55 protein-coding genes, 1 tRNA gene and 4 pseudogenes (2 of these 60 running past the window's edge) are annotated in these 54,976 nt (G+C 65.0%); 31 read left to right on the top strand and 29 right to left on the bottom strand.

Translation table 11 applies throughout. The features are described from left to right. Together IVB18_RS45640 and rnhA are read left to right on the top strand one after the other, a co-directional pair. A protein-coding gene (locus IVB18_RS45640; protein ID WP_247986592.1) for a homoserine kinase crosses the window boundary here: on the top strand, positions 1–678 show its 3' portion. Its footprint begins 306 nt before the window's first position; the window shows 678 of its 984 coding nt (coding positions 307–984); the start codon falls outside the window, past its left edge; the stop codon is at positions 676–678. After that, positions 675–1,139: a ribonuclease HI gene (gene rnhA / locus IVB18_RS45635; protein ID WP_247986591.1), complete on the top strand. Its 465-nt coding sequence runs from the start codon at positions 675–677 to the stop codon at positions 1,137–1,139. The genes IVB18_RS45640 and rnhA overlap by 4 nt, the downstream gene beginning before the upstream one ends. Positions 1,140–1,303: 164 nt before the next feature. On the opposite strand, the gene IVB18_RS45630 is transcribed toward rnhA, so the two are convergent. From IVB18_RS45630 to IVB18_RS45595, 8 genes and pseudogenes are all read right to left on the bottom strand, one after another. Further along, a complete protein-coding gene (locus IVB18_RS45630) occupies positions 1,304–1,789 on the bottom strand; it encodes a peroxiredoxin (protein ID WP_247986590.1) in 486 nt (161 codons plus the stop codon). A gap of 120 nt (positions 1,790–1,909) precedes the next feature. Next, positions 1,910–2,465, bottom strand: a pseudogene (locus IVB18_RS45625) (DUF924 family protein). A gap of 14 nt (positions 2,466–2,479) precedes the next feature. Further along, positions 2,480–4,165: a long-chain fatty acid--CoA ligase gene (locus tag IVB18_RS45620; protein WP_247986589.1), complete on the bottom strand. Its 1,686-nt coding sequence runs from the start codon at positions 4,163–4,165 to the stop codon at positions 2,480–2,482. Between the two features lie 191 nt (positions 4,166–4,356). After that, entirely contained in the window at positions 4,357–5,841 is a 1,485-nt protein-coding gene (locus IVB18_RS45615; RefSeq protein ID WP_247986588.1) for a D-alanyl-D-alanine carboxypeptidase family protein, read from the bottom strand. A gap of 178 nt (positions 5,842–6,019) precedes the next feature. After that, positions 6,020–7,816: a glucan ABC transporter ATP-binding protein/ permease gene (locus tag IVB18_RS45610; RefSeq protein WP_247986587.1), complete on the bottom strand. Its 1,797-nt coding sequence runs from the start codon at positions 7,814–7,816 to the stop codon at positions 6,020–6,022. A gap of 74 nt (positions 7,817–7,890) precedes the next feature. Then, positions 7,891–8,202, bottom strand: a complete 312-nt coding sequence (locus IVB18_RS45605; protein ID WP_247986586.1) for a HigA family addiction module antitoxin — start codon at positions 8,200–8,202, stop codon at positions 7,891–7,893. Between the two features lie 16 nt (positions 8,203–8,218). Further along, a pseudogene (locus IVB18_RS45600) lies at positions 8,219–8,308 on the bottom strand (plasmid maintenance system killer protein); the annotation flags it as partial. Positions 8,309–8,329: 21 nt separating this feature from the next. After that, entirely contained in the window at positions 8,330–9,379 is a 1,050-nt protein-coding gene (locus IVB18_RS45595) for an ABC transporter substrate-binding protein (RefSeq protein WP_247986585.1), read from the bottom strand. A 224-nt stretch (positions 9,380–9,603) separates the two neighbouring features. Between IVB18_RS45595 and IVB18_RS45590 the strand changes: the two genes are divergently transcribed. The 7 genes from IVB18_RS45590 (at position 9,604) to IVB18_RS45560 (ending at position 15,432) form a co-directional block, all read left to right on the top strand. Further along, a complete protein-coding gene (locus IVB18_RS45590; protein WP_247986584.1) occupies positions 9,604–9,990 on the top strand; it encodes a hypothetical protein in 387 nt (128 codons plus the stop codon). Between the two features lie 118 nt (positions 9,991–10,108). Further along, entirely contained in the window at positions 10,109–10,513 is a 405-nt protein-coding gene (hisE, locus tag IVB18_RS45585; RefSeq protein WP_247986583.1) for a phosphoribosyl-ATP diphosphatase, read from the top strand. A gap of 45 nt (positions 10,514–10,558) precedes the next feature. Continuing rightward, positions 10,559–11,161 (top strand): YqaA family protein, encoded by a 603-nt coding sequence (locus tag IVB18_RS45580; protein WP_247986582.1) that lies wholly within the window; start codon positions 10,559–10,561, stop codon positions 11,159–11,161. Between the two features lie 47 nt (positions 11,162–11,208). Then, positions 11,209–11,751, top strand: a complete 543-nt coding sequence (locus tag IVB18_RS45575) for a hypothetical protein (protein ID WP_247986581.1) — start codon at positions 11,209–11,211, stop codon at positions 11,749–11,751. Positions 11,752–11,787: 36 nt separating this feature from the next. Beyond that, positions 11,788–13,188, top strand: a complete 1,401-nt coding sequence (locus IVB18_RS45570; protein WP_247986580.1) for an aspartate ammonia-lyase — start codon at positions 11,788–11,790, stop codon at positions 13,186–13,188. A gap of 293 nt (positions 13,189–13,481) precedes the next feature. Further along, on the top strand, positions 13,482–14,450 hold the full coding sequence (locus IVB18_RS45565; RefSeq protein WP_247986579.1) for a nitronate monooxygenase family protein: 969 nt from the start codon (positions 13,482–13,484) through the stop codon (positions 14,448–14,450). Positions 14,451–14,658: 208 nt separating this feature from the next. After that, positions 14,659–15,432 (top strand): thioesterase family protein, encoded by a 774-nt coding sequence (locus tag IVB18_RS45560; RefSeq protein WP_247986578.1) that lies wholly within the window; start codon positions 14,659–14,661, stop codon positions 15,430–15,432. Positions 15,433–15,870: 438 nt separating this feature from the next. Here the strand turns inward: IVB18_RS45560 and IVB18_RS45555 are convergent. After that, positions 15,871–17,432: pseudogene (locus IVB18_RS45555) on the bottom strand (AMP-binding protein). A 104-nt stretch (positions 17,433–17,536) separates the two neighbouring features. On the opposite strand from IVB18_RS45555, the gene IVB18_RS45550 reads away from it, so the two are divergent. The 4 genes from IVB18_RS45550 to IVB18_RS45535 all read left to right on the top strand — a co-directional run bounded on the left by IVB18_RS45550 (position 17,537) and on the right by IVB18_RS45535 (position 20,568). Next, the gene (locus IVB18_RS45550; protein WP_247986577.1) at positions 17,537–18,502 is read left to right on the top strand and encodes a nitronate monooxygenase; all 966 of its coding nucleotides are present in this window, start codon (positions 17,537–17,539) and stop codon (positions 18,500–18,502) included. A 187-nt stretch (positions 18,503–18,689) separates the two neighbouring features. Beyond that, positions 18,690–18,938: a hypothetical protein gene (locus tag IVB18_RS45545; protein WP_247986576.1), complete on the top strand. Its 249-nt coding sequence runs from the start codon at positions 18,690–18,692 to the stop codon at positions 18,936–18,938. Between the two features lie 132 nt (positions 18,939–19,070). Continuing rightward, complete coding sequence (locus tag IVB18_RS45540) at positions 19,071–19,781, top strand: hypothetical protein (RefSeq protein ID WP_247986575.1); 711 nt, start codon at positions 19,071–19,073, stop codon at positions 19,779–19,781. 85 nt (positions 19,782–19,866) lie between these two features. Next, positions 19,867–20,568, top strand: a complete 702-nt coding sequence (locus tag IVB18_RS45535) for a hypothetical protein (protein ID WP_247986574.1) — start codon at positions 19,867–19,869, stop codon at positions 20,566–20,568. An 8-nt stretch (positions 20,569–20,576) separates the two neighbouring features. Here IVB18_RS45535 and IVB18_RS45530 read toward each other — a convergent pair whose 3' ends face one another. Together IVB18_RS45530 and IVB18_RS45525 are read right to left on the bottom strand one after the other, a co-directional pair. Beyond that, positions 20,577–22,157, bottom strand: a complete 1,581-nt coding sequence (locus IVB18_RS45530) for a GMC family oxidoreductase N-terminal domain-containing protein (protein ID WP_247986573.1) — start codon at positions 22,155–22,157, stop codon at positions 20,577–20,579. 236 nt (positions 22,158–22,393) lie between these two features. Beyond that, positions 22,394–22,618 (bottom strand): hypothetical protein, encoded by a 225-nt coding sequence (locus IVB18_RS45525; RefSeq protein WP_247986572.1) that lies wholly within the window; start codon positions 22,616–22,618, stop codon positions 22,394–22,396. A 245-nt stretch (positions 22,619–22,863) separates the two neighbouring features. Here IVB18_RS45525 and IVB18_RS45520 point away from each other — a divergent pair, with 245 nt between their 5' ends. Beyond that, positions 22,864–23,121 (top strand): hypothetical protein, encoded by a 258-nt coding sequence (locus IVB18_RS45520; RefSeq protein ID WP_247986571.1) that lies wholly within the window; start codon positions 22,864–22,866, stop codon positions 23,119–23,121. 47 nt (positions 23,122–23,168) lie between these two features. On the opposite strand, the gene IVB18_RS45515 is transcribed toward IVB18_RS45520, so the two are convergent. The 4 genes from IVB18_RS45515 to IVB18_RS45500 form a co-directional block, all read right to left on the bottom strand. Further along, entirely contained in the window at positions 23,169–25,097 is a 1,929-nt protein-coding gene (locus IVB18_RS45515; protein ID WP_247986570.1) for an ATP-binding protein, read from the bottom strand. A gap of 8 nt (positions 25,098–25,105) precedes the next feature. Next, complete coding sequence (locus IVB18_RS45510; RefSeq protein ID WP_247986569.1) at positions 25,106–25,789, bottom strand: response regulator transcription factor; 684 nt, start codon at positions 25,787–25,789, stop codon at positions 25,106–25,108. Between the two features lie 179 nt (positions 25,790–25,968). Next, entirely contained in the window at positions 25,969–28,728 is a 2,760-nt protein-coding gene (locus IVB18_RS45505; RefSeq protein ID WP_247986568.1) for a DUF2235 domain-containing protein, read from the bottom strand. A 328-nt stretch (positions 28,729–29,056) separates the two neighbouring features. Then, complete coding sequence (locus IVB18_RS45500; protein WP_247986567.1) at positions 29,057–29,290, bottom strand: hypothetical protein; 234 nt, start codon at positions 29,288–29,290, stop codon at positions 29,057–29,059. 135 nt (positions 29,291–29,425) lie between these two features. Between IVB18_RS45500 and IVB18_RS45495 the strand changes: the two genes are divergently transcribed. After that, entirely contained in the window at positions 29,426–29,875 is a 450-nt protein-coding gene (locus tag IVB18_RS45495) for a DUF6314 family protein (RefSeq protein ID WP_247986566.1), read from the top strand. A 22-nt stretch (positions 29,876–29,897) separates the two neighbouring features. On the opposite strand, the gene IVB18_RS45490 is transcribed toward IVB18_RS45495, so the two are convergent. Next, the gene (locus IVB18_RS45490; protein WP_247991888.1) at positions 29,898–30,200 is read right to left on the bottom strand and encodes a hypothetical protein; all 303 of its coding nucleotides are present in this window, start codon (positions 30,198–30,200) and stop codon (positions 29,898–29,900) included. A gap of 175 nt (positions 30,201–30,375) precedes the next feature. Then, a tRNA-Leu gene (locus IVB18_RS45485) sits at positions 30,376–30,460 on the bottom strand. Positions 30,461–30,619: 159 nt separating this feature from the next. Here IVB18_RS45485 and IVB18_RS45480 point away from each other — a divergent pair. Beyond that, positions 30,620–31,162 (top strand): disulfide bond formation protein B, encoded by a 543-nt coding sequence (locus IVB18_RS45480; protein ID WP_247986565.1) that lies wholly within the window; start codon positions 30,620–30,622, stop codon positions 31,160–31,162. 56 nt (positions 31,163–31,218) lie between these two features. Here IVB18_RS45480 and IVB18_RS45475 read toward each other — a convergent pair whose 3' ends face one another. Together IVB18_RS45475 and IVB18_RS45470 are read right to left on the bottom strand one after the other, a co-directional pair. Further along, complete coding sequence (locus IVB18_RS45475; protein WP_247986564.1) at positions 31,219–32,304, bottom strand: AbrB family transcriptional regulator; 1,086 nt, start codon at positions 32,302–32,304, stop codon at positions 31,219–31,221. Between the two features lie 100 nt (positions 32,305–32,404). After that, on the bottom strand, positions 32,405–32,689 hold the full coding sequence (locus IVB18_RS45470; RefSeq protein WP_247986563.1) for a PsiF family protein: 285 nt from the start codon (positions 32,687–32,689) through the stop codon (positions 32,405–32,407). Between the two features lie 200 nt (positions 32,690–32,889). Here IVB18_RS45470 and IVB18_RS45465 point away from each other — a divergent pair, with 200 nt between their 5' ends. Then, the gene (locus IVB18_RS45465; RefSeq protein WP_247986562.1) at positions 32,890–33,381 is read left to right on the top strand and encodes a hypothetical protein; all 492 of its coding nucleotides are present in this window, start codon (positions 32,890–32,892) and stop codon (positions 33,379–33,381) included. Positions 33,382–33,430: 49 nt separating this feature from the next. Here the strand turns inward: IVB18_RS45465 and IVB18_RS45460 are convergent, their stop codons facing one another. Then, positions 33,431–33,979, bottom strand: coding sequence for a TetR/AcrR family transcriptional regulator (locus IVB18_RS45460; protein ID WP_247986561.1), 549 nt, complete (start codon positions 33,977–33,979; stop codon positions 33,431–33,433). Between the two features lie 98 nt (positions 33,980–34,077). Here IVB18_RS45460 and IVB18_RS51790 point away from each other — a divergent pair, with 98 nt between their 5' ends. The 5 genes from IVB18_RS51790 to IVB18_RS45440 all read left to right on the top strand — a co-directional run bounded on the left by IVB18_RS51790 (position 34,078) and on the right by IVB18_RS45440 (position 36,588). Beyond that, on the top strand, positions 34,078–34,212 hold the full coding sequence (locus IVB18_RS51790; RefSeq protein ID WP_256476660.1) for a hypothetical protein: 135 nt from the start codon (positions 34,078–34,080) through the stop codon (positions 34,210–34,212). A 3-nt stretch (positions 34,213–34,215) separates the two neighbouring features. Then, positions 34,216–34,704 (top strand): PaaI family thioesterase, encoded by a 489-nt coding sequence (locus IVB18_RS45455; RefSeq protein ID WP_247986560.1) that lies wholly within the window; start codon positions 34,216–34,218, stop codon positions 34,702–34,704. Between the two features lie 34 nt (positions 34,705–34,738). Continuing rightward, on the top strand, positions 34,739–35,122 hold the full coding sequence (locus IVB18_RS45450) for a CidA/LrgA family protein (RefSeq protein ID WP_247986559.1): 384 nt from the start codon (positions 34,739–34,741) through the stop codon (positions 35,120–35,122). Beyond that, positions 35,119–35,841: an LrgB family protein gene (locus tag IVB18_RS45445; protein WP_247986558.1), complete on the top strand. Its 723-nt coding sequence runs from the start codon at positions 35,119–35,121 to the stop codon at positions 35,839–35,841. Before IVB18_RS45450 ends, IVB18_RS45445 begins: the two co-directional genes overlap by 4 nt. Positions 35,842–35,928: 87 nt before the next feature. Further along, positions 35,929–36,588, top strand: coding sequence for a DsbA family protein (locus IVB18_RS45440; RefSeq protein ID WP_247986557.1), 660 nt, complete (start codon positions 35,929–35,931; stop codon positions 36,586–36,588). An 80-nt stretch (positions 36,589–36,668) separates the two neighbouring features. Here IVB18_RS45440 and IVB18_RS45435 read toward each other — a convergent pair whose 3' ends face one another. Next, positions 36,669–36,875, bottom strand: coding sequence for a hypothetical protein (locus IVB18_RS45435; RefSeq protein WP_247986556.1), 207 nt, complete (start codon positions 36,873–36,875; stop codon positions 36,669–36,671). A gap of 159 nt (positions 36,876–37,034) precedes the next feature. Between IVB18_RS45435 and IVB18_RS45430 the strand changes: the two genes are divergently transcribed. Then, a complete protein-coding gene (locus tag IVB18_RS45430; RefSeq protein ID WP_247986555.1) occupies positions 37,035–37,349 on the top strand; it encodes a hypothetical protein in 315 nt (104 codons plus the stop codon). A 320-nt stretch (positions 37,350–37,669) separates the two neighbouring features. Here IVB18_RS45430 and IVB18_RS45425 read toward each other — a convergent pair whose 3' ends face one another. Next, a complete protein-coding gene (locus IVB18_RS45425) occupies positions 37,670–38,752 on the bottom strand; it encodes a phospholipase (protein WP_247986554.1) in 1,083 nt (360 codons plus the stop codon). A gap of 20 nt (positions 38,753–38,772) precedes the next feature. Next, a complete protein-coding gene (locus IVB18_RS45420; RefSeq protein ID WP_247986553.1) occupies positions 38,773–39,744 on the bottom strand; it encodes a S1C family serine protease in 972 nt (323 codons plus the stop codon). 286 nt (positions 39,745–40,030) lie between these two features. Here IVB18_RS45420 and IVB18_RS45415 point away from each other — a divergent pair, with 286 nt between their 5' ends. From IVB18_RS45415 to IVB18_RS45390, 6 genes are all read left to right on the top strand, one after another. After that, complete coding sequence (locus IVB18_RS45415) at positions 40,031–41,449, top strand: M20 family metallopeptidase (protein WP_247986552.1); 1,419 nt, start codon at positions 40,031–40,033, stop codon at positions 41,447–41,449. A gap of 260 nt (positions 41,450–41,709) precedes the next feature. Beyond that, the gene (locus IVB18_RS45410; protein ID WP_247986551.1) at positions 41,710–43,500 is read left to right on the top strand and encodes a peptide ABC transporter substrate-binding protein; all 1,791 of its coding nucleotides are present in this window, start codon (positions 41,710–41,712) and stop codon (positions 43,498–43,500) included. 29 nt (positions 43,501–43,529) lie between these two features. Next, positions 43,530–44,489, top strand: coding sequence for an ABC transporter permease (locus IVB18_RS45405; protein WP_247986550.1), 960 nt, complete (start codon positions 43,530–43,532; stop codon positions 44,487–44,489). Continuing rightward, complete coding sequence (locus IVB18_RS45400; protein ID WP_247986549.1) at positions 44,455–45,372, top strand: ABC transporter permease; 918 nt, start codon at positions 44,455–44,457, stop codon at positions 45,370–45,372. Before IVB18_RS45405 ends, IVB18_RS45400 begins: the two co-directional genes overlap by 35 nt. Continuing rightward, entirely contained in the window at positions 45,372–46,367 is a 996-nt protein-coding gene (locus tag IVB18_RS45395; RefSeq protein ID WP_247986548.1) for an ABC transporter ATP-binding protein, read from the top strand. The genes IVB18_RS45400 and IVB18_RS45395 overlap by 1 nt, the downstream gene beginning before the upstream one ends. Then, positions 46,364–47,332: a dipeptide ABC transporter ATP-binding protein gene (locus IVB18_RS45390; protein ID WP_247986547.1), complete on the top strand. Its 969-nt coding sequence runs from the start codon at positions 46,364–46,366 to the stop codon at positions 47,330–47,332. Before IVB18_RS45395 ends, IVB18_RS45390 begins: the two co-directional genes overlap by 4 nt. 28 nt (positions 47,333–47,360) lie before the next feature. Here the strand turns inward: IVB18_RS45390 and IVB18_RS45385 are convergent, their stop codons facing one another. Continuing rightward, complete coding sequence (locus IVB18_RS45385) at positions 47,361–48,308, bottom strand: LysR family transcriptional regulator (protein WP_247991887.1); 948 nt, start codon at positions 48,306–48,308, stop codon at positions 47,361–47,363. 31 nt (positions 48,309–48,339) lie between these two features. Here IVB18_RS45385 and bla point away from each other — a divergent pair, with 31 nt between their 5' ends. Continuing rightward, complete coding sequence (gene bla, locus IVB18_RS45380; RefSeq protein WP_346732600.1) at positions 48,340–49,299, top strand: class A beta-lactamase; 960 nt, start codon at positions 48,340–48,342, stop codon at positions 49,297–49,299. 119 nt (positions 49,300–49,418) lie between these two features. On the opposite strand, the pseudogene IVB18_RS45375 reads toward bla, so the two are convergent. The 5 genes and pseudogenes from IVB18_RS45375 to IVB18_RS45355 form a co-directional block, all read right to left on the bottom strand. Continuing rightward, positions 49,419–50,061, bottom strand: a pseudogene (locus IVB18_RS45375) (HAD family phosphatase); the annotation flags it as partial. Between the two features lie 207 nt (positions 50,062–50,268). Next, positions 50,269–52,173 carry a diguanylate cyclase gene (locus tag IVB18_RS45370; protein WP_247986545.1) on the bottom strand — a complete coding sequence of 635 codons (1,905 nt, stop codon included), beginning with the start codon at positions 52,171–52,173 and terminating at the stop codon, positions 50,269–50,271. Positions 52,174–52,359: 186 nt separating this feature from the next. Beyond that, the gene (locus tag IVB18_RS45365; RefSeq protein ID WP_247986544.1) at positions 52,360–52,581 is read right to left on the bottom strand and encodes a dodecin; all 222 of its coding nucleotides are present in this window, start codon (positions 52,579–52,581) and stop codon (positions 52,360–52,362) included. A gap of 171 nt (positions 52,582–52,752) precedes the next feature. Beyond that, a complete protein-coding gene (locus IVB18_RS45360) occupies positions 52,753–53,601 on the bottom strand; it encodes a glycosyltransferase family 87 protein (protein ID WP_247986543.1) in 849 nt (282 codons plus the stop codon). Positions 53,602–53,636: 35 nt separating this feature from the next. Further along, the gene (locus tag IVB18_RS45355) at positions 53,637–54,008 is read right to left on the bottom strand and encodes a hypothetical protein (RefSeq protein ID WP_247986542.1); all 372 of its coding nucleotides are present in this window, start codon (positions 54,006–54,008) and stop codon (positions 53,637–53,639) included. A 281-nt stretch (positions 54,009–54,289) separates the two neighbouring features. On the opposite strand from IVB18_RS45355, the gene IVB18_RS45350 reads away from it, so the two are divergent. Continuing rightward, positions 54,290–54,976, top strand: partial view of a glycoside hydrolase family 16 protein gene (locus IVB18_RS45350; protein WP_247986541.1) — the 5' portion only. 315 nt of this gene lie beyond the right edge of the window; only the first 687 of its 1,002 coding nucleotides appear in the window; the start codon lies at positions 54,290–54,292; the stop codon falls past the right edge of the window.

Here is a 54,976-nt window from a genome sequence, read left to right as displayed (position 1 = left end):
ACCTTTCTCGAAGGCGTCTGGCCGCGCAAGCCGAATGCGACCCATTGCGCCGGCGTCGGACAGGCGCTGGCGAAGATGCATCTGGCCGGCGCCAATTTCGCGATCAAGCGCGCCAACGCGCTGTCCGTCTCCGGGTGGCGTCCGCTGTTCGATGCTGCTGCTCCGCGCGCCGACGAGGTGCAGCCGGGGCTGCGCGCGTTCCTCGCCGCCGAGCTCGATTATCTCGAGAGCGGCGTCTGGCCGAAGCAGCTGCCCGAAGGCGTGATCCACGCCGACCTCTTCAACGACAACGTCTTCTTCCTCGGCGACCAGCTCTCGGGGATCATCGACTTCACCTTTGCCTGCAACGATATGCTGGCCTATGACGTCGCGATCTGCCTCAACGCCTGGTGTTTCGAGCCGGATCATTCCTTCAACGTCACCAAGGCGCGCGCCTTCCTCAATGCCTATGGCCGTGTGCGGAAACTGTCCGAGGCGGAAGAGGCCGCGCTGCCGTTGTTGGCGCGCGGCGCCGCGATCCGCTTCCTGCTGACGCGGCTGGTCGACTGGCTCAACGTGCCGGCGGGCGCACTGGTGAAGCCGAAGGATCCGCTGGAATATGTCCGCAAGCTGCGCTTTCACCAGAGCGTTTCGAGCGTGCGCGACTACGGGCTGATGCCGTCAGGACTGGTCGCGTGAGCGAGCTGCCCAATGTCATCATCTATACCGACGGCGCCTGCTCGGGAAATCCCGGGCCCGGCGGCTGGGGCGCGATCCTGAAGTTCGGCGACAAGGAGAAGGAGCTGAACGGCGGCGAGCGCCACACCACCAACAACCAGATGGAGCTGATGGCGGCGATCTCCGCGCTGGAAGCGTTGAAGAAGCCGTGCACCGTCGATCTCTACACCGACAGCCAATATGTGCGGCAGGGCATCACCGGCTGGATCCACGGCTGGAAGCGCAACGGCTGGCGCACCGCCGACAAGAAGCCGGTCAAGAACGTCGAGTTATGGCAGCGCCTCGATGCCGCCCTGAAGGCGCACGAGATCCGTTGGCACTGGGTCAAGGGCCACGCCGGCCACCCCGAAAACGAACGCGCCGATCAGCTCGCGCGCGACGGGATCGCGGTGGCGAGGTTGCAGCAGAGGGTGAGGGAGTAGCGAGAGCGCTCGCTCTCTCCCACGCTCGGCCGTCATCGCCCGGCTTGACCGGGCGATCCAGTACGCCGCGGCCTCTCGATTCAACAACAACTGTCTCTGGAATGCTGGATGCCCCGCTTTCGCGGGGCATGACAGCGTCGGATGTGGCTGAAAGCGATCTCGCCTTACAGCTGCCCCAGCAGCGTATCGCCGCCGGAGACCTCGACCTTACCGGGCATCGCCTCGAGGTTCAGCTTCTTGACCACGCCGTCCTCGATCAGCATCGAGTAGCGCTTGGAGCGGATACCGAGGCCATTGGCGGAGGCGTCGAGCTCCATGCCGATCGCCTTGGTGAAATCAGCATTGCCGTCGGCGAGGAAGGTGGCCTCGTCGCGCTGGTCGGTGTCGCGCTTCCAGGCGTTCATGACGAAGGCGTCGTTGACGGAGACGATGGCGATGCTGTCGACGCCCTTGTCCTTGATGGCATAGGCGTTGAGGAAGATGCTCGGCAGATGCATCTTGTGGCAGGTGCCGGTGTAGGCGCCGGGCACCGCGAACAGCGCGACCTTTTTGCCCTTGAAGATATCGTCGGTGGTCTTCACCTGCGGACCTTCCGCCGTCATCACGCGGAATTTCGCCTCGGGCAGTTTTTCGCCAATCTGGATCGCCATCGTCAGTCTCCCTGAAAATCGGTCCTGCTTTTTAGACTGTGCGGCGGGCCTGCACAATATTGCCGGCAAGAGAAGCGACATGCGAAGCAGCGAGAGCACCGGCCCTTCACGGTCATGTCATCAGCCGGAAAAGCCGCCACTATCGAGGAAGGCCTGCTCGTCCGGCGTGGTCTCGCGTCCCAGCAGGCCGTTGCGGTGAGGGAAGCGGCCGAACCGGCGGATGATATCGGCATGCTCCTCGGCGTATTTCAGGTTCTTCGGCATTGTCGGTGTCTTGAAACAGCGCGACGCAGTGCAGCTGGTCGTGCAGGTGCTCGGAATGCATCAGGGGCATGTAGAGGAATTCGAGCAGGCCGGGGTCGATCCTGCGATCTGCGCCCCGATCGATGGCGCGGCGGGCGACGTCGCGCGCCAGCGCATCGCTGGAGAAGGCGCTGGCGTCGCCGCGGAACATGTTGCGGGGAAACTGGTCGAGCACGATGACGAGCGCCAGCGCACCGTCATCGCTTGCCTCCCAGGACGCCAATCCGCCGGCGGCCGCCTTCTGCCACAGCGCGAGGAAGCGGCGCCTGATGTCCGCGTCGAACGCATCGTCGCGCTTGTACCAACGGTCGCGACCGGCTTCGCGCCAGAAGGCGAGAATGTCCGCCGGCTTGATGTCGCCGAGCTCTGGCATGAACCAAGGCGCGCTTACGCCGCCTCGGCCTTCTTCTCGTCGCGGAGCTGCCGTCGCAAGATCTTGCCGACATTGGTCTTCGGCAGGTCGGTGCGGAATTCGATGTGCTTGGGCACCTTGTAGCCGGTGAGCTGCCCGTGACAGAACTTGATCACTTCTTCCGCGGTGAGGTTCGGGTCCTTCTTGACCACGAAGGCCTTCACCGCCTCCCCCGACTTGGAGTCGGGGATGCCGATCACGGCGCATTCCAGCACGCCCGGATGGCTCGCGATCACTTCCTCGATCTCGTTCGGATAGACGTTGAAGCCGGAGACCAGGATCATGTCCTTCTTGCGGTCGACGATCTTGGTGTAACCCCTCTCGTCCATCACGCCGATGTCCCCGGTGCGGAAATAGCCGTCCGCCGTCATCACGTTGGCGGTGTCTTCCGGTCTGTTCCAATATCCCGACATCACCTGCGGGCCCTTGGCGCAGATCTCGCCGGGCTGGCCCAGGGGCACCTCGTTGCCGTCGTCGTCGCGGATCGAGATCCAGGTCGAGGGCACGGGGATGCCGATCGAGCCGGAGAAATCGGTCGTGGTCGCCGGATTGCAGGTCAGTGTCGGCGAGGTCTCCGACAGGCCGTAGCCTTCAGCGATGAAGCAGCCGGTCACCGCCTTCCACTGCTCGGCGACGGTGCGCTGCACCGCCATGCCGCCACCGTTGGAGATCTTCAGCTTGGAGAAGTCGAGCTTCTTGAAGTCGGGATGATGCATCAGCCCGTTGTACAGCGTGTTGACCGCCGGGAAGCTGTTGACCTGGTACTTCGCCAATTCCTTGACGAAGCCCGCGATGTCGCGCGGGTTGGGAATCAGCAGATTGCAGCCGCCGGCGCGCACCGCGAGCAGGTAGCAGGCCGTCAGCGCGAAGATGTGGTAGAGCGGCAGCGCGCAGACGATCATGAGCTGATCGACATGCGGAGGCGCGGCGATCGCCGGCTGGAGCCAGGCGTCGTTCTGCAAGACGTTGGCGACGATGTTGCGGTGGAGCAGGGTGGCGCCTTTGGAGACGCCGGTGGTGCCGCCGGTATATTGCAGGAAGGCGACATCGCCGGGCGACAGCTTCGGCTTGTTGAACGTCGCACCGCGGCCGGCCGACAGCGCGTCGTTGAAGGACACCGCGCCCGGCAACGACCAGGCCGGCACCATCTTCTTGACGCGGCGGACGACGAGATTGACGATCACACCCTTGAAGCCGAGCAGGTCGCCCATGCTGGCCACGATGACATGCTTCACAGCCGTCTTGGCGATCACCTGCTGGACGGTGTGGGCAAAGTTCTCCAGCACGATGACGGCTTCGGCGCCGGAATCCTTGAGCTGATGCTCGAGCTCGCGCGGCGTGTAGAGCGGGTTGACGTTGACCACCGCGAAACCGGCGCGCAGCACGGCCGCGGTCGCGACCGGATATTGCAGCACGTTCGGCATCATGATCGCGACGCGGGCGCCGCGCTGGAGCCCACGGCCTTGCAAATAGGCAGCAAGCGCGACCGACATCTGGTCGAGCTCGCGATAGCTGATCGACTTGTCCATGCAGATGAACGCCTTGCGGTCGGCGAACTTGGCGAAGCTCTCCTCCAGCAGGTCGACCAGCGATGCGTATTGGGTCGGCTCGATGTCAGCGGGCACGCCGGGCGGATATTGCTTGAGCCAGATGCGCTCCATGGAAACTCCCCTCTCTTGACCTGAGCCCGTTGTGTCTCGGGCTTGCCTATTTGCCGGCAGTATCGAGCCTGCCGGAACTGGTGGCAAGCGTTCGAGGCTTAGGACAAAGGCCGGGGGGTGGCTACCGGAATCGCGGCAAGCGGCGCTGCCGCAGCTGCGAAGTGCGGGCGTGGTCTCGTGTCGAGCAGCCGTTAACTGTTGTTGGGCGCGGGCTTGGCCGCAGGCTTGGTGGCCGCCTTGGGCTTGGCCGGCTTGGCCGCCTGATCGCCGCTTACAGCAGGTTTTGCCGCCGCATCGGGCTTGGCCGCGGCATGCTTGCTCGCGGCCGGCCTGGCTGCGGTCTTGGTGTCGCTCTTTGTACCGCTCTTGGCGTCACCCGGCTTGGCATCCGGCTTTGCCGCAACCGGCTTGGTATCCTTGCCGGCGTCCTTGCTCGTGTCCTTGGGCTTGTCGGCAGCGTCAGGCTTCTTGGCGACGCGCGACTTCTTGCCACGCGGTTTCGGGGTCACCTGCTGGTCGGCATCGGCCGCGACCGCCGCGATCAGGGCGGTGCCGGTGCGGGTCGGGCCGGTATACACCAGCACGGGCTCTGCGGACGCCGCCGCCGAGGCCATCAGTTCGGAGGCCTTCATCAAGGGCGGCTGAAGGCCCGCGGTGAAGAACGTCACCTGGGCTTCGCCGCCGGTGGCCGAGGCCGATCCGGTGGTGCCGCCATTGGTTGCGATCAGCGCGTCGTCATCGTCGCTGGCCGGCCGCTTGCGGTGGCCGCCGCACATGTCGTCGCGCAGGTTCGGCGGCGAGGCATCGACCGGCACGAGGTTTTCGACGGTGCCGAGCGACGGACGCAGCCACGACAGATTGTCCTGCGAGAAGCCGCGCTCGAGCAGCTGCGCCGCCTTCACCGCGCGCGCGGTGCCGGAGTTGGCGCCGAGCACCACCGCGATCAGCCGGCGGCCGTTGCGCGTGGCCGATGCCACGAGATTATAGCCGGAGGCGCAGATGAAGCCGGTCTTGAAACCGTCGGCGCCGGGATAGCGGCCGATCAGCTTGTTGAAATTGCCTGTGACGCGCTTGCCGAAGCGGATCGCCGGGATATGCACGAAGGATTCGTATTCCGGCAGGTCGCGCAGGAACGAGCGTGCCAAAATTCCGAGATCCCGCGCGGACGTGATCTGACCGTCGGCCGGCAGACCGTTGGGGTTGACGTAGCTCGTCTGCGTCATGCCGAGCTTCATCGCGGTATCGTTCATCATCGCGGAGAAGCCGTCGATCGACCCGCCGACGCCTTCGGCGAGCACCACGGCCATGTCGTTCGCCGACTTCACCAGCATCATCTTCAGCGCGTTGTCGACGGTGAGCTGTGTTCCCGGACGGAACCCCATCTTCGAGGGCGATTGCGAGGCCGCTGTCGGCGATACCGTGAGCAGCGTGTCGAGTGTGAGCTTGCCGTCCTTGACCGCCTTCAGCGTCACATAAGCGGTCATGATCTTGGTGACGGAGGCCGGATACCAGGGAATGGTCGCGTTATCCGCCTGCAACACCTTGCCGCTGTCGGCTTCGATCAGGAGCAGCGCTTCCGCGCTCGCCGCGCGCGGTGCAAGCAGCGCAGCACATGCGAGTGCCGCGGCGAACAGGTTGAACAAAGAGAGGCGAAGCAGCAGGCGAAGTGCGTGCACTATCCGATTTCCGGTCCTTGGAGACCCGCCGGTTCCGGGCGGCTCTCGTGATCTGATCGTCGGTTTCTGAAATCCAGCGTCGCCGCTTGCGGCGTCGCAAACCTATACCGGCTGGTGCGTCGAGAATAGGGGCTTCGGGCGGGTATTCAGCGATGAAATAGGCCGAATTTCGACAGTGCTATGGGGACTTGGCCGCAGTCGCAGCAGCCTCAGCCGCTGTCACGCTGGCCCGTGCATTCTCCTGAACCATGAACTGCGCCCTGGCGAGTTCGGCAAAATGGCCGCCTTTGACCACGAGTTCATCGAAAGTTCCGCCTTCGATCACGCGCCCGTTCTCGAACACCAGAATCCGCGTGGCATTGCGAATGGTGGAGAGACGGTGGGCGATCACGAAGGTGGTGCGGCCCTTCATCACTTCATCGAGAGCGGCATTCACCTTGGCCTCGGTGACGGCGTCAAGCGCGCTGGTCGCCTCGTCCAGGATCAGGATCGGCGGGTCCTTCAGCAGCGCGCGCGCGATCGACAGCCGCTGTCGCTCGCCGCCGGAGAGCATGCGGCCGCGCTCGCCGGCATTGGTCTCGAAGCCGCCGCTGCGATCGATGAATTCGAGCGCCTGCGCGCGTTCCGCCGCCTTGCGCATCTCGGCTTCGGTCGCATCCGGCTTGCCGACGCGCAAATTCTCCGCGATCGAGCGATTGAACAGCAGCGCCTCCTGAAAGACCACGCCGATGTTCCGCCGCAGCGACGTCAGCGTCACGCCGCGCACGTCCATGCCGTCGATCCTGATGAAGCCGGATTGCGGATCGAAGGCGCGATGCAGAAGCGCGATCGCAGTCGACTTGCCGGCGCCGGTCGCGCCGACCAGCGCGATGGTCTGGCCGGGCAGCGCGGTGAAGGAGAGGTCCTCGACCGCCGGCCGCTTGCCGTCATAGGAGAAGGTGACGTCGTTGAACTCGACGAGGCCTGAGAGGCGCCCGGCATCGATCGCGTCGGGCCGGTCGTGGACCGCGGGCACCGCATCGAGCACGTTGAAGAACTCGCGCAGCCGCGGCGCTTCCATGAACACGTTGTTGATGAAGCTCACGACCTGCTCGAGCTTCTGGATCAGAAGCGTGGCGAAGCTCACGAACATCACGATCTCGCCGACGGAGGTGAGCCCCTGATCGTGCAGCGCGATGCCGAGCGTGAAGATCGCCAGCACCGTGATGGTGGTGGAGGCGCGCGTGATAACGGTGACGAGCGCCCACCACGACAGCACCGGCATCTGCGCCGCGAGCAGCTGATCAGCGACGGAGCGCAAGCCCTTCACCTCGGATTCGACGCGTACAAAGCTCTGCACCAGAGCGACGTTGCCGAGAGCGTCGGAGGCGCGCGCGGACAGCTCGCTGTAATGCTCCTCGACCTCCATCTGCATGCCGAAGGTCCTGCGCACGACGAAGGTCGTCAGCGCGGTGAACACGATGCAGAGCACGAACAGCAGGATCGCGAGCCGCCAGTTCAGATAGAGCGACAGCGGCAGCAGCACCACGACCGACAGGATCGCGGCAAAATGCTCGCGGAAGAAGCCGAGCCACAGCCGCCACAGCGCGTCCGTGCCGTTGAGCATCACCTTCATCAGCCGGCCGGAATGGGTGCCGGAGTGGAAGGTCAGCGGCAGTTGCAGGATGTGCTCGAAATAGCTGGTCAGCACCGCCTGGCGCTGGCGGTGGGAGAGCCGGTCGGCCTGCAGCGCGACAAGCGCACTGCAGGCGATGGTGAACAGCCCGAACGCGACCCAGGCGATCAGGAATGGCCAAGCCGAGCTCGATCCGGCCTCCGTCTTGCCGGAGAGCACGTCGACGATGCGGCCGAACAGCACCGGCTCGGCGAACTGCGAGCCCGCAAGCAGGAGATTGACGACCGCGAGCAGCCAGCCCAGCCGTGCCTCCTTGCCGAGCAGCTCGAGAACGCGAGTGTAGAGGCGAAAAATGGACATGAGATACGCTTGACCGCGGGAAGGTCGTCAGTCAACCGACTGAAGAGTCGCAAGACTACACTGGTGTGGACGTCTCAGGCCACCTTCAAGGTGGGGATATGGCTCACGTCCACCGTCTGTTCCGCGTGCCAGGTGTCGTAAGCGGCCTGCATCCGGACCCAGATGCCGGCGCCGCCTCCAAACAGCTTTCCGACGCGCACCGCCACCTCCGGCGATAGCGGCTTCTTCTCTTCCATGATGTCGTGAAGATGCTGCCGCGAAATGCTCAAGAGGCGCGCGATCTCGACCTTGGTCTTGCCCGAGGCCGGCAGCATGTCTTCGCGGAGCACTGCACCGGGATGAACGGGACAGCGACGCGGATTTCTCTTGGCAGGATATTCGGCCATGGCGCTCTCGGCTCAGTTAGTGATGTTGCTCGAAATCGACCCGATAGGCCTCACCATTCTCGAACTCGAAAGTGATGCACCACGGTCCATTCACATGGACCGTGTACCAAAGGTCAAGATCTGCGTCTCAATTGATCAGCCGCCCCTGCACCGGCGGCAGGAAGCGGTCGTCGAAAATATCGCCCGCGGCGGGCCGCTTGCGGAATTTGAAGTCCTGTGCGACCTGGTCGATCGAGCGCTCCAGGCGTGCCGGGTCGATCCCGCCGAGGCCGTTGCGACGGACCTCGTCGGTCAGAATGTTGTCGACGAGCACGGTGCGCAGGCGTTCCAGCTCCAGGTCGCGGTCGCCATCGTCGATGCGGCTTGCGGCCTCGTCCCCCGCACGCGCGGGCTCCTTGACGGTCGCGTTGATGCCGGCGATCAATGCGCGGACAAATCCTTTCACCGCGTCTGGCTTCGCCGCGGCGAAAGCGGGATTGGCGATCACGGCAAAGCCATAGGCCTCGCAGCCATAGTCGGCATAGCGCAGCACGACGAGATCGCTCCCCGGTACGCCGCGGTCGCGCAGGTTGACCGCCGAAAGATAGCTGAAGCCGGCCACGGCATCGACCTGTCCCGCGGAGAGGATCGGCTCGCGTACCGCTGCGCTCATCTTGTGGAATTTCACATGCGCGGTATTGATGCCGTTCTGCTGCGCCAGCGCCGGCCACAGCCGCATCGACAGGTCGCCGTCGGCAGCGCCGACAGTCTTGCCGTCGAGATCGGGCAAGAGGTGGACGCCGCGGCTCCTGCGGGCGACGATCGCGTAAGGCGCGCGGTTGAACAGCACGAACACCGCCTTGACCGGCGCCGCATCGTCCTTGTCGCGAAAGCGGATCAACTCGTTCATGTCGACGAGCGCGAGCTCGCTGTCGCCCTTGGCGACGCGCGCAATTGTTTCCGGCGATCCCGCCGCGGTGTTGAAGGACACGTTGAGACGCTCGGCGCCGAACCTGCCGTCTTTTGCGGCGAGGAAGAACGGCGCCATGCTCGCATCGAGCGGGCGGTCGAAGGTGAAGTGGATCGCCGCGGACGGCGCGGCGGTCTCGGCCGCATTGACCTCGCGTGCGGCGAGGGTGGCAAGCGAGATCGAAAGAGCCAGCAGGCAGCGGAGGACGATTGTCTTGAATCCCAACATCAGTCGCGCCGGTCCCGCATTGTGGTTTCATGACGCTCGCAGCGCCGGCTGGCGATAACTCTGTCCGCGCCAACATGAACGGCGGATGAGCGGCGGTTGCGTCACGATCACGCAACCCCGTTCAGCTTGTGTTGGGGTTGGGGAACCCAACATGGGATGCGGGTGTTTGAGAGACATGAGCCTGTCTCCAGGCGCCATTGGAGGTCCCAAGGAGGGTCCAACACATGTTTGACAGATTTTCGAAGTTTGCCGGCCGCAAGGCCGTCCTTGCTACCGCCGCAGTGCTGGCGCTGACCGCGGTCGCCCCAACCGCCTCGTACGCAGGCGGCCGCCATTGGCATGGCGGCGGCGGCGCGGCGGCTGCCGCAGCCTTTGCCGGCATCGTCGGCACCGGGCTTGCAATCGCGGCGACCCGCAACGCTTACGCCTACGACGACGGGCCGTACTATGGCGGTCCCGCCTATTACAGCGGCCCTGCCTATTACAGCGGGCCTGCCTACTACGGCAACGGCCCCTATTACGGTCCGGGCCCGAACTACCAGTATCAGCGTTACGGCGGCACCGCTCCGTCCGAGCTCTGCGGCCAAGGCTACTACACGAACTGCTACTAGCTTTGGCCACCAACGATTGACCACAACATGCCGTCGCGCTTGCCGCGGCGGCTTGTTTCTTGCTTTTTACGTCGGGCGTTAACGCGCTCGCCATTGGTTTAGAGTAGTTTCGAGTACCATGAGTGATTCGCTTGAGCGGCTATATCTGGCTGTGCTCGCGGCCAGGGACCTTGATCCGGCAACATCGCGCACCGCGCGGCTGTTTCAGCGTGGTCCTTCCAAAATGGCGAAAAAGCTGGCCGAAGAGGCCATCGAGGTCGTGATCGATGCGGTCAACGGCGATAGCGAAGCCGTGATCCGGGAAAGTGCTGACCTGCTCTACAATCTCACCGTGCTCTGGGCGTCGGCCGGCGTGCGCCCTGAGGACGTTTGGCGCGAAATGACGCGGCGGGAAGACATGCTCGGCATCGCCGAGAAGCTGCCGAAGTCGCCGATGAAGCTGCCCAAAGTTGCGTCACCGCGCGTTGCCGCCAGGCGGCCGATTGTCGCGCTGGAGGGGCGGGTGGCGCGCAAGCGCCACTAGAAACGTCACAAATCGCCTCAATCTCGGCATGGACAAATCCGCCCCATGGTGCTTCATCGCGGCGCCATGCTGAAACGTATCTACGACTGGTGCATTGACGCCGCCCATAAGCCCTACGCGCTCTGGATCATGGGCGCCGTGGCTTTCGCAGAAAGCTCCTTCTTTCCCGTCCCCCCGGATGTGATGCTGATCCCGATGTCGCTGGCGCGCCCGCAGCGCGCCTGGGTCTATGCGGCGGTCTGCACTGCGACCTCGGTGGTTGGTGGCCTGCTGGGCTACGCCATCGGAGCGCTGCTCTTTGACTCGGTCGGCCACTGGCTGATCCAGGTCTATGGCCTCGGCGACAAGGTCGATGCCTTCCGCGCCTCCTATGCCGAGTGGGGCGCGGTGATCATCCTGCTCAAGGGCCTGACGCCGATCCCTTACAAGCTCGTTACCATCACCTCGGGCTTTGCCGGTTACAATATCGGCCTGTTCATCCTGTGCTCGATCGTTGCGCGCGGTGGACGTTTTTTCATCGTGGCGATCCTGCTCAACCGCTATGGCGACTGGATCCGGGTCAGGATCGAGAAGCATCTCGGATTGTGGGTGGCGATTGGCGCCGCGGTGCTCGTGCTGGGCTTCGTGATCGCAATCAAGCTGATCTAGGACGTCGGCGCTTTGCCACCGCGCCGGCTTCGGCTACGGTTGCCGTCATGATGGTTCGATCCGGCAATCCGGCGGTGCGGCTGGGGACGCTGACTTCAGCGATGCTGCTGCTCCTGGTCGGCTCCGGCGCGACCGGATGGCCGCAATCGGCATCGCCGCAATCGACATCGCCTCCGCTCGGCTTGCAGGAGCAGGGACCGCCGCCCTCGACTCCCGCTTCACCGGCGCCGCCGCCGCGCGAGGAGAATCTCGGGCTGATCAACGAAATGGGCAAGCTGTTCGACAAGCTGCCCTCGATCCTGCCGCCGATCAAAAGCCCGAGCGAGACCATGAACGACCTGTCGCGCCTGGCGACGCCATCCACCATGGTGTCAGGACGCATGGCCTGCCCGGCCTCGCAAAACGGCGCGCCCGACTGCAAGCAGGCTGCCGACCAGCTCTGCCAGAGCAAGGGCTATCGCGAAGGCAAGAGCCTGAACGCCGACTCCGCCGAGAAATGCTCGGCCAAGGTTCTGATCCCGGGCCGTGTCCGCAAGCCGGACGATTGCCGCACCGATACGTTCGTCACCAGCGCGCTGTGCCAGAACTGATGCGATGACGCCGCGCGCGAGTAACAAGGAGCGCCCATGAGCCGCACGGAGCAGGACTTCCTCGGACAGCGTGAGATCGCCGACGACATCTACTACGGTGTCCAGACCATCCGCGGGAAGGAGAACTTCCACATCACCGGCATTCCGATGAGCCAGGAGCCTTACTTCGTGAAGGCGCTTGGCTACGTCAAAAAGGCCGCAGCCATGGCCAACCGCGACCTCGACGCGGTCGACGCCAAGGTCGCCGACGCGATCATCCTGGGCTGCGATCGCGTCATCGCCGGCGACATGATGGATCAGTTCGTCACCGACTTCATCCAGGGCGGCGCCGGCACCTCGACCAACATGAACGCCAACGAGGTGATCGCCAATCTCGCGCTGGAGTCGCTCGGCTTCGCCAAGGGCGACTACCAGCACGTCAGCCCCAACGATCACGTCAATTACGGCCAGTCGACCAACGATACCTATCCGACCGCCTTCCGCCTTGCGCTGATCCTGCGGCTCGAGAGCTACATGACCGCGCTGCGTCAGCTCCAGGAGGCCTTCTTCACCAAGGGCCGCGAATTCGACCGCGTGCTGAAGATGGGCCGCACCCATTTGCAGGACGCCGTGCCGATGTCGCTCGGCGCCGAATTCCGCGGCTGGGGCACCACGATGGGCGAGGAAGTCGACCGCATCTCCGAGGCGCGTGCCCTCTTGCGCGAGATCAATCTCGGCGCCACCGCGATCGGCACTTCCGTCACCGCGGCGGCGGGCTATCCCAAGCTCGCGGTCCGGCACCTGAGCGCGCTCACTGGCGTCGACTTCGTGCTCGCCGGCGATCTCGTCGAGGCGACGTCGGACACGGGTGCCTATGTGCAATTGTCCGGCGTGCTCAAGCGCACCGCGAGCAAGCTCACCAAGATCTGCAACGACATTCGCCTGCTCGCCTCGGGCCCGCGCGCCGGCTTCAACGAGATCAACCTGCCGCAGCTCCAGCCAGGCTCCTCGATCATGCCGGGCAAGGTCAATCCGGTGATCCCCGAGGTCGTCAACCAGACCAGCTTCCTCGTCATCGGGCTCGACACCACGGTGACGCTTGCCGCTTCCGCCGGCCAGCTCCAGCTCAACGTGATGGAGCCGGTGATCTCATTCGCGCTGTTCTTCTCGATCCGCACCATGGAGCGGGCGGTCAACAGCCTGCGCGAGAACTGCGTGCTCGGCATTACCGCCAACGAGGAGCACACCCGCAACATGGTGCTCAACTCGCTCGGCATCGTCACCGTGCTGAAGCCGCTGCTCGGCTACAAGCAATGCGCCGAGATCGCGCGCGAAGGCTACAAGAGCGGCAAGTCGCTGCACCAGATCGTGGTGGTCGAGCGCAAGCTACTAACGCAGGAGAAATGGGACGAGATGTTCTCGTTCGAGCGGCTGATCAATCCTGATTTTATTGCGTGAAGGTTCATCGTGCGCAGGCATCAGTCATTCCGGGATGCGCCGACAGGCGCAGGCCCGGAATCCATCATGCCTCAGCGTAAATGGCGAGATGGATCCCGGGTTCGCGCTTCGCGCGCCCCGGAATGACGAAGCGGGAAATTCAGTGTACTTGCACGGCGAATTCCGCGCGTTGGAATTGCGGTAACGGCGTCCGCCGGGCGGCGGGAAAACGCAATACTTGACAGTGGAAAGATTGCCTTGTTGGTATGGCTTCCAGCTTTCGATTTTGTCTGCCAAAAAAGGATCGTTTCGCAATGTCCATGCCCGCCTTGTTCAAAGGGCGCCTCTCGATCCCCGTGATCGGTTCGCCGCTCTTCATCATCTCGGTGCCCGATCTCGTGATCGCGCAGTGCAAGGCGGGTGTGGTCGGCTCGTTTCCGTCGCTGAACGCGCGTCCGCCGGAGCTGCTCGACGAGTGGCTGGCGCGGATCACCGAAGAGCTCGCGGCCTATGACCGCGCGCATCCCGACAAGCCGTCGGCGCCGTTCGCGGTCAACCAGATCGTGCACAAGTCGAACAACCGGCTCGACCACGACATGCAGCTCTGTGCCAAGTACAAGGTGCCGATGATCATCTCCTCGCTCGGCGCGCGCGAGGAACTCAATCAGGCCGTGCACGGCTGGGGCGGCATCGTCTTCCACGACGTGATTAACCAGAAATTCGCGCACAAGGCGATCGAGAAGGGCGCCGACGGCCTGATCCTGGTCGCCGCCGGCGCCGGCGGCCATGCCGGCACCATCTCGCCGCTGGCGTTCGTCGCTGAAACGCGAAAATGGTTTGATGGCCCGATCGCGCTGTCCGGTGCGATCGGCAACGGCAAGGCGATCCGCGCCGCGCGCATTCTCGGCGCCGACTTCGCCTATATCGGCTCCGCCTTCATCGCGACCAAGGAAGCCAATGCAGTCGAGAACTACAAGGAGATGATCGCGGGCGCGACGGCCGACGACATCGTCTATTCCAACCTCTTCACCGGCGTGCATGGCAACTATCTGAAGCCGTCGATTCTGGCCGCCGGCATGGATCCGGAAAACCTGCCGACGTCCGATCCTTCCAAGATGAATTTCGGCACCGACGCCTCTGGCGAGCGCGCCAAGCCGAAGGCCTGGAAGGAGATCTGGGGCTCAGGCCAAGGCATCGGCAGCGTGGAGAAGGTCATGCCCGCAGCCGAGCTGATCGCGCGCTTCAAGAAGGAATACGACGAGGCGATCGATCCGCCGCTGTGATCCACGCTGTCGTTCGGCATCTCTCATCCGTCGTCCCGGACAAACGGAGCGCTGATCCGGGACCCATAGCCACAGGGAGTAGTTTGACGAAGACTCGAAGTTGAGAGCTTCGCGCCAAACTTCTCCATGGGGTAATGGCTCCCGGCCTTCGCCGGGACGACAGCTGAATTTCGGACTCCTAGCGTTTCAGCCAACAGAGATTTGAGCGATGACCGCCATCTACCGCGTCGACGGCAACAGCGTGGTCACGAGCCCCGATGCCGCGGGCCCGTGGGACCGATGCATGCAGCACGGCTCGGCACCAGCCTCGCTGGTGACGTGGGCGGCCGAGCGCATCCCGACGCAGGTCGCGGTGGATATCGCCCGCGTCACCATCGACCTGATGCGGCCGGTGCCGGTGGCGCCGCTCACGATTGCGACCGAGGTGTTGCGCGAGGGCCGCAAGATCCAGCTCTGCGGCATCAAGCTGCTCGCCGACGGCGTGCAGGTCGTCGGCGCGACCGTGCTCAAGATCAAGCGCCAGGCGCTGACCTTGCCCGACGACGTCAAGGCGCTGCCGGTCGAATTGCCCTCGCCCGAGGACTCGCTGGTCGAGGACGGCCACGCCGCCACCAGCCCGTTCGTGCGATCGGTCTCGATGCGTGCCGCGCGCGGCCGCTTCGGCCAGGCCGGCGCCGGTGCGATCTGGTTTCGCGTCGCCCATCCCCTGATCGAGGGCGAAGCGGTCTCGCAGGCGATGCGCGCGGTGGTCGCCGCCGATTTCTCCAACGGCACCGCCTCGACGCTCGACTTCCGCGCATGGACCTACATCAACGCCGACCTCACCGTGAGCTTTTCGCGCCAGCCGGTCGGCGAGTGGATCCTGCTCGACGGCGAATCCTGGATCGGTCCCGACGGCACGGGCCTTGCGATGTCGCGGCTCGCCGACCGGCAGGGCTATTTCGGTCGCGCGGTGCAGAGCCTCGTGATCGAGAAGCGGTGATCGTGACGGCCGGTACCCGCGGTCACTCCCGGATCCGTTTGAATGGCAGGCTTCCGCCGCCGCGGAAGGGATGCCCTGGTCGCGAACCTCTTCTTGTCCGGAGGCCTCTTGTTCGACGCCAGCGTCCTGCCAGTTCACATGCCGTAGACGATCTCGATCTCCCACAGCAAGACAATGATAGCCGTGATCAACGTGACCGCAGCCACCGCACTTTCCAAGGAAGCGACTCTCATTTTACACTCCGCTTCCCAGCCCCGTTAGCGGTCTAGTTGATTCGCTGATTCGCCCGCAATTGCGCGGGCATCGCGCCCGCGCAGTCCGTGGCACGTTGTTGTCGGGCGGCCACAACAACACCGTAAAATCCCGGGTGGAAACGCCGACATGCGCCGGCCTTTCGCGTGGCTCGTGTGTCAGGAACCGGCATTGCAATCTGGACGATTACCCCACCATCCGGTCCCGCCCGCTCCAGAAGATTGCGCGCAGCACCTTCTTGTCGACCTTGCCGACGCCGGTCATAGGCAACTGCTTGACGAACTGGATCTGCTTCGGTGCATGCGCCGGGCCTTTGCGCGATTTCACCAGGTTGATCAGCTCGTCGGGATTGGGCTGAGCCCCCTCGCGCGGCACGACGATTGCGGTGACCGCCTCGCCCCATTTCTCGTCGGGGATGCCGACGACCGCGACCATTGCGACGCCGGCATGCTGCGACAACACGTCCTCGACCTCGCGCGGGAAGATGTTGAAGCCGCCGGAGATGATCATGTCCTTCTTGCGGTCGAGGATGAACATGTAGCCGCGCTCGTCCTTGCGCGCGATGTCACCGGTATGCAGCCAGCCGTTCTTCAGTGTCTCGGCCGTGATGTCCGGCCGCTTCCAGTATTCCGCCATCACATGCGGGGCGCGCACGCAGATCTCGCCGGCGTCGCCGGTCTTCACCTCCTGGTCGTTGTCGTCGAGGATTTTGACCTCGCAGGCCGCGATCGGGAAGCCGCAGGATAAAAGCAGCTCCGGCGTCTTCGGATCATGGTCCGCCCTGCGCAGCACCGAGACGGGATAGCACTCGGTCTGGCCGTAGAGCTGCGAGAACACCGGGCCGATGCGCTCGATACCCTCCACCAGCCGGCTCGGTGCTATCGCGGAGGCGCCATAGAGAACGAGCTCCAGCGATGAGAGGTCGGTGTTGGGAAGCGCGGGATGGTCGAGCAGCACGTAGATCATGGTCGGCACGAGCAGGGTGAAGTTGATGCGCTCCGCGCGATGGTCGTCAGCACGGCCTCGGGATCAAAGCCCTTCAGCATGTGCACAGTGCCGCCGCGGATCAGGGTCGGCAGCACTTTCGTGCCCGCGACGTGGCTGATCGGCGCGACGGTGAGATAGCGCGCGGCCTCCGGGATCTCGAAATCGGCGAGGATTGCAGCGGCGTAGCCGCCATATTCGCGATGATAACGCAGCGCGCCCTTGGATTTGCCGGTGGTGCCGCCGGTGTAGTTCAGCGCGGCGAGGTCGTTCGGGCCAGCGAGGCAGCGCGGCGACGCATGGCCCGCGGTCTCGATGGCCTGCAAGAGATCGACGCCATAGTCGGCGGGTCCCATCGTGAAGACGGCTTTGAGCCGGCCTGCCTTGGCGGCGAGCTCGCCGCCGCGGTCACGGAACGCGGACGCATCGACCACCAGCATCTCGGCTTCGGAATCCTCGAGCTGAAACAGCTGGTCGTCCAGCGATCCGAGCGGATGCAGCCAGGTGATGCCGAGCCGCGACAATTGTGCGGCAACGCCCGCGCACCAGGTGTCGGCGCGGTTGGCGGTGAGGAAGGCCGCGCGGGCGCCGGGCTGAAGGCCAAGCCGCATGAACACGCCCTGGATGCGGCCGATCAAGTCGGTCGCACCCTGATAGGTCAGCGATCCGCTGGGCCAACTGAAAGCCGTGCGGCCGGGGTAACGCGCCAGCGCCCGTAGCGTCTGCGCGCAAACCGGAGGAAATGCGTAGAGCGGATCGGGCATATGTTTCCTCGTCGTTTTGTCATCGGCTTCTCGTCGTGCCAATGTTGCCGCAACGCTAGCACAATGAATGCGGCTGGAAACAGCAAAGCCGTAGGGAGGCATGTGTGAGGTCCGATCGACTGCACCATTTCCGCGATCGTCTCAGCCTGCCCCTGATCGCGGCGCCGATGTTTCTGGTCTCGGGCGTCGAGCTCGTGATCGCCGCTTGCCGCAGCGGCGTGATTGGCAGTTTTCCGACGGTGAATTGCCGCAGCACGGAACAGCTCGACGAGTGGCTCACCGAGATCGACACGCGATTGCAGCATCATGCCGACCGGACCGGGTGTAAGCCGGCGCCGATCTGCCCCAACCTGATCGTGCATCGCTCCAACGCGCGGCTTGAGCAGGACCTGGATGTGCTGCTGCGGCACAAGCCCGAGATCGTCATCACCTCGGTCGGCTCGCCCGCGCCCGTGCTGAAGCCTCTGCATGACGCCGGCGCGTTGGTGCTCGCCGACGTTGCCTCGATCCGTCACGCCGAGCGTGCGGCGGAAGCGGGCGCGGATGGGCTCGTTCTGCTTACGGCGGGCGCCGGCGGCCAGACCGGCTGGCTCAACCCGTTTGCCTTCGTCCGCGCGGTGCGCACATTCTTCGACGGCATCATCGTGCTTGCGGGTGGCATCAGCGACGGCTGCGCGCTGCACGCAGCCGAGGTGCTCGGCTGCGATCTCGCCTATATGGGCACGAAGTTCATTGCCACGCCCGAGAGCATGGCGGATGACCGCTACAAGCAGATGCTGGTTGCGAGCAGCGCCGACGACATTGTGCTGACCACCGCGTTCACTGGGCTCCAGACCAACATGCTGAAGCCGTCGATCATCGCCGCCGGCCTCGATCCGGACAACCTGCCGGCGCGCGGCGCGATCGATATCGGCAAGGACATCGACCTCGCCGCGCGCGAAACCCGTCCAAAACGCTGGCGCGACATCTGGAGCGGGGGGCACTCGACGTCGGGCGTCGCCGAGGTGCTCGCAGTGGACGATCTCGTCGCGCGGACGCTGTCTGAATATCGCGAAGCGCGCGGACGCTAGTTCTCTTCACCTCGCCCGCCGCTCACCCCGACCCCTCTCCCCGTAAGAACGGGGCGATGGAGAAGGCTGTACCGCCCAATCACAGCTAATCCCGGGCGCCTGCGCCCCGCCGCGCTTAACGGCAGATTAACCATCGCCGGTCAAGAATCCCCTCACGGCCGCCAATCGGGACCGAGAGGGACAGGCGATGGATTTCGATTTTCTCAACTCCAAGACACAGGCTTCGCTGGATGAAATCCGCCTCCGCGTGGCGCATGCGCTGGCCCGCCATCCGCTGTGCCGCAACGTGCGCTTCGACATCCTCAGCGTGCCCCGCACCCGCCGGGGCGGCAACTGGACGGTGACGCTGCAATCGGTCGAGCCGCGCGCGGTCTGGGAGGCTTCCGAGATCGTCGCGGATATCCAGGACGCCTATGATCTGGCGCTAGCGGCCTGATTTCGTTGATGTTTCCTGGCCATGTCGCCGCAGTCCGCGCGATTGCCGCCGCAATGGCACGGTTGAGCCTTAATTACCGCCCAGTTTCCGGGCTGTGATCACGTGGACTTGAAGCCGGACGCGGAGAGACGTTTGTCGAAAGCCATCACCATCGTCGTGCTGACCTGCTTCCTCGTTCTCGGCGCCGCCACCGCCGCCATTCTGGGCCGGGACAGCGTGCCCAGCGTCAACGCTGAGATGATCACGCAAGCGCCGCCGCCCAAGCCGTTCGCCGCCAACCGTGCCGCCAAGGCCGACCGGCTGCTTCCGACGTTGGCGCTGGCCTCGGCCGCGATCGAGCCGGTGCAGGTGCCGGCCGACAAGCTCTCGCAAATGCCCGTGTTGGCCGAGCCGCTGCGCCAGGCCTTTGCCGCCGCCACGCCGTCCGATTTCCCGATGCCGAAGGCGAGCGTGAACGAGGCTCCCGCCGCTGCAGAGGCTCCGGCCGTCGAAGCCCCGGCCAAGCCGAAAGTCGTTGCCAAGCCGCAGCCGCAGAAATCCTATTCGCTGCTCTCCGAGGTACAGATCTCGGGCATCAGGGATCGCCTGAAACTGTCGTCCTCGCAGGAATATTACTGGCCCTCGGTCGAGACCGCGCTACGCAATGTTGTCCGCAAGATTTCGGCAAACAAGCTCTCCAATCCGAACGCGCCGGGCGTGCCGATCGATCCGAACTGCGACGAGGTCCAGCAGCTGAAGTCGGCCGCGATGCCGCTGCTGTTCCAGTTGCGTGACGATCAGAAGGAAGAAGTGCGCAAGCTCACCCGCATCATCGGGCTGGAAAAGGTCGCGCAGCAAATCTGACGCGCGGGTTCCGTCAGGAACCTCCTCATATCAGGAACATCCGTCAATCCTGAGGCGTTGCCCGCTCCGAACAAGGAGTGGATCAATGCGCGCCTCGACAGCCTATTTCGTCGGTGTCGGATCGATCGTTGCGGCCATCGCCATTGGTCTCGGCGGCGGCATCGTCGCCGGCAATATCATGCATCCGACCGCGCCGAAGCAGGGCCCGGATACCGGCAAGACGGCGCAGCGCGCCGAGCCAGCGGCCGCGACGACCACGGCAAGCGCGCCGTCGGAGCGCGTCCAGTATCTCACCGGCTCGCAAACGTTCGGCGCGATGACCGCGGCGCCCGCGCAGGCGCAGGACGAAGCCAAACCCGAAGAAGCCAAGTCCGCCGCGCAAAACACTCAGGCCAAGACTGAACCCAAGACTGAACCGGCGTCTCCACCACCGCAGACCGCCGCGGCCGAGCCGTCCAAGCCCGTGTCCGCTTCGTCTCCGCAAGCCGCCAAACCCGCCGAGCAGCAGGCTTCGACGCAGCCCGCATCCTCGCCTGACAACGCCTATGCCAAGGCCAGGGATTCCGACGTGAAGCGTGCCGCCTCCGAACGGCGCCGAGTGGAACGCCGCGAGCGCTGGGCCGAGCGCCGCCACTACGATTTCCGCGCGCCACGCGGCATGCGCGATCAGACCAATTGGGATGACGTCGCGCGCAACGTCCGCGAAGATTCCGACGCGCGCGATTTCTCGGCCCGCCCGCGCAGCGGTTTCCCGCAGATCAGGCTGTTCGATCCGGACGACGACTGACGCTGTCGTCAGCCCACAATCGCCGCGGCCGCGCATTCGGCGATCAGGATCGTCGGCGTCTGAATGTTGCCGGAAATCATGATCGGGATCACCGAGGCGTCGGCGACATGCAGACCGTCGATGCCGCGCACCTGCAACCGTTGCGGATCGACGACAGCCAGATCGTCCGTGCCCATCCGGCAGGTCGAGGCAGCGTGATAGAGCGTGGTGCAATGGCCGCTTATATAGTCGGCGATCTCCGCGTCGCTTCTCGCTTCCGCACTCGGCGTGACCTCGCCCTCGATCATTTCCTTCAACGGCGATTGCGCGGCGATGCGGCGGTTGATGCGCACGCCCTCGATCATCGTGGCGATGTCGCTCCCGCTTGCGTCCGAGACGAAATAGCCGGGATCGATCGCGGGATACTCGATCGGATCGGCCGAGCGCAGCGTGATCTGGCCACGGCTGTTCGGCCGTTGCAGCGTCGCGTGCAGCGTGATGCCGGGCTTCGATGACAGGAAGCGGACATAGTCGCGGTGCGGGCTGATCGCGCCGTAGAGCTGAAGGTCGGGCTCGACGTCGCTGCGGCTCCTCACATGCGCACCGGCGGCGACCCAGGGCGAGGTGCGCGGACCGCAGCGGCTCGCCTGCCACTCCTGAAGGCTTTTGGCGAGACTTTCATCGGTCCAGGCGCCAACGCCGATCTTTTCCTTGGTGTAGAAGGTGATGGGGATATTGATGTGATCCTGGAGATCTTTGCCGACGCCGGGCAGGTCATGCACCACACTCACGCCGACTGCGTTCAATTCGTCGGCCGGGCCGATGCCCGACAGCAAGAGCTGTTGCGCCGAGCCGATAGCACCTGAGGCGAGCACGACCTCGCTCGCTGCGAAAGCGCTTTTCGGCTGTGCGTTCTCGAGATATTCGACGCCGATCGCGCGGCCGCGCTCGATGATGATGCGGGTCACGCGCACGCCGGTCTTCAGCGCGAGATTGGCGCGCGTCAGCGCCGGCCGCAAATAAGCCTTACCGGTGCCGAAGCGCTCGCCGTCCTTGATGACGAACTGGAAGAAGCCTGCGCCCTCCTGGGTCGCGCCGTTGAAATCGGGATTTTGCGGCAGCCCCGCGGCCTGCGCCGCCTCCAGCCATTTCAATTCATTCGGGTCGACGTGGGGAACGTCGGCAACATGGAGCGGGCCGCGCGTGCCGTGGAGGGGATCGTCGGTGAAGCGCGCGTTGGTCTCAAAGGCGATGAATTTCGGCAGCACGTCGCGCCAGGCCCAGCCCGCACAGCCCGCTTTCTCCCATCCGTCATAATCGGACGGCAGGCCGCGGATGTAGATCATCGCATTCATCGCGCCGGAGCCGCCGACCATCTTGCCGCGGGGCCAGAAGATCCGCCGTCCGCGGCAACCCTGTTGCGGCTCGGTGTAGAAGCCCCAGTCGACCGCCGTGTTGAACATCGTCGGCCAGTCCGACGGAATGTCCGAGGCGAATGGCGCAGCGTGGCCGGCCTCCAGCACCAGCACCTTGCGGAGCGGATCGGCCGACAGCCGGTTGGCCAGCACACAGCCAGCCGAGCCGGCCCCCACGATGATCGTGTCGTACATTGAAGTCGCTCCGCGAGTCACAGCACCATACCGCGGAGCGCTTGCAAGATTTGTGCTTCAAGAGAAGGAGCGCGAGGCCTTTCTTCCCCTCTCCCCTTGTGGGGCTCGCCGCGTAGCGGCGAGACGGGTGAGGGGCTCCATCAGCACGGAAAACTCTCGCGATGTCGACTCGCGGAGAGAACCCCTCATCCGGCGCTTCGCGCCACCTTCTCCCACAAGGGGAGAAGGAAGAAAGATCACCCGCCGTGCGACTCCACGACTTTGCGGCAGGCGTCCGAGAGCTTCGCCTTGTTCTCGCGCAGGCATGCATTCATCTGGGGCGGCTTGCCGATATGCTCAGCGCAGAATTTGCCGGCGTCGCCGCGGCAGGTCATCTGCTCCTGCGGCGTGGGACCGGATTGCGCTGCGGCGGGCAGGGCGGCGGTGGCGAGCAGCAGCACGGCAAGAACCGAAGTCTTCATAAAACACCTCTTTGATTGTCGTTGGGCCCGCTTGGGGATCGAGCGGGCCGGACCATCTCGCGGAGGTCAGTCGCCGGTCCATGCCATGTTCATGGCATCAGGCGGCGACGGTCGGGCCGCGACGCCTGCCGTACCCCCATCTTCATGGCATGTATCGGCGCGCCGTCCTTTGCCATTGAGACTGCACGTCGGCCGCGAGACCCGGTGATTGCATCAGGGCGCCGAACGGGAAGCAGGAGAGCAAGATGTCGAAGAAAGCAGGAGCGCTGAGCGCCGGGCTGACGGTCATGGCGCTGGCGGGTGCGGCAATGGTGTCGCTGGGCACGAGTCCGGCGCAAGCGGTGGTCTATTGCAAGACCGTGGGCGTGCCCAGGGGCTGCGTGGTGCGGCCGACCGCCGCGGTCGTGGTGGCGACGCCTGGCGTCGGCGCGCCCGGTGTCGGCGTTCGCGCGGGCACGCCGATGAATCGCGGCGGCCCGGTCAATCGCGTCGGCGTGCGCTGAGCGGATCCCCTCTCCGTGCCCCCCACACGTTCGGAGAGGGGACCTTTTCAGCCCGGGGCCGCGTCGTTGTCCGGAAAGATTTGCGGCAATTGCAGTTGCACGCGCGTGCCCGCGGCATCCGAGCTCAAATTGAGCACCGCGCCGCAGCGCGCGGCACGGCTTCTCATGTTGCGCAGGCCCCGCGTCGTCTGGCTTGCGATTGCGGCTTCGCCGGTGCCGGTCAGCGCAAAGCCCCTGCCGTCGTCCCCCACGCTGATCACGCCGTACGGCCCCTGGCCATTGTCGAGCGTCTCGATGCTGACGGCGATATTGCGCGCCTGTGCGTGCTTGACCGCATTGGTCACGGCCTCGTCGAGGATGCGCACGATCTGGATGACGTGCCATGGCCGGAGCTCAGAATGCAGCGGTAGGCCCTGCGGGGTCGCCACGCGCCAGTCGAGGGTGATGTCATGCGGCCGCAATTGCATCGCCGCGCGCTCGCGCCAGGAGCCGAGCGCCAGCATCAGGTCGCCGCCGATGTCGTCCATGGAATCGATGACGAGGCGAAGATCCTTCAGCGCGGCGCGCGCGGCGTCAGTGATGGTCGCGCCCTCATGCCCGCGCTCGGAGAGCGCGACGATGCTGACGAGCTGGCCGCCGAGGCCGTCATGCAGGTCGCGCATCAGCCGCGTGCGCTCGTTGGCGAGCGTGGTGGCCCTGGCGCGTTCCTCCTCGCGGGCGAAACTCGTCTTCAGCCGCTCCTCGGCCTCGCGCACGCGCTCGACAAGCTGGCCGGCAAAGCTGTCGACCTCATTCAGCGCGCGGGCGAAGCGCCAGGTCAGCCCGGCGCCGATCGCAACCAGCATCGCCGAATAGGACAGCCGCGTGACGAAGGTGCGATCGTCCGGCACGAACTCGAACACCGAGAGCATGTCGTGAAACCAGCAGGTCAGCACGATCGTGACGGCGCAGCCGAAGGTGAGGCTCGCCGCATCCTGCCGCCTGATCACCGCCTTGGTCACGATGACGGCGAGCAGCATCAGGCAAAGGCCGACGGTCGGCACGCCGAGAAACAGGAAGACGATGCGCGGCGCCGGCTGGCTCGCAAGCAGCCCGACGATCAGGATGATCACGCCTGGCGCGAACAGCAGCATGCCGTAACGCGGCCAGCGCCAGCCGAAGAACAGCACCGCGAACACGACGACCAGTGCGCTTTCGATTGGCGCCGACGCCAGCAATATGGCGGCGAGCCGCGGATACGGGGCAGGCGGCACCGGCGGCGGCACGAATGCCTGCACCGCGCCGACCAGCATCCCCGCCGCGAGCACGCCATAGACCGGTTCGCGGCGCCGCATCAGCCACATGGTCGCGAGGATCACGGCCAGCAGCGACTGCCAGGCGGAGAACACCACCGGCAGCGTGACGAACAGCAGCGTGCGCGTCTCGTAGGCTGGACGCAAGCTCGCGTCCGGCCCGACATAGACAGTGTCGAGAAAGCCCTTCAGTGGCCCCCATACGAACAGCCGCACGGTGAGCTGGTTCGAGCCGTCGTGAAGCAGCGCTGACGGGACCAGCGCGATCTCGGGCGTGTTGCGGTCGGGCCGGTTGGCGGTGGCATCGCGCCTGCTGTCGAGGATCACGACGTCGTTGACCGCGACCTCCACGCCGTTGCTGAAGCGCGGCAGGAATACCGACCACGCCGCTGCGGCGTCGTGCGCCCTGAAGGTGAAGGCGCCACTGTAGAGCGGCGGGTCGTCGAGCGAATATCGCGACGAGGTGTAATGCGGCAACGTCACCGGCCGCGCCGCACCGTTCTCCCGCAGAGAGAATTCGGAGACGGCGTAGTCGTCGGGATCGTCCGGCGGCACCAGCCGCAGTACCAGGATGGTGGCGATCACGATCAGCAGCTGGAGCAGGACATAGGAAACGAGGCGCGAGAACCGCCGCCGCCGCAGCGCCTGCGCCGTGACCATCGCCTTTGCCGCGACCTCGCTCACGGCCTGGCTCACAGCTTGATCAGGCCCTGCTGCACCGCCTCGAACACGGCCTCGCTGCGCGTGTGCACCTCGAGCTTGCGGTAGATGTTCTTGATGTGCCCGGGCACGGTCTGCCGCGACAGGCCGAGATGGCCTGCGATCTCGGCGTAGCTGAAACCCTTGGCGATGCCCCAGAGGATATCGATCTCGCGCGGGGTAAGCTTTGCCGTGTTGAGCGCGGGGCCCGGCGGCGGCTCGACTGACCCTTGCGCGGTCCCTTGTGTTCTGCGCACGATGAAGCGCGCGATCGAGGCCGAGATCGGCGAGTGCCCGGCGACCAGATCGCGCACGGTGGTGGCGATGTCGGTCGGGAAGGCGTCCTTGAGGAGATAGCCGGTCGCGCCCACCGTGATTGCGGAGATCACGCTCTCTTCGTCGCCGAGCGCGGAGATCACCATGATCTCGGTGTCGGGAAAGCGCCGCCGGGTCTCGCGGATCAGCTCGACGCCGTGGCCGTCGGGCAGCCGCAGGTCGGTCAAGAGCACGCGCGGCGCGCTGTCACCAAGCGCGGAGCGGGCCTCCCCGAGCGTGCCCGCGGTGCGCACCTCGTAGCCGGCCTTGACCAGCGCGTCCTGGAGCCGCCAGCAGGTCGGTGCGTCGTCCTCGACGAGGAGGATGGTGATGGCCTCACCGCTCTCGCCCTGTTCGGTCATGATCATGGTCCCGGCTGCGTGTCCCCTGCGGCGCAAGGCCAAGCTTAACCGCGGGGCGAAGGTCGCGACACCCATAATCATGGGGGCGCAGTTTCTGACCTTCCCTCGGAAGGGGCCGAGGGGAGCGCGGCTCGCTTCTGGATCGACCGCGCGAAGCACGGGCGCAGCCGGCCTTGTCGCTATTTGCTCGCCAGCGGTGTTGTCGGCTTGTCCGCCGGCATCGACGGCGCCGGCAAGCGCTGGACCTTGATCTTCGCTGTGCCACTGTTGTTCCTGTAGTACAGGTCGGGCGGTCCCTGGATGATGTCGAGCCATGACGGAATCATCCATTCCGGAAGCAGTCGCGGGAAGATCTGGACGGCATCGTTGACGTAGAAGAACAGCTCGCCCGAGTCGGGAGCGACGAATTCCGCGACGACGCGGCCGGCCAGTGCCTGCTTCTTCCAGACCTGTTGCGCCTCGTCGAGCATGGCCGCCGGGATCGGTTCGAACTTGCCGAGTCCGTCGAGCCTGCCCTTGAACGCGTCAGTATCGTCGAGCCGAACGGGATACCGGTCCTTTCTTCTGCTGATGTCGTCCTCCGCAGGCAGGGTCGGCTTCATCCGGCGCGGCAATTCGTCGGCGGGCATCACGTTGACGGCCTTGAGCGGCAGGTCGTTGATGCCCTTGGTGCCAACGCGCACGACGGGCTGGAACCAGTCCGCACCGAACAGGCGTCGCTCCGGCAGGGCGAGGTAGTGATGCGGCTCGTAGGTCTGAAATCCGTTCACGCCGCTCATGATGGTGCGGTCGAACCAGGGCTCCTTGATCTCGACGAAGACGCGGTATTTGCGGCCCTTCTCGACCGCGAGGCCGCTCCACCAGCAGAACTCCCTGGTGTCGAACGGGCCGCGCGCATCGATCGACTCATCGGGCACCGGAGTCCCGGTCTGAAGCACGGAGGAGTCCTTGATCGCCGGCGGCGAGCAGACGGCTCCCAAAGCGAGGCGTCCGGTGAGCAGGCTGCTCGATGCAATCAGCGCCGCCGAGCCGAAGATCGTGAGCAGGAAGACGGCCGGCACCAGCCCTTTGGCGATGACCAGGCGCGCGGGCCCGGCATTCATCCGCATCCAGTGGCCGAACTGCATCAACGCGGCTGGCTCACTGATGTGGCTCTGGCTCGCCCTGCGGTGCGGCGTATTCCAGGCGAGACGTGCGCGTTCCTGGATGGTGTCGCGCAGCTCCGAGTTTTTGTTCCAGACCCACAGCGTGATGATCGCGACGATCGAGGTCAGGAAAGGATAGTAGGTCGCGATGTTGAGCCACGGCGCCGCGTAGGACGGCAGAACGTCCCTCAACAGATTGGTGAGCGGCGCCACCACGGCGCCCAGCACCCAGTCGATGTTGGTGATGACTGACAGCGTGCCGGTACCTTCCAGGGCGCGGTCCTCGGACCACTGCACCAGCGCATGCGCGATCCACGGCCAGGCGGCGATCACGACGACCATAAACAGCAGCGAGAAATAGGCGACGCGCCGCCACCACACGGTGTCGCGCGTCAGGCTCGACATGGCGGCGTCGGGTGTGCTCATCGCCGCGAAGGCCTTGGCTTCCTTCTCGCGTCGCGGCCCCGTGGCCTTTGCCAGATAGGCGGCTTTCATGACCTCGCGCGTCTGCTGCTCGGCGAGTTCCTTGTCCTCTCCATCCGGCCGCAGCGGCAGCTTCGATCCGTTCGGCAGCAGCACCAGGGAGTCTGCCGGAAGCATGATCGGCGCGTAATCGTCGCAGCCGAGCAGCATGCGCTCGATGACCGCGAAGTGCACGACCGGCAACCCGCCGTTCACGTTGCCCGCGAGGACCGGGCGCGGCCCGTAGCGGTACAGCACCGCGGCGCCGCCACGTGAATCATGCATCGGTCCGATCGCCGATTGATACTTGCTGAAATGCTCGATCGTACCGTCCTGGAAGCGGAGCTGGCCGCTGAGCTGCTCGACCATCCAGACCAGCGGCACGAAGGACAGCGTGCAATCCGGATAGCCGCCGCCGATGTCGGAATGGACGCCCGTAAACCACACCTCCTTGACGACCTGGTCGGTGGCCAGATGGCTCTGGTCGATCCGGAGCGGATGGAAGGTGGTGCGCTCGTCGTCCAGCGCGAGCGCGTGGCAGGCATGCTTCACCTTGTGCGAAAGCTGGTGGTTGCGGAACGTGATCGGCCAGATCGCCCAGTCGATCGCGACGCGCAGCTCCTCGATCGGGACGCCGAATGCTTCGACGGTGTCGAACAGTCCGAGGAAATCGATCTCGACGTTTTCACGCGCCCTGCCCATTGCCGCACGGACCTTGGTGTAGGAGCGGTGCCCGCAGACGAAATGATAGATCATGAGCAGGAGGTCACGGATCCAGCGCGCGATCCATATTGTCGGCAGGCTCTTCGACAGTGGAACCGTGGCGCGACGATATTCGCGCCAAGCGGCCATGACGTTGCGCTCCATCTCCGCATGCGAGACCGGATCGGCGCCGATCACCGCCGGCACCAGGCCCTGCGAGGAGATCAGGGCCGCCAGCGTGCGCGCCGTGAAGGCGCCACGGCTGAAGCCGAAGATGTAGATCTCGTCGTCCTCGCGCCAGTTCCAGCACAGGAAGCGATAGAGCTTGCGGACGTTGGAAGGCACGCCGATGCCGGTGGCGCCGTCGAGCGCGGCAAGCGGCGCCCAGCCGGCGGTGCCGACGCCCTTGATGTAATGCGCGATCTGGTCGGGCTGGGTATGGTCGAGCGCCTCGTAGAGACGCCAGACGCTGGATTCCTGGCTGGTGAATGCGTTGCCCGTGCCGTCGGCGAACAGCACCAGCTTGCGTCTTGACGGGGCGGCGGCCGTGGTCCCGCCGGCCTTCGTATCGCTGTGTGTGTCTTCCGGTCTGGCAGAATCCGCGTTCAGCGCGCCATCATGGTGCGACATGAGCCCTCCGGCAATTCGACCGGGGAAGCGCTTCAGGCCTGAGCCGGGCGGCACTTCCCGGGTTCAATCAATGGTTGCGTTATGCAATACAGGTGCATTCTGCGCACAGTCGCGCTGAGGTAGCAAGCGCGATCGCGCCGCCTTGCCGTGGCGGGTCGCCGCGGAATGACGATTGAAGCAGTGTCGGGCGCGCGCCTCTCCCCGGCGAGCGGACGCCGACAGCGGCGAGGGGGAAGTGAGGCCTCGCTTTGCGCAGGGTGGGTTAGCGAAGCGTAACCGACCTTTTTCTCATCAGGCGACCGGGGGTTGCGCCTTCGGCTCAACCACCCTACGAAACGTCCACCCGCGGCGGCGGATATCTTCGCGCCAGCGCCGACAATGGCAGGTGCCGCTCGCCTTCCGGCAGCTCCAGATAGGCCAGCACGAGCGGCCGTTTCCAGTCGCCAACGCCGAAATCCATCGCCATCCACTTCTGCGGTTCGGGGCCCTCAAGGCCCCTGACCCAGACGAAGTAGCGGGGGAGGTCGTCGGCGTCCGGTTCTGTCGTGCGTCTCCTGGCCATCAAGCTGCTCGCTGCATCGACACCCGTTGCCCGTAGGATATAGGCATCGGCTCGGTGAAGTCGAACTCCCTGCCGCGGGCTCTCCGAAGCCGAACCGGTTGCTGAATGGGTAGGTCCAAAGATATGAGCGAAACCATGATCGATGGCTGGGGTGACGCCTCGGAGGTGACGAAGAAACTGATCGGCTCCTGGTCGTTCAACCGTGTTATCGAAGGTCAAGCTACCATGCAGGGCATCGCGATCCTCACGCCCTTGGAGGAGGGGCGGCTGGCCTATCGAGAACAAGGAAATCTGAAGCTGTTGAACGGCACCGAGTTGCAGGCAGAGCGCGACTACATCTTCACCAACAGCGACAGCGGATTCGAGGTTTTCTTCAAGGAGGATCCGCCGCGGCTGTTTCACGAGATCTCACTGTCTGCCCCCTCGGGAGGAGAGCTGAGCGGAAGCGCGCGCCATCTTTGCAATCTCGACAATTATCAGTCGACTTACATCTTCCTGCCGAATGGTCGCTTTGTCGTTCGTCACGTGGTGTCGGGTCCACGCAAAAACTACACGATGATCACGACTTACACGCGGGTCCGGTGACGCTCGCTGCCGCTTTGCGGCGTCACTGCCAGAGCTCGCAGGTTGCCACGCGGTTGATGTCGGCGAGCCGGCGGTCGGTGTCGGCGTGAAGATCGAGGCTTGCAACCAGCGTCAGCAGGCGGTCGTAGGCTTGATCCGCGACGTTGACCGGCAGCGGGACCTCGTCAAAAGCCTCGACATAGCTGCCGACGAGACCGCTCAACAGGCGACACAGGCCGCGCTGGGCGGGGTCGTCGCGGCCGAGCGTCTCGAGTTTTTGCTGGAAGATCCGGAAGGTCCACAAACCGTGGTGCTGTTGCGAAAGCCACGCGTGCAGGTCGTTCATATGAGCCTCTTCGGTGAGTGAAGAAGCTAACGGCTTATACAGTGGAGATGTGACGATTGCCAGGGAGGGGGTGGCCATGTCGGCCCTGCTTCGCTAAGAGGCTTCGCAGGGCAAGCTTCGTCGCTTCGCTACGCGAGAGCGGAGGCTGGCCGCGCCAAGCGTAGCTCGCGAAGCTTGGTGCCCCTGGCCGGAATCGAACCAGCACTCCTTGCGGAACTCGATTTTGAGTCGAGCGCGTCTACCAGTTCCGCCACAGGGGCCCTCGGTCGGCCCTGAAAGGGAGGGCGTCGCGAAGCCGGCGGACTATAGCCATGGACAAAGCGGGGTCAACCCGCGCCAAAGTGATCCCCGCCGTTCTCGACAGCCGCATGGGCCGGCGCTAGAGCCTTAAGGCGACGTCCCATCCGAAAGAGGCTGCCGTGGCGACCCAGAATGCCGCAATACCTGCGTTCAGGCCGGCTGCGAGCGGCTCCGCGCTGACCGCCTCGCTCGCGGTCGCGCTGATCGCCGCAGTGACGATCGCAGGTGCCTGGTTCTTCCAGCTTGTGCTGGAGATCCTGCCCTGTCCGCTCTGCCTGGAGCAGCGCTACGCCTATTATCTCGCGATCCCGCTCGGCGCGCTCACGGCCCTTGCGGCGAGAGGCGGCGCGCCGCGGCCCCTGCTGCTCGCGGGCCTTGCGATCCTCGTGCTGGCGACGCTCGCCAATGCCGGGCTCGGCACCTATCACTCAGGCGTCGAATGGGGATTCTGGAAGGGGCCGACCGATTGCTCCGGTCCCGTCGCTAATCTCGGCAGTGCCACCGACCTGCTCTCGCGGCTCGACACCGTGAAGGTGGTGCGCTGCGACGAGGTGCAGTGGCGCTTCCTCGGCCTCTCGCTCGCCGGCTACAACGTGCTGATCTCGCTGCTGATGGCCGCGATCGCCGCGTGGGGATTTGTGCGGACGGTGAATCGGGGTTGATCACCTCGCCCCGCCCCTCTCCCCGCAAGAGCGGGGCGAGGGAGAAGAGGCGCCACCTAATCATCCACATCGTCCTGCGTGCGCCCGAACAAGTGCACGATGCCCGGGGTCGCGATCGTCACGAACACGAAGCGCGACAGATGATGGGCGCCGACGAAGATCGGGTCGATGTGGAGTGTCAGCGCCAGCGCCAGCATGGCGTCCATCGCGCCGGGCGCAAAGGCGACGACGACGTCGGAGAATTTCACCTGCGTGGTGAGCGCCACGATGCCGACGAAGACGGCGGAGACGGCGATTGCCACGGCAAATGAGCCCAGCGCCGCATTGATGTGGCCGGCGAGCGTCTTGATCCGCATTCGCGCGAAGCGGCTGCCGATCAACGCGCCGATGCCGACCAGCGCCACGCCGCGCCCCCAGTTCGGCAGGCCGCCCTCGACCCAGCCCGCGCCATGCAGCACGCTGGAGGCGATCATCGCGCCGAACATCCAGCTCGCCGGAAATTTGACCAGCCGCAGCAGAAGCGCCAGCGCCAGCGAGGCGGCGACCAGCTCGACGAGCTCGAGCGGCGAGGCGATCGTCGCGGTCAGCGACGGCGCGGCGGACGGCGCGACGCCTGCCAGCGCCAGCACCATCGGCAATGCCGCGGTGAGGATGATGACGCGCATGGTCTGCACCACCGCGATGCCCGGAAGGTCGGCGCCGCGCTCGACCGCCAGGATCGTGATCTGTGACAGCGCGCCAGGGCTGCCGGCAAGGAACGCCGAAGTGCGGTCCCAGCCGTGGATACGCTGGAGGTAATAGCTCGAGCCGAACGTCGAGCAGAAGGTCGCGAGCGCCAATAGCCCGATGGTCAGGGGATAGGCGCCGACCTGCTGAATCAAATGGCGCGAGACGACGGAGCCCAGCGAAATGCCGAGCAGCACCAGCACAATCTGGGTCAGGAGCGGCGGCAGCATGAGCTGGCGCCCGGCAATCGCGGCGATGCCGACCGCGATCATGGAGCCCGAGATCAGCCCGCCGGGAAGGCCGGCGACCAGAAACACCAGGCCGCCGGCCGTGCCGATGACGAGCGTCTCTACCGTGCTCAAGATCTTGGCACGGCTCGGTAATTCGAACGGCAGGGAGGCGGTGATTTGCTTCACGCCACCTTATCGCAAATCGGCGCGAGGCGCACAATTGCGGCTACGTCATGCCGCAATGCGCGCGCCTCGCGCCGAAGCCGAGAGGAGGATCCTGACGGATTTACTTCTTGTCGGCGGCGGGAGCGGCAGTGCCGACCTTCGCGCCCTTGATGCACTCGGAGCGGAATTTCTTGCGCTCCTTGCCATGCAGGCCCTTGGCGTCGGCCTGCTTGGAGCATTCGAGCGACTCGGCCGAGTGCTCCTTCGGCGCCTTCTTGTCTGCGGGGGCGGCGGTTGTCGTCTTGGTATCGGTCTTGGCAGCCGGTGCGGCGGTCTGGGCGAAAGCGGCGCCGGTTGCGAGCAGGGAGGCGAGGGCGACGGCGGCGAGGCGGGACGTGAGGGTCATGGTGTTGCACTCTTCTTGCGAGAATTGTGAAGGGCGCGAAGGTCGGCTCGCGTTGCTGAACGCGACATGAATAATGCAAACGGTAGGATCACTATATTTTCGCCGCGAACGCCATCGCTTCCTTGTCGGAAGCCGCGAGCACGTTAGGATAGCAATCCTCGTTTCGCTTCCGTCGGGGAAGACCAAGGAGGAGACCAGGGATGACCATTCAATCAAGATTGTTGTGTGCGGTTGCGGTGTCGGGATTTGCCGCGTTGGTGGCCAGCGGGCCGGCGCAGGCGCTGACTTCGCAGGAGTGCAGCGCGAAATATCAGGCGGCCAAGAAGGACGGCTCGCTCGGCACCACAAAGTGGAATGACTTCCGCAAGGCCCAGTGCGGTGCGGATGCAACGCCCGCAGCTGCGCCAACCGCGGCTGCTCCGGCTGTGCCCGCGGCTCCGGCCGAGCCGAAGCAGGCCAAGAAGGAGGCGGCCCCCGCTGCCGCTCCGACTCTGCCGGCCGGACCCGCGATCTACCCGAACGCGGTGGACCCGAAATATGCCAAGGAGACCGCCGGCAAGGCCCGCCTGCACACCTGCGTCGACCAGTACAATGCCAACAAGACCACCAACGGGAATGGCGGCATGAAGTGGATCGAGAAGGGCGGCGGCTACTACAGCGAATGCAACAAGAAGTTGAAGGGCGCCGCCTGAGGCTTCGAGACGACGCAGAGGCCGGAGTAAAGCTCCGGCCTCTCTCGCTTTAGTCCAACAATTTCTCGGCCGATTTCGCCACGAGCTGCGACCGCTTGCGCGCGCCGCGCTCGACGAACAACAGGCTCTGGCCGAAGATGAAACAGTAGAACAGGAAGGCCTGCGCGTCGGCGTCCTCGGCCGCCAGGCCAGTGGCGCGATAGAGCTCGGCAACGTGCTTGAGCCGGGCCGCGTCCACGCTCGCCACCGCCGCCGCCGCGCTCTCGTCCGAACGGGCCCACTGCCGGATCGCAAGCTCGATCGCCATGCCCTCGGGGTTCAGCCGCTCGGAATAGAGCTGGATCACCGCCTTCAGCCGCTCGCGGGGGGCTTGTCCGTCGAGGCTCGTCTGCTGCGCGATGGCTGCTGCGCGCCCCTCGCGCCAACGTTCCAGCATGGCACCGAGCAGCGCGGCACGGTCGGCGAAGCGGCGGTAGAAGCCGCCCTTGGTGACGCCCAGGTTCTTGGCGAGCACCTCGACCCGCACCCCTTCGACCCCCGAGCGGGCGAACTCGGTAAACCCCGCCTCGACCCAGACATCGCCCTTGCCGTCGCTCATGATGGAAGCCTCGCCGGTTCTTGATACGGTGCCGTATTGCTAACGCGGAAGGAGGCTGATACGCTACCGTATCAATAATCAGAGGGCAGGGACTTGCGATGGAGCAGGAGGCGACCAATCGCGGCGCGGTCTATCCGTGGCACATGGATCGTGGGCTGCGCAAATCCGCGCCGTTCGCCGACGCCGTCCGCGAGATCGTCATGAAGCAGCTCGCCGAGCCGGCAGAGGTGTAAGCCATGGCTGCATTCGAGCCGAAAAACCCGGACTACCGCACGGCTGCAACCGCCCTGATTGACGGCCAGCCGGCGATGCGCACGCTCGGCATCTCGATCGTCCACCTTGCGCCCGGCGAGGTCGAGCTGGCGATGCTGCATTCGCCTGCGTTTACGCAGCAGAACGGCTTTGTTCATGCCGGCATCATCACCGCGGGGCTCGACAACGCATGCGGCGTGGCTGCCTTCACGCTGATGCCGCGCGAGGTCGACATCCTCACCGTCGAGTTCAAGACCACGCTGCTCGCACCCGCCCGCGGCGAGCGCTTCGTGTTCACGGCCGAGGTTATCAAGCCCGGCCGCACGCTGACGTTCTGCGAGGCCAAGGCCTTTGCCGAGCACAACGGGCTGACGACGCTGATTGCCACCATGTCCGGCACGCTGATGGCGATGCTGCCTCGCGTTGCGGCTTCGCAGGTGCTGAGCACGGCGCACGCACAGCGCGACGATTGACAAGCCTGCCGGCGCATCCCTTGATGCGACCGTCATGCTTGCGAGTCTCAGCCTCATCCTGCTTTGCCAGTTGATCGGCGAAGCCGTCGCGCGCGGCCTCGGGCTGCCCTTGCCGGGGCCCGTGCTCGGCCTGCTGCTGCTTCTGATCCTGCTGCTTGCGCGCGACCGATTCGCGCCACTCGCGCGCGGACCGCTGCGCGATGGCGGTGTGGAGACGGCGAGCAAGGGCCTGCTCGCCCATCTCTCGCTGCTGTTCGTGCCGGCCGGCGTCGGCGTCGTGCAGAAGCTCGATCAGCTCGCGTCCCACGGCGTCGCCATCGTCCTTGTGCTCGCGCTTTCGGTGGTCCTCACCCTGCTTACGACCGTCCTGACATTCCGCCTGGTCAGCCGCCTGCTCAGGCAACAGGACGCGCAATGAAGGACAATCCGTTCTCGCTCTGGGTCTATCTCTCGCAGTCGCCGCTGCTCTGGCTGACCGTGACGCTATTGGTCTATGCGAGCACGGATGCGGTGTCGCTGGCGACGCGGCGGCATCCGCTCGCCAACCCCGTGCTGCATGCGATGTGGATCATCGGCGCATTCCTGCTCGCGACCGGAACCTCTTACACGACCTATTTCGCCGGTGCGCAGTTCGTGCATTTCCTGCTGGGGCCCGCCACCGTCGCGCTTGCGGTGCCGCTCTACGAGAACCGCGCGCGTGTGGTCGCCTCCATCGTGCCGATGCTGGTGGCGCTGGTCGCGGGCTCGGACACGGCGGTGGTGTCGGTGGTGCTGCTGGCAGAGCTCGCCGGCCTGCCGCGCGACGTGGTCTTGTCGTTGGCGCCGAAATCGGTCACGGCGGGCGTTGCCATGGGCATCAGCGAATCCCTGCACGCCGATCCCTCGCTGACCGCAGTCTCCGTCATTCTCACCGGCATCATGGGGGCGATCATCGTGACCCCGTTGATGAACCGCACCGGCATCACCGATTTCCGGGCGCGTGGTTTCGCCGCCGGCCTTGCCGCGCACGGCATCGGCACCGCCCGCGCGTTCCAGGTCGACGAGATCGCCGGTGTATTTTCCGGTATTGCCATGAGCATGAACGCCTTGGTGACCTCGTTCCTGGTACCGCTGGCGGTCACGCTGCTGGTGCGATGACATTGCGACCGCAACGCTCTATATGACCGGTAACAATTCCCGGTCCCAAACCGTATCTGCTGCGATGGGACCGAAACGGGACGAGATATGACTGGATTCAGGAACAAGAGCCTCGGGCCGACGCGGCGTGCGGCGCTGACGCTGATCGGGGTAGGCGCCCTCGCAGCGGGCGGCATCGCCTCGGCGCGCGCGGCTGCCGACGATGACGAGGTGCTGACCGAAGCCAAGGTGCTGCGCGACGCCGACGTTCCCGTCGCCGGCAATCCCGACGGTAACATCACCATCGTCGAATGGTCCGATTACAACTGCCCCTATTGCCGCAAGCTCGAGCCGGAGCTGCGCCAGGTCATCCAGGACGACGGCAAGGTGAGGCTGGTGATGAAGGACTGGCCGGTCCTCGGGCCGGTGTCGGTCACGGCGGCGCGGATCGCGCTCGCGGCAAAATTTCAGGACAAATATCACCAGGCCCACGACGCCATGATGGGCGTCAGCTCGCGGCTGACCGAGCCGCGTATCAACGAACTTCTGGCCGGCGCCGGCGTCGACATGGACCGCCTGAAGCGCGATCTCACCGAGCACGCCCAGGACATCGATGCCGTCCTCAAGCGCAACAACGACCAGGCCGAAGCCTTCGGCTTCCGCGGCACCCCGTCCTTTATCGTCGGCAAGTACCGCGTGCCGGGCGTGCTCAGCATGACCGAGTTCGAGCAGGTCATCGCCGACGCCCGCAAGGCCAAGATGAACTGAGGCGCTAGCCTCACTAATCGCAGCCGACACAAAGGCGCCGCCGCGGATCGCGACAGCGCCTTGTTCATTATTCAGCGACGTTACTTCGAGGAGATGCGGACCCAGCCCTTGTGCGCGCGGTCGCGCAGCGAGTCCCAATCGGCCTTGGCGACATCCCAGTTCACGATGGTGCGATTGGTGGTCGCAACCTCGCCGTTGGCGACGGACGACGTCTGCATGGAGTCATAGACATAGACGCCGCAGCCGAGCAGCAGCGCGCCCAAAATCATTCCAAAAAAAGTCTGCATGGCGAACCTCCGGTGACCGCTGATAACGTGGATCGCGTAACTCGGTTCCCTCGGCACGCCTGCGGCTGTTGGAGTTGTGGTGACGATTGAGAGGCAAATCCGGCCAGGTCGGCCCTATGATCGTGGATTAGGTCTGGGGGATTCGCTATATTCAGGTCAATGACAGTCACCGCCCCCGAACGCCTAATCGACGAGCTCGGCCGCAAATACCTCTGGTGGCGGGAGGTCGATGGGCGGCCCTTCTCCGAGGGTCGCGTCATTGCGCAGATCATGAATTTCGCGACATATGACGACATTCTCCAGTTGGAGGCGACCATAGGGCAGGCACGGCTCACCGACGTCATGCTTCATTCAGAGCCGGGCTGGTTCAGCGATCGCTCTTGGGAATTCTGGCGCGGGCGTCTGTCATTTGCGACAGGCGCGGCACTGCCGGAAAAGGCGCCGCGAAGGGCATTCGATGCCGCGACGCCTTGAGCCGAAACTGTCGATCCTGCCTGCGGCTCAACGCGAAATCTGGCCGTCCCTTGCTCCTTCGGGCGGTTTACGATTTGTCCTCTGCGGTGGAACGGCTGTTGCACTTCAACTGGGGCATCGAGAGTCGCTCGACTTCGACTTCTTTTGCTCCGCTCCGTTGGACAAGGAAGAAGTTCGGTCCCAGTTCGGATTCGTCAACGGCGCCGCCATTCTTCAGGATGCGCCACCTTCGCAGTCTGAGCGCGACCGATCGTCGGATCCTGCGCGAGGCCCGGGATCGCGTGCGCGCGTTGCCTGACGTGACTCTCAAGCAGGGCCTACTATGATGGCTCCTGTCCTCCATTCAGCCATTGCAGCAGCTTCGCATTGATCTCGCGCGGATAGGTATGGCTGAGATCGTCGATCTCGCGATAGGTGACGTCCGCGCCGGCCACTGAGAGCGCTGCCCGTGTCTGGCGTGCGGTCTGCACCGGAAACATCCAGTCGAGCTTGCCGTGGGTGATGAAGATCGGCAGGCCCTGCATGCGCGCAGCATCGGCCATTTCGGCCATGAGCGGATGAAAGGTCGCGGACACCGGCGCAAGATGCGTGAAGGGCGAGGCGCCGTCGAGCCCGCTGACGTAGCTGAAGGTGCCCCCGTCGCTCACGCCGGTCAGCAGCAGGCGCGAGGCGTCGATCGTCCAGCGGCTGCGCACGGTCTCGAGGATGCGCATGAGATTGGGCGTGTCGGTGTCATCGCCCATCAGTGCCCAGGTCTGGCCGGTCGCGGTCGGTGCCACCAGGATCGCGCCCAAGCTGCGGGCATCGCGCAGCCAGCTCCACAGAAAGCCGCGTCCGTTGCCGCTGCCGCCATGCAGCGCCATCACCAGCGGCCATGCACGATCGGGTGCGTAATATTCGGGCACATAGACCGAGAAGCCGCCGCGGCTGCCGGACTCGTTGTGATCGTGGAAGATGCCGGTGTGCTCGCTCGCACCTGCCTCCAGCCGCGTCAGCAGGTCCTCATCATCGCGCTTCGCCGCATTGAGGAAGAAGCTGCTCACCGGCGGAAATTGCACCGCAAGCGGATACAGCGCCTCCTGCGCGCGCGGCACGTGGCGCAGCGCGCGGAAGACGGCGACGAGATCGCCATTGCCGCGCTCGACATCGCGCAGGCCGGCGAAGGCGGCGAGCGTCTCATTGCAGGCGCGATCCAGCCGATCGCGCAGGCCGGCAAACTGTCCGGGCCACTCTCCGAGCGCCGCGCGTGCCGCTTGCAGCGCCTCGTCGGGCGCGCCGATCGCGTTGATCACAGAGGCGAAGGCCGGCGGATGCAAATGCCGCTGAAAGAAGCCCAGCGCTTCCAGCGCCTTGAGCAAGGGAGGCAGCACGGCCACGATGTCGTCCGCCACGGCCTCGGTCATCGCCGCTTCCTCAGTTTGGGTCAGTGCAGCTTCGGCGCCTTCAGCAGCTTGAAGCGGTCGGTCGACGTCACCCTAACGTCGAACGTGACGCCTTCATGGTGCACGGTGAGCGGCACGTCGACGCCGGCGGCGCCGAGCCCCCACATCTTCTTGTAGAAGGCCGTCTGGCTCGTGACCTTGTCGCCGTCCACCGCGAGGATGACGTCGCCGGTCTTGAGTTCGGCGCGGGCGGCCGGACCGTTGGCGGAGATCCCGATCACCACCACGCGGTTGTCGATCTCGGTCGAATAGAGCCCGAGCCAGGGACGGGCCGGCTTGTTGACGCGGCCGAACTTGCGCAGATCCTCGAGGATCGGGTTCAACAGGTCAATCGGCACGATCATGTTGACGTGTTCGGCCTTGCCGTCGCGCTCACGCTCGAGCTGGAGCGAGCCGATGCCGATCAACTCGCCGCGTTCGTTGAGCAGCGCCGTGCCGCCCCAATTGGGATGAGCGGGATAGGTGAAGACGGCTTCATCGAGCAGATATTCCCAGTAGCCGGCGAATTCCTGCTTGGCCACGATCTGGCTCGCGAGCGATCGCGTGCGCCCACCGGCGCCGCCGACCACGACGCGGTCGCCGAGCCGGGTTGCGGCGGACGAGCCGAACGGCAGCGGCGCGACGTCGAGCCGACCGAGCGCCTGCACCAGCCCGAAGCCGGTCACGGCATCGAAGCCGAGCACATGTCCCTCCATCACGCGCCCGTCGCCGAGATGCAGCCACACTGATTCTGCTTCGGTGATGAGATAGCCGATGGTGAGCACAAGCCCGTCGTCGATCACGACGCCGTTGCCGGCGCGCTCGGTGCCCAGCGTCTCGGCGCTGAAGGCGTCCGGTGGGATGATGGCATGCAGGCCGACGACGGAGGCGAGCGCGCGGTCGAGATCGAAACCGTAGTCGCTCGCCCGCGGCTGATTGGCCGGCGGCACTCTCCATTCGGTCAGAGCGGGCATGGAGTTCTCCTGGCTGAGAGCATCGCTCCGCCATTGCTGGGGAACGGCGCGCGACGCAACCATAATTTAGGCCCGAGGAGGCCGTCTTGAAAGCCTCGTTCCCAACTATTCCAGAGACCATCGTGTGAAATCTTCGAAAGGCACTGGAACGGTTCGTGCACAGTCGGCAGGCGGCCCTCTATCCGGCATCGGCCGCATGGCTGCTGTCCGGCGAGGTGCTAGGCGGGCTGCAATGAAGCTGCTAACCATTGCCGCTTCGTTTGACCAAGAGATCACGGACCGAAGCATGGACAACCGCAGCGATATCTGGCGTGGCATTGACACGATCAAGGCCCGTTTCATCGACCTCAGCGACAAGGTCTGGGGGATGCCTGAAGTCTGCTACACCGAAGCGCGGTCCGCGGCCGAGCATCTCGCCGAGCTGCGCCATCAGGGTTTCCGCATCACCGAGAATGTTGCGGGCATCCCGACTGCGGTGACGGGCGAATGGGGCGAGGGCGGACCGGTCATCGCCTTCATGGGTGAATATGACGCGCTGCCTGGGCTCAGCCAGGAGGCGGGTGTCGCCGAGCACCGTCCGACCGAGGCCGGCGGCCACGGCCACGGCTGCGGTCACAATCTGCTCGGCTCCGCGGCGCTGCTTGCCGCGACCGCGGTGAAGGACTGGCTTGCCGAGAACAAGGTGCCGGGCCGCGTGCGCTATTACGGCTGCCCGGCTGAAGAAGGCGGCGCGGCAAAAGCCTTCATGGTGCGTTCCGGTGCATTCGAGGACGCCGATATCGCCATCACCTGGCATCCGCACAGCTTCTGGGAAGTCGCGGTGACACCGTCGCTCGCGAACACCCGCGCCGACTTCATCTTCACCGGCCGCACCTCGCATGCGGCGGCCTCGCCGCATCTTGGCCGCTCCGCGCTCGACGCGGTGGAGCTAATGAATGTCGGCGTGAACTACATGCGCGAGCACATGCCGAGCGATGCACGCGTGCATTACGCGCTGCTCGATACCGGCGGCATCGCGCCCAACGTGGTGCAGGCGCATGCGCGGGTGCGTTACTCCATTCGCGCCCGTGACCTCCCCGGCATGAACGAACTGGTCGGACGCGTGAGCAAGATCGCAGATGGCGCGGCGTTGATGACCGAGACCAAGGTGGAGATGAAGATCATCTCCGCGGTCTCCAACATCCTGCCGAATACCCCGCTGGAGCAGGCGCTGCACCGGGTCATGGAAGAGCTTGGGCCGCCGCATTTCGACGACGCGGACAAGGGCTTCGCAACCGAGATCCGGGCAACGCTGAGCGACAAGGATATCGCGTCGGTCTACTACGCGATCGGTATGGAGCCGACGGATCGGCCGCTGGCCGACTTTCTGGTGCCGCTCGATGCCAAGCGCAATCCTCTGGTCGGCTCGACCGACGTCGGCGACGTGAGCTGGGTGGTGCCGACCGTGCAGGTTCACGCACCGACGGTTGCAATCGGCACGCCCTTCCACACCTGGCAGGTGGTGGCGCAGGGCAAGAGCGCGCACGCCCACAAGGCCATGGTGCAGGCGGCCAAGGCCATGGCCGGGATTGGTATCAAGGCGCTGGTGGAGCCCGAGCTGATCGAGGCGGCCAAGGCGGACCTGAAGAAGCGGACGGCCAAGACACCTTATGTGTGCCCGCTGCCCGACCATGTCGCGCCGCCGCTGGACATGTCCGTGGTGTAAAGATCGGCTCGATACTTCGTCTGATGCGGCGAACAAATTTTTCGCAGTGCAACGTGGCTTAAGCCACGTTTTGCGGCTGGATTGCCGAAGCGGTGGGCGTCACAAGACAGTTTTGCCCAACGGACAGCCAGAAGACCGTTTGCATACACACGGTCGCAGTTGACGCGCCCCCCATTCGGTGTGCCATCTACCGCCAGCCAAACCCGGTGGCCGCGCCTCGCGGCTGCCTGCATCCATACGGGAACCAGACGGGGACAACCATGCTGGATAAAGAACTGCGTTCGATGATCGGCGATGTGAAGGACGGGCGGATGGATCGCCGTGCCTTCATCCAGCGCCTGGCCGCCGTCGGCCTCACCGCACCCGCGGCCTATCAGATCCTTGCCTTCGGCGGTGTCGCCATGGCCGAGGGCCCGTCGGTCTACAAGCCGACCAAGCGCGGCGGCGGCGGTTCGCTCAAGCTGTTGTGGTGGCAGGGACCGACCCTGCTCAATCCGCATTTCGCCACCGGCACCAAGGACCAGGACGGGTCCCGCCTGTTCTACGAACCGCTCGCCTGTTGGGATCCTGACGGCAACATGAAGCTGGTTCTGGCGACAGAGATCCCATCGACCCAGAACGGCCTGCTCGCTGCCGACGGCAAGTCGGTGACCTGGAAGCTGAAGCCCGGCGTCAAATGGCACGATGGCAAACCCTTTACAGCAGATGACGTGGTCTTCACGTGGGAATACATCATCGATCCTGCGACCGCGGCCGTCACTGTCGCGACCTACCGCGATATTACAGTTGAGAAGGTGGATGATCTGACAGTCCGCCTCAGCTTCAAGAAGCCGACGCCGTTCTGGGCCGATGCCTTCGTCGGCGCGACCGGACAGATTCTGCCCAAGCACCTGTTTGCCGAGTTCAAAGGCTCGAAGTCCCGTGAGGCGCCGGCCAACCTCGCCCCGGTCGGCACCGGCCCCTACAAATTTGTCGAGTTCAAGCCCGGCGATCTCATCCGGGGCGTGATCAATCCCGACTATCACATGGCGAACCGTCCCCATTTCGATACGATCGAGATGAAGGGTGGTGGCGATGCCGTCTCGGCGGCGCGTGCGGTAATCCAGACCGGCGAATATGATTTCGGTTGGAATATCCAGGTCGAGGACGACGTGCTGCTGCGCTTGGAGAAGGGCGGCAAGGGCAAGACCATCTACGCCGTAGGCGGCGATACCGAGTTCATCGCGTTGAACTTCACCGATCCCACCACCGAGGTCGACGGCGAGCGCTCCTCGATGAAGACCAAGCATCCGCTGTTCTCCGATCCGGCGGTGCGCAAGGCGCTGTCGCTGCTGGTCGATCGCGAGTCCATCAAGAAGGCCATCTATGGCCGCGCCGGCCGTACCACCGCGAACTTCCTCAACGGTCCCGAAAAGTTCGTCTCCAAGAACACCTCGTGGGAGTTCAGCGTCGAGAAGGCCTCGAAGATCCTCGATGATGCCGGCTGGAAGCCCGGCGCCGACGGCATCCGCGAGAAGGACGGCAAGAAGCTGAAGATCGTGTACCAGACCTCGATCAATGGCCCGCGCCAGAAGACCCAGGCGATCGTCAAGCAGGCCTGTCAGAAGGCCGGCATCGACGTGGAACTGAAGTCCGTCGTGGCCTCGGTGTTCTTCTCCTCGGACGTTGCCAATCCCGACACTTACGCCAAATTCTATGCAGATATCGAGATGTTCCAGATCCCGATGAGCCAGCCGGATCCCGCCCAGCACATGCGCCGCTATCATTCGAGCAATGTCGCGACCAAGGAGAACAAGTGGCAGGGCACCAATTTTCCGCGCTGGGTCAACAAGGAGTATGACGCGACCATCGACGCCGCCGACGGCGAGATGGATCCGGTCAAGCGTGTGGCGCTCTACATCAAGGCCAATGATCTCCTGTTCCAGGACACCGTGTTCATCCCGGCGCAGCATCGGCTGAAGGTGGAAGCGACCGCCAACACGCTGCGTCCGGTGATCAGCGGCTGGGCCAACGAAACCGACAACCTGTTCGACTGGTATCGGGAGGAATGATCACGCAGGCCTAGGCGGGTTCCTCCCTCATGAGTCAGTATGTCCTGCGTCGTCTTTTGATCGCGATTCCGAGCCTGCTTGGCATTTCGCTCGTGCTATTCGTCGTGCTGGCGCTTGCCCCCGGCGATCCATTCTCGGAACTGGCGACCAATCCGAACGTGCCGCCCGAAGTCGCCGCTGCGCTTCGGGCGCGGTTCGGCCTCGACGATCCGATCTACCTTCGCTACCTGCACTGGCTCTCGGCCATGGCGCATGGCGACTGGGGCTTTTCCTTCGTCAGCCGGATGAACGTGGACCAGCTCATCCTGCAGCGCCTGCCGGCCACGCTCTACGTGATCGGCTCGGCGCAGCTACTGGCGCTGCTGATCGCGATTCCCGTCGGCGTCTATGCCGCCACGAAACCCTATTCGCTGTTCGACCAGATCGCGAACACGCTCGCCTTCGTCGGCTTCTCGCTGCCGACCTTCTTCACCGGCATCCTGTTCATCCTGATCTTCTCGGTCACGCTGGACTGGCTGCCCTTCGTCTATACCACCGACATCAAGGGCACCGGCATCCGCTGGGTGCTCGAGATGATCCGGCAGGCGATCATGCCGGTGGCGGTGCTTGGCCTGTTCCAGGCCGCGTCGATGACGCGCTTCGTGCGCTCGGCAATGCTCGACGTGATCCGGCTCGACTATGTCACCACGGCGCGTGCAAAAGGCCTCGGGCAGGCCAAGGTCATCGTCAAGCACGTCATGCGCAACGCCATGATCCCGGTCGTCACGCTCATTGCGCTGCAGATGCCCGCTGTGTTCGGCGGCGCCATCGTCACCGAGCAGATATTCCGCATCCCCGGGATCGGCTCGCTGCTGATCTCCTCCATCCTCTCCAACGACACGCCGGTGGTGATGGCCGTCACCTTCGTCTTCGCGTGCCTCGTGGTGCTTTTCAATCTCATCGCGGACGTCCTTTATGGCTGGCTTGACCCTCGCATCTCCCTCCGCTGAGCGGCGCGTCTACTCGCCTTGGCGCGAGACGTGGCGGCGCTATAGCCGCCACAAGCTTGCCGTGGTCAGTGCGTTCCTGCTCCTCATTCTGATCCTGGCGGTGGTGGCCGGCCCCTTCGTCTGGCGGGTCAAGATCGACGACATCGATATCGTGGCGGGCATGCAGGGGCCGTCGCTTGCCCATCCCTTCGGCACCGACGATCTCGGGCAGGACATCCTCGCCCGCATGATCTATGGCGGGCGCATCTCGCTCGCGGTCGGCCTTGCCGCGATGCTGGTCTCGGTCGTTATTGGTGTGCTGGTCGGCGCGCTCGCCGGCATGTCGCGCGGTGCGCTCGGTCATGGACTGATGTGGCTTACCGATCTCTTTCTGTCGCTGCCGCAATTGCCGCTCCTGCTGCTGCTCATCTATCTCTTCCGCGACGGGCTGAAGGTCGCGTTCGGCCCCGAGGGCGGCATCTTCATCCTGATCGTGCTTGTGATCGGCGGCCTGCGCTGGATGCCGGTCGCCCGCCTCGTGCGCGCGCAGTTCCTGTCGATCCGCGAGAAGGAGTTCGTCGAAGCCGCGCGGGCGCTCGGCGCCAGTCCGGTGCGGCAGGTGGTGCGCCACATCCTGCCCAACGCCCTCGGTCCGGTGATCATCGCCGGCACCATCGATGTTGCCGCAGCGATCATCGCGGAATCGACGCTGTCCTTCCTCGGTCTCGGTTTTCCGCCGGATACGCCGACCTGGGGGCGGCTGCTGTACGATGCCAAGGACTTCCTCGACATCGGCCCGCACTGGGCGCTGTTTCCGGGCGGCGCGATCTTCATCGCGGTCGTCGCCATCAACTTCATCGGCGACGGTCTGCGTGATGCGCTCGATGCGCGACGGGTGATCTGATGGCGCCGCTGCTCCAGATCAAGGGCCTCAAGACCCACTTCTCCACCGACGACGGCATCCTGCAGGCCGTCGACGGCGTCGACATCTCCATCAACCGGGGCGAGACGCTCTGCGTCGTCGGCGAGTCCGGTTGCGGCAAGACCGTCACCGCGATGTCGATCCTGAAGCTGATCGCGATGCCGCCGGGCCGCATCGCGGCGGGCGAGATCATCTTCGAGGGCCGCGATCTGGTGCCGCTGACCAGCAACCAGCTCGACGAGATCCGCGCCAAGGAGATCGGCTTCATCTTCCAGGAGCCGATGACCTCGCTCAACCCCGTGCTCACCGTCGGCGAGCAGATCGCCGAGAGCCTGCGCCGCCATGAGAACGTCACCAGAAAGCAGGCGCTCGAGCGCACCATCGAGATGCTGAAGCTGGTGCAGATTCCCAACGCCGAAGGCCGCGTGCACAACTATCCGCACCAGTTCTCCGGCGGCATGCGCCAGCGCGTGATGATCGCGATGGCGCTGGCCTGCAAGCCCAAGCTGATCATCGCCGACGAACCAACCACCGCGCTCGACGTCACCATCCAGGCCCAGATCCTCGACCTCTTGCAGGACATGAAGGAGCGCTTCGGCATGGCGGTGATGCTGATCACCCATGCCATGGGCGTCGTCGCCGAGACCGCGCAGCGTGTCGTCGTGATGTATGCCGGCAAGGTGGTGGAGGAGGCGCTCGTCGACGACCTCTTCGGCGCTCCCGGTCATCCCTATACCCAAGGCCTGATCCGCTCGATTCCGCGCATCGACCTCGACGCCGAGCACAAGATACGGCTGGAGGCGATCGGCGGCTCGGTGCCGATCCTGATCAACCCGCCGGTCGGCTGCCGCTTTGCCCCGCGCTGCCGCCACGCCATGAGCATCTGCACCGAGAAGGAGCCGCTGTTGCGCGAGATCGCGCCCGGCCACCGCATGGCCTGTCACTTGGGAGATTCGCATCTGGGAGACGCGTCATGAGCGAACCCTTGCTGCAGGTCTCCAACCTGAAGAAGCATTTCCCCGTGCTCGGCGGGCTGTTGTCGCGCCAGGTCGGCAGCGTCTATGCGGTCGACGGCGTGTCGTTCTCGGTTAATCGTGGCGAGACGCTCGGCCTCGTCGGCGAATCCGGCTGTGGCAAGTCCACCACCGGCCGCTGCGTGCTGCGCCTGATCGAGCCGACCGACGGCGAGGTCACCTTCGATGGCCAGGACGTGCGCAAGCTCAGTGGCAACGATCTCCGCGCGATGCGGCGGAACATGCAGCTCGTGTTCCAGGATCCGTTCGCCTCGCTCAATCCGCGCATGACGGTGGGCGCGATCCTCGGCGAAGCCTTCACCATCCACAAGCTCGCGTCCTCCGCCGAAGAGCGCGAGGCGCGCGTCGCGGGCCTTCTTGTCAAAGTCGGGCTCAAGGCCGAACACATGCGCCGCTATCCGCATGAGTTTTCCGGCGGCCAGCGCCAGCGCATCGTGATCGCGCGTGCGCTTGCGGTCGAACCGAAACTGATCGTCTGCGACGAGCCGGTGTCCGCGCTCGACGTCTCGATCCAGGCCCAGGTCATCAACCTGCTGGAAGACCTCCAGGCCGAGCTGAACCTCACCTATCTCTTCGTCGCTCACGACCTCTCGGTGGTCGAGCACATCTCCGACCGCGTCGCGGTGATGTATCTCGGCCGCATCGTCGAGCTCGCCAAGGCCAGCGATCTCTATCGCAATCCGCAGCATCCCTACACCAAGGCGCTGCTCTCGGCCGTGCCGGTGCCGGATCCCAAGCTCAAGCGCAACCGCATCCGCCTCAAGGGCGACGTGCCGAGCCCGATGAAGCCGCCATCAGGCTGCCATTTCCACACCCGCTGCCCGATCGCCCAGCCGCGCTGTTCGGAGAGCGCGCCGGAGCTGAAGGAAGGCGCAGGCGGGCACGTTGTGGCGTGTCACCTCGCGTGAGGCGCGGCGATCAGGCGCCCTGTTCGTCCTAGTCGCATTTCGTCTGTCTTAGACGCTTGTCGCGATGCTCCGTGACTGAACGCGTTTCACGGTCCGGCACATCCGTTCGCACCGCATCGACCAGCCAGTCATGAAAGGCGCGCATGCCGGGTGTCCGCTCTTTCGATTTCAGCCAGGTCAGCCAGTAGGATCCGGCGGCGATCTCTGACGAAAACGGCCGGGCGAGCCGGCCGGTCACCAACTCGGACTGAAACATTGCGATCGGGACAAGGCCGACACCCACGCCGCGCGAGGCTGCCTCGGCCATCGCGATGGAGCTGTCGAAGATCGGCCCCTGGATCAGCGGGCAGGGGGCGCCCGCCACCGCAAACCACAACGGCCATTCCTCGGCGCGATAAGATCGCAGAAGGTTTTCGCGCGCGAGGTCGGATGGCTGGCGCAGGCGGGCCGCGATGTCGGGGTGGCAAACGGGCGAGAGGGGCGCTGGCATGAGATGGATCGCCTCGGTCCCGTGCCAGGAGCCGTCGCCAAAGCGAAGTGCGAGATCGAGCCCATCGCCGGCCATGTCGACGCGGTTGTTGTTCGTGAGCAGACGCAGGTCGATATAGGGGTGCGAATTGCGGAAGCTATCGAGGCGCTGCAAGAGCCAACCGGTTGCGAAAGTACCGACGCAGCCGACCGTCACGACCTCGCGTATTCCCTTCGCTTCGATCCGGTCGATCGCTCCGCTGATGCGGCTGAATGCATCGCTCAGCACGGGGAAGAGCGCCAACCCTTCGTCGGTCAGCGCGAGTCCGCGCGGCAGGCGCCTGAAGAGACTTGAGCCCAACATCTCCTCGAGCTGCTTGACCTGGTGACTGATCGCGGTCTGCGTCACCCGGAGCTCAAGACCCGCTTTGGTAAAGCTCAAATGCCTGGCCGAAGCCTCAAAGGCACGCAGGGCGTTCAACGGAAGATGGTTGCGCACGGAGACCATGACCAAGTTTTATTCATGGCTCGACCTATAAATGATCATTTGTGTGCAGTCACGACGTTCGGCAGGTTCGCGCCGGCACTGGAGGATGAACATGCTGACGAGACGGCGATTTGGATCTGCAATCTTGGGCGCTGCGACCTTTGCGGTCTTGCCGCAGCCCGGTGGGGCGAAGGCGACGGAGGAGCGAAAGCTGCGGCTCGAGCGGAAACTCGCTCTCATTGAGCGCGAAAGTCTCGGTCGTCTGGGCGTCGCGGTCCTCGACACCGAGTCCGGACTTGAGGTGGGCCTGCGCGCCGGCGAACGGTTCCCGATGTGCAGCACGTTCAAGTGCCTTGCCTCGGCGGCCGTTCTGAAGCGCGTCGACGGCGGGGAATTGCGGCTCGAACAGCAGATCCAGTTCGAGGCGAAGGACATCGTGCCCTATTCGCCGGTGACGAAGGACCGGATAGCCGGCGGAATGACGCTCGCCGAACTCTGCGAGGCCGCGCTGACGCAGAGCGACAATACGGCCGGCAATCTCCTGTTGCGTCAGATCGGCGGTCCGGTGGGGCTCACAAGTTTCGTCCGCTCGCTCGGCGACGACTTGAGCCGTCTGGATCGGTGGGAAGTCGAGCTGAACGAAGCGCTGCCGGAAGACCCCCGTGACACAACCAGTCCCGCCGCCATGCTGCAGAATTTGCGCCGCCTGCTCCTCGGCGACGCATTGTCGGCGAACGCGCGACAAAAACTGACAGACTGGATGGTGGCCAACAAGACCGGAGATACCCGTCTTCGCGCCGGGGTGCCTCGCGACTGGCGGGTCGCCGACAAAACCGGCGCCGGAGACCGCGGCACGACCAACGATGTCGCTGTCTTCTGGCCGCCGGGCCGCAAACCCGTTCTGATCACGGCCTATTTGACAGGCTCGCAGGCTCCTGCCGAAGAACGCAATGCGACGATCGCGAAAGTGGCGCGTATGGTCGCAGAGGCCGTCGTTGGACAGGCCGGCTAGTCGGCCCGCCAGCCTGCGCATCGTGATCGCGCGTGCGCTCGCGGTCGAACCGAAGCCGATCGTCTGCGACGAGCCGCGGCGTGCCATCTCGCCTCAAAGCCGAGCGAGGCGGCACGCGCGTTCATCAGGCTGTGTTCCGAAAGAGCCTGCCTGAAAGCCTCCACCGACGTGTGGTGATGTGCGAAGAGGCCCGCCTCCCGCGCGCCGGCGATATTTTCCGCGAGGTCGTCGACGAACAGGACGGTCTGCGGCGTCGCCTGTAGCTCCGACAGGCAGAGGCGATAGCAGCGTGGGTCCGGCTTGGCCGCCTTGAACCGGGCCGAGGTGTAGATCCTGGAACCGAACAGCGGACGCAATTCCGGCAGCAGCGTGTCGATATGATCGGCGACTAGCGTGGTGTTGTTGGTCAGGACGGCAATATCGACGGTTTCGCGGAGATGCCCGGCAATCTCCAGCATCGCGCGATCGGCCTTCATCGAACGGCGGCGTGCCTCCACCCACTCATCGAGCGACAGGGGATAGCCGATGCGTTCGCCAAAGCCCCGCAGATAGTCTGCGGAATCGATCGCGCCGGAGTCGCCGAGAAATTCGAATCCGGTCGCCCATATTGCCGCGTGGACGGACTCGCTGGTGGCCCCGGCAAGCCCGGCAAGAAATGCGACACGCTTTCCCCTGTCGTATTCGCAGAGGACATTGTCCATGTCGAAGAGGACAAGCTTGATCCCGTTAGGCACAGCAGCACTCTCGGCCTGGCCGAAACATCCGGCCGTGATCACGGTCATATCCCACCGGAACGCAGGCGACAAATCGGGGCGCCAAACCCGCGCGCCAAATCCGGGCGCAACGGCCGAACGCTGCGATGCTGGTATGGTCGCCCGCGGCAACGTTTGAAGGCGAGTTCTCCAACGTCCGCCCGCGGCTGCGCAGGGAACGGCGGCGTTCGCTACGCCCGGTAGTCCGGCGACCTCGTCACGCGCTCTTGGCCGGCCACGGTACGACCTGTCCCGACATCACCAGCCGGTCGCGGCCGCTGTCCTTGGCGGCATAGAGCGCACGGTCGGCGGCTGCAACCAGCGCGCTGCAGTCCGTCGCGGTCTGGGACGGAAGCCCCGTCGCAGCGCCCACGCTCACCGTGACGAGGCGGGAGGGAGGATTCTGACCATGCAGCATGGCGAGGTCGCGCAAAGCGCCGCGAACCGCTTCGCCGATCTCGGCGCAGCCATCCGCACCGGTGTTCGGCAACAGCACTGCAAATTCCTCGCCGCCGTAGCGTGCCGCGAGGTCGGCGGGGCGCTTCGCATGGGCGGACAGGATACGGCCCAGCGCGCGCAAGCACCCGTCGCCCGCCAAATGTCCGTAATGGTCGTTGAACTTCTTGAAATGATCGACGTCGATCAGCAGGAGCGAAAGCTGCGTGCCATCGCGCCGAGCGCGCGCCCATTCGTCATCGAGGCGCTCGTCGAATTCCCGTCGGTTGGCGAGCCCGGTCAGGCCGTCGGTCGTTGCGAGCGAAGTGAGCTTGTCCTGAAGGTCCTTCTGCTCGGTCATGTCGCGCACGACTGCGACGACGCCGTCGATCTCGCCGCTGTCGGAGGCCCGCGTCACGTGCATGGCCGCCTCGGCCCAGATCTCACCTTTCTCGCGATGGAGCTGACGATAGACGAACCTCGCCTCCTCGGCCTCGCCATTCTTCAGCGCGGCAATCGCCTGCTCGACTCGCTCCATGTCCTCCGCGTGAATGCCGGCCACGGCTGACGTGCCCAGCAGTTCGTCGGGAGACCAGCCGATGATGCGCACGCATGATGGAGAGGCGTAGAGCAGCCGGTTATCCAGCCCGATCCGGGTCACCATGTCGCTGGATTGCTCGGCCAACAGGCGGAAATGAGCTTCCGTGGCGGCCAGGGCGTGCGCCATGCGCTGCCGCTGCGAGAGCTGGCGGACCAGGTAGAAGCCGATCACCGCGATCAGCAGGACGAGGCCGAGGACGACGGTCACGCGCACGGCCGCCGCACGTCGCCAGGGGGCCAGTACGTCATCCTGCGACTTGCTTGCGAGCACCATCAGGGGATAGCGGCTGCTGCGCTGGTAGTAGCTCAACCGCTGTATGCTATCGAGCGGCGATTTGAAATAGTAGACGGCCGCAGCCGGCCGGCTTTTCCATTCCCTGAACAACGGCGCATTGGACAGGTCGCGTCCGACGAAGGCGCCGCTCTCGTCGCGGCTGCGCGCCAGCATGATGCCGTCATTGTTCAGCAGCGACGCCGAGCCGTTCGGCCCGAAATCGAAGCGCTCGTAGAACTTGACGAAATAGCCGACGTCAATCGTCAGCAGGGCAACGCCGGCGAAGCTGCCGTCGGGATGGTTGATCCGGCGGGATGCGGTGATGATCCACTGGCCGCCGGCGCGGCTCTTGACGGGCCGTCCGATCAGCGTGCCGCGATCCGGCGAGTCGCGATGGCGCTGGAAATATTCGCGGTCGCTGTTGTTGAGCTTGGAGAAGTCGACGTGCTCGGTCGCGGCAAGCCATCGGCCGGTCGCGTCATAGACGAAGATGCCGCGGATGCGATCCGATGATTTGCGGGTCGGCAGATAGGTCTGGAGCTTTGCGATCGTGTCCGGACCCGTTCCATCGAGCTCGAGCCGATGGACCAGCCCGACGAGAATCGTATCGACGAGCTCGAACGTGTCGTCCGCATGCTGGACCAGCGAATGTGCGAGATTGGCTACATCGATCTCGGCGTTTCTGAGTTCGGTATTGCGCGTTTCCCATTCGCGCCAGCCGCTCAAGCCCAGGATGGCGAAGCAAGTCAGCATGACGAAACCCGCCGCCCAGAGCGGGAGGCGCGTCTTTCCGAGTTCGCGGCCCGTGGTCATCAGGCTTGCTCCATTTCGGCGCAAACCTCTCACTTTGGCCTTAACGCCCTCTTGCAACATCCGCGCTGATTGTGCGAACTCCGTATTCGGCCGGAGGCCGTCCTCGATCTTCGACGGATCATCGTTAGAATGTTAACCACGTCGTTAGAATGTTAACCACGTCGATCCGCGCGCGGCGCTCCTGCCTCACTCCTCCAGCGTGAAGCCGACGCGGAGCGTCACTTGGTAATGGCGCACGGCGCCGTTCTCGATGTGGCCGCGCGTTTGCACCACCTCGAACCATTTCATGTCGCGAACGGACTTGGCGGCGCGGCTGATCGCGTTCTTGATCGCATCCTCTATCGACGTCTCGGACGATCCGACCAGTTCCAGGATCTTGTACACATGATCCTTCTCGGCTGCAGGCATCGTGAGCCTCCCTTGGTTGCACTGCGGCAGGCCCGGCACGTGACTGCGCACGGGCCGCCGCATGGCTCCCAACTGAACGAGCGCCAACCTCTCCGGTTCCGTCAGCCGCCACGGTCCGCATTGGCCAGCCGAGATGGAGCAATCCGCGTCCGCCTGGGCGGACCTGAAGAGCTATTCCATGACGCTCGCGACCTGCGGTGGGGCCGGTACGGACTGCGTCCTGCGCCACAGTATCTTCAGGAGCAGCGCGAGCAGCGCCATCATAGCGACGCCGGCGATGGCGGGCGCAAAGTGCTCGTCGGGATTGGCCTTCTGCCCGAACTGCACCCCGAGCGGCGCCGACTGCAACAGCCCATAGGCGCCGGCGAGCAGAATCAGCCCGTAGATCACGCCGCGCTCGCGTGGGCTTGCCAGCTTGGCAAGCTCGGGCAGCATCAGGGCGAGACCGATCCCGAGCATCGGCAGGTCGTAATCATAGGCATAGGGGCTGATCATCACCGAGACCATTGCGGCGGCGCCGAGCGCGAATGCGGAAGACGCGCCGCGTGCCGCGCTGGGAAAGACGCCGAGCAGGACGGCGAGCAAGGCGAGGCCGGCAACGGTCACCTGTCCCCAGAACGCGAGGGCCGCCGGCACGCCGGATTTATAGAGCGCCGCATAGGCCGAGATCATGCGGAACAGCGGATAAAACCCCTGCTCGAGATAGCTCGCCGATTCCCTGATAGCGCCGAACCATGCGGTCCAGATCTGCCAGCCGAAGAGGAGCGTGCAGAAGAGCGAGCTCGCCAGCACCGCTGTTGCGGCGGTTGCGAGCGCGGCCCAGCGGCGCGTCGCCAGCAGATAGAGGCCGGCGGCAATCGCGAGATGCGGCTTGATCACCATGGCCCCGAGCGCGAGGCCTGAGAGCACCTGCCGCCGCTCCACGTTGAGGCAGACGAGGCCGATCAGCGCGCCGGTGAGGAAGCCGTTCTGTCCGCAGCCGATGGTGATCGCCAGCGCCGGAAACAGGATCACCAGCACTTGCGCGAAATTATTCCCTGCGATCCTTCGCAGCGTTACGAGATAGAGCGCGAGCGTCGCCGCCGGCCGACGCCGACCGGGAGGAATGCGAAGGGCGCCACCAGCAGGTCGTACTGCGGCGGATAGGTCCAGGGCATGAAGCCGGTCGTGCCGCCGGCGGCCTCCATCTGCATCTTCAGCAGCGCCTCGGAACGATAGACCTGGTCGAGATCGCCGCGCCAGACGCGCTGCGCGACGATGTGGAAGGCGTCGAAATCGGCAAGTTCGCGCTGCGCCCAGGCGCCGAAGCGGGCGAACCAGAAGGTCTTGAACACGACGATCACCGCCAGCGCCGCCAGCACGAAGCGGGCATAGGCCGTCCGCTTCGAGGGCGAGAACTGAAGCTGTTCCAGTGTTTCGGCGAGCATGAGACGGCGACCTCGAACCTGACCGGTCGGCGGGCCGGCACGCCGGTCCGCCATGGCCGAGATTGCTGCCAGAGGCTTAAAGGACGGTAACGAAGCGATAAGGATCGGCGGCCGTGGTTCAGGATGCAACTCGCGGATGCGCGGAAATGCAACTCCTTGTAAGGCGGTTGGTACACCGATCTGCCTCGTGAACTCGCGCGCCAGCCTGTGGCTGCTCCTTGCTCGCTCGAATGCAGGCGAGTTAACCTCAGCGTGTCTTCAGGCAGCTTCGAAATGCGATGATGATCGGCCGTTGGATGAGGGGCGCTCTGGTTGCGATCGGCCTGCTTGCCGTGCCTGCATCGGGCGTCGCGCAGGACGACCTCGATGGCGCGCCGGCCAGCATGTCGCTGCAAGTCACCACCGATCCTTCCACGATCGAGTGCCGTAGGCTGGAAACGGTCAATCCCGCCTCGCTCGTGTTCCGGCCGCTCCGCCGGACCTTTCACGACGATTTTGACGAGCATCCGCTCGCGAATGGGCGCTGGGTGCCGCACTATGCCGGCGGCGCCGCCTGGCCGGAGGCGCGCTATTGGGGCGGCGACGGCTCCGACTTCAAGCGCAAGACCAGCGCCAATGGCGAGCAGCAGATCTATGTCGATCCGCGCTATGCCGGTCGGGCAACGGCGCCGCTCGGGCTCGATCCCTTCAAGGTGGAGGACGGCGTGCTGTCGATCGTCGCGAGCCGCACGCCGCCGGAGCTGAAGTTCGTGCTGTTCAACAACGAGTACGTCTCCGGGATACTGACGACCCAGGGCACGTTCGCGCAGAAGCACGGCTATTTCGAAATTCGCGCCAAAGTCCCGGTCGGTCATTCGGTGTGGCCGGCGTTCTGGATGCTGGCGGATGACGGCGGCTGGCCGCCGGAAGTCGACGTGCTGGAAGGCCGCGGCGAGCGGCCCGGCGATCTCGTGATGACGACGCATTGG

The sequence above is a fragment of the Bradyrhizobium sp. 186 genome (assembly GCF_023101685.1).
Taxonomy (GTDB): Bacteria; Pseudomonadota; Alphaproteobacteria; order Rhizobiales; family Xanthobacteraceae; genus Bradyrhizobium.
Note: the sequence above shows the minus strand (reverse complement) of the source record. Positions and strands in the feature narration are given on the sequence as shown.

Excerpts from the sequence above, each read along its gene's own strand:
- IVB18_RS45575 (WP_247986581.1), top strand. The coding sequence starts at position 11,209 with ATGATGGTTCGATCCGGCAATCCGGCGGTGCGGCTGGGGACGCTGACT.
- IVB18_RS45440 (WP_247986557.1), top strand. The coding sequence starts at position 35,929 with ATGACTGGATTCAGGAACAAGAGCCTCGGGCCGACGCGGCGTGCGGCG.
- IVB18_RS45355 (WP_247986542.1), bottom strand. The coding sequence starts at position 54,008 with ATGCTCGCCGAAACACTGGAACAGCTTCAGTTCTCGCCCTCGAAGCGG.
- hisE (WP_247986583.1), top strand. The coding sequence starts at position 10,109 with ATGAGTGATTCGCTTGAGCGGCTATATCTGGCTGTGCTCGCGGCCAGG.
- IVB18_RS45610 (WP_247986587.1), bottom strand. The coding sequence starts at position 7,816 with ATGTCCATTTTTCGCCTCTACACTCGCGTTCTCGAGCTGCTCGGCAAG.
- IVB18_RS51790 (WP_256476660.1), top strand. The coding sequence starts at position 34,078 with ATGGAGCAGGAGGCGACCAATCGCGGCGCGGTCTATCCGTGGCACATG.
- IVB18_RS45455 (WP_247986560.1), top strand. The coding sequence starts at position 34,216 with ATGGCTGCATTCGAGCCGAAAAACCCGGACTACCGCACGGCTGCAACC.
- IVB18_RS45405 (WP_247986550.1), top strand. The coding sequence starts at position 43,530 with ATGAGTCAGTATGTCCTGCGTCGTCTTTTGATCGCGATTCCGAGCCTG.
- IVB18_RS45430 (WP_247986555.1), top strand. The coding sequence starts at position 37,035 with ATGACAGTCACCGCCCCCGAACGCCTAATCGACGAGCTCGGCCGCAAA.
- bla (WP_346732600.1), top strand. The coding sequence starts at position 48,340 with ATGATCATTTGTGTGCAGTCACGACGTTCGGCAGGTTCGCGCCGGCAC.
- IVB18_RS45510 (WP_247986569.1), bottom strand. The coding sequence starts at position 25,789 with ATGACCGAACAGGGCGAGAGCGGTGAGGCCATCACCATCCTCCTCGTC.
- IVB18_RS45525 (WP_247986572.1), bottom strand. The coding sequence starts at position 22,618 with ATGAAGACTTCGGTTCTTGCCGTGCTGCTGCTCGCCACCGCCGCCCTG.
- IVB18_RS45590 (WP_247986584.1), top strand. The coding sequence starts at position 9,604 with ATGTTTGACAGATTTTCGAAGTTTGCCGGCCGCAAGGCCGTCCTTGCT.
- IVB18_RS45425 (WP_247986554.1), bottom strand. The coding sequence starts at position 38,752 with ATGACCGAGGCCGTGGCGGACGACATCGTGGCCGTGCTGCCTCCCTTG.
- IVB18_RS45620 (WP_247986589.1), bottom strand. The coding sequence starts at position 4,165 with ATGGAGCGCATCTGGCTCAAGCAATATCCGCCCGGCGTGCCCGCTGAC.
- IVB18_RS45460 (WP_247986561.1), bottom strand. The coding sequence starts at position 33,979 with ATGAGCGACGGCAAGGGCGATGTCTGGGTCGAGGCGGGGTTTACCGAG.
- IVB18_RS45565 (WP_247986579.1), top strand. The coding sequence starts at position 13,482 with ATGTCCATGCCCGCCTTGTTCAAAGGGCGCCTCTCGATCCCCGTGATC.
- IVB18_RS45395 (WP_247986548.1), top strand. The coding sequence starts at position 45,372 with ATGGCGCCGCTGCTCCAGATCAAGGGCCTCAAGACCCACTTCTCCACC.
- IVB18_RS45415 (WP_247986552.1), top strand. The coding sequence starts at position 40,031 with ATGGACAACCGCAGCGATATCTGGCGTGGCATTGACACGATCAAGGCC.
- IVB18_RS45450 (WP_247986559.1), top strand. The coding sequence starts at position 34,739 with ATGCTTGCGAGTCTCAGCCTCATCCTGCTTTGCCAGTTGATCGGCGAA.
- IVB18_RS45400 (WP_247986549.1), top strand. The coding sequence starts at position 44,455 with ATGGCTGGCTTGACCCTCGCATCTCCCTCCGCTGAGCGGCGCGTCTAC.
- IVB18_RS45580 (WP_247986582.1), top strand. The coding sequence starts at position 10,559 with ATGGTGCTTCATCGCGGCGCCATGCTGAAACGTATCTACGACTGGTGC.
- IVB18_RS45595 (WP_247986585.1), bottom strand. The coding sequence starts at position 9,379 with ATGTTGGGATTCAAGACAATCGTCCTCCGCTGCCTGCTGGCTCTTTCG.
- IVB18_RS45530 (WP_247986573.1), bottom strand. The coding sequence starts at position 22,157 with ATGTACGACACGATCATCGTGGGGGCCGGCTCGGCTGGCTGTGTGCTG.
- IVB18_RS45390 (WP_247986547.1), top strand. The coding sequence starts at position 46,364 with ATGAGCGAACCCTTGCTGCAGGTCTCCAACCTGAAGAAGCATTTCCCC.
- IVB18_RS45410 (WP_247986551.1), top strand. The coding sequence starts at position 41,710 with ATGCTGGATAAAGAACTGCGTTCGATGATCGGCGATGTGAAGGACGGG.
- IVB18_RS45470 (WP_247986563.1), bottom strand. The coding sequence starts at position 32,689 with ATGACCCTCACGTCCCGCCTCGCCGCCGTCGCCCTCGCCTCCCTGCTC.
- IVB18_RS45495 (WP_247986566.1), top strand. The coding sequence starts at position 29,426 with ATGATCGATGGCTGGGGTGACGCCTCGGAGGTGACGAAGAAACTGATC.
- IVB18_RS45500 (WP_247986567.1), bottom strand. The coding sequence starts at position 29,290 with ATGGCCAGGAGACGCACGACAGAACCGGACGCCGACGACCTCCCCCGC.
- IVB18_RS45420 (WP_247986553.1), bottom strand. The coding sequence starts at position 39,744 with ATGCCCGCTCTGACCGAATGGAGAGTGCCGCCGGCCAATCAGCCGCGG.
- IVB18_RS45435 (WP_247986556.1), bottom strand. The coding sequence starts at position 36,875 with ATGCAGACTTTTTTTGGAATGATTTTGGGCGCGCTGCTGCTCGGCTGC.
- IVB18_RS45560 (WP_247986578.1), top strand. The coding sequence starts at position 14,659 with ATGACCGCCATCTACCGCGTCGACGGCAACAGCGTGGTCACGAGCCCC.
- IVB18_RS45465 (WP_247986562.1), top strand. The coding sequence starts at position 32,890 with ATGACCATTCAATCAAGATTGTTGTGTGCGGTTGCGGTGTCGGGATTT.
- IVB18_RS45385 (WP_247991887.1), bottom strand. The coding sequence starts at position 48,308 with ATGGTCTCCGTGCGCAACCATCTTCCGTTGAACGCCCTGCGTGCCTTT.
- IVB18_RS45630 (WP_247986590.1), bottom strand. The coding sequence starts at position 1,789 with ATGGCGATCCAGATTGGCGAAAAACTGCCCGAGGCGAAATTCCGCGTG.
- IVB18_RS45445 (WP_247986558.1), top strand. The coding sequence starts at position 35,119 with ATGAAGGACAATCCGTTCTCGCTCTGGGTCTATCTCTCGCAGTCGCCG.
- IVB18_RS45490 (WP_247991888.1), bottom strand. The coding sequence starts at position 30,200 with ATGAACGACCTGCACGCGTGGCTTTCGCAACAGCACCACGGTTTGTGG.
- IVB18_RS45505 (WP_247986568.1), bottom strand. The coding sequence starts at position 28,728 with ATGTCGCACCATGATGGCGCGCTGAACGCGGATTCTGCCAGACCGGAA.
- IVB18_RS45520 (WP_247986571.1), top strand. The coding sequence starts at position 22,864 with ATGTCGAAGAAAGCAGGAGCGCTGAGCGCCGGGCTGACGGTCATGGCG.
- IVB18_RS45605 (WP_247986586.1), bottom strand. The coding sequence starts at position 8,202 with ATGGCCGAATATCCTGCCAAGAGAAATCCGCGTCGCTGTCCCGTTCAT.
- IVB18_RS45545 (WP_247986576.1), top strand. The coding sequence starts at position 18,690 with ATGGATTTCGATTTTCTCAACTCCAAGACACAGGCTTCGCTGGATGAA.
- IVB18_RS45365 (WP_247986544.1), bottom strand. The coding sequence starts at position 52,581 with ATGCCTGCAGCCGAGAAGGATCATGTGTACAAGATCCTGGAACTGGTC.
- IVB18_RS45570 (WP_247986580.1), top strand. The coding sequence starts at position 11,788 with ATGAGCCGCACGGAGCAGGACTTCCTCGGACAGCGTGAGATCGCCGAC.
- IVB18_RS45535 (WP_247986574.1), top strand. The coding sequence starts at position 19,867 with ATGCGCGCCTCGACAGCCTATTTCGTCGGTGTCGGATCGATCGTTGCG.
- IVB18_RS45370 (WP_247986545.1), bottom strand. The coding sequence starts at position 52,173 with ATGACCACGGGCCGCGAACTCGGAAAGACGCGCCTCCCGCTCTGGGCG.